Annotated in this window: 61 protein-coding genes (1 of these 61 cut by a window edge); 13 read left to right on the plus strand and 48 right to left on the minus strand. The window is 59.3% G+C overall.

The annotated features are described in order from the left end of the window. A partial coding sequence (locus GA0061102_RS23555; protein ID WP_139115094.1) for a transposase occupies positions 1–269 on the minus strand: 269 nt, incomplete at its 3' end. Positions 270–756: 487 nt separating this feature from the next. On the opposite strand from GA0061102_RS23555, the gene GA0061102_RS23560 reads away from it, so the two are divergent. Continuing rightward, positions 757–1,446: a class I SAM-dependent methyltransferase gene (locus GA0061102_RS23560; protein ID WP_092853783.1), complete on the plus strand. Its 690-nt coding sequence runs from the start codon at positions 757–759 to the stop codon at positions 1,444–1,446. 66 nt (positions 1,447–1,512) lie between these two features. Here GA0061102_RS23560 and GA0061102_RS23565 read toward each other — a convergent pair whose 3' ends face one another. The 25 genes from GA0061102_RS23565 to GA0061102_RS23675 all read right to left on the minus strand — a co-directional run bounded on the left by GA0061102_RS23565 (position 1,513) and on the right by GA0061102_RS23675 (position 21,759). Then, positions 1,513–2,052, minus strand: coding sequence for a DUF4376 domain-containing protein (locus GA0061102_RS23565; RefSeq protein WP_092853785.1), 540 nt, complete (start codon positions 2,050–2,052; stop codon positions 1,513–1,515). Positions 2,053–2,061: 9 nt separating this feature from the next. Continuing rightward, positions 2,062–3,444 carry a glycine-rich domain-containing protein gene (locus tag GA0061102_RS23570; RefSeq protein ID WP_139115097.1) on the minus strand — a complete coding sequence of 461 codons (1,383 nt, stop codon included), beginning with the start codon at positions 3,442–3,444 and terminating at the stop codon, positions 2,062–2,064. A 23-nt stretch (positions 3,445–3,467) separates the two neighbouring features. Then, positions 3,468–4,130, minus strand: coding sequence for a YmfQ family protein (locus tag GA0061102_RS23575; RefSeq protein ID WP_092853788.1), 663 nt, complete (start codon positions 4,128–4,130; stop codon positions 3,468–3,470). Continuing rightward, positions 4,123–5,208 carry a baseplate J/gp47 family protein gene (locus tag GA0061102_RS23580; protein WP_092853790.1) on the minus strand — a complete coding sequence of 362 codons (1,086 nt, stop codon included), beginning with the start codon at positions 5,206–5,208 and terminating at the stop codon, positions 4,123–4,125. The genes GA0061102_RS23575 and GA0061102_RS23580 overlap by 8 nt, the downstream gene beginning before the upstream one ends. After that, positions 5,205–5,696 (minus strand): phage GP46 family protein, encoded by a 492-nt coding sequence (locus GA0061102_RS23585; protein ID WP_139115098.1) that lies wholly within the window; start codon positions 5,694–5,696, stop codon positions 5,205–5,207. Before GA0061102_RS23585 ends, GA0061102_RS23580 begins: the two co-directional genes overlap by 4 nt. Further along, entirely contained in the window at positions 5,693–6,187 is a 495-nt protein-coding gene (locus GA0061102_RS23590; RefSeq protein WP_092853792.1) for a phage baseplate assembly protein domain-containing protein, read from the minus strand. The genes GA0061102_RS23585 and GA0061102_RS23590 overlap by 4 nt, the downstream gene beginning before the upstream one ends. A 17-nt stretch (positions 6,188–6,204) precedes the next feature. Beyond that, entirely contained in the window at positions 6,205–7,353 is a 1,149-nt protein-coding gene (locus GA0061102_RS23595; RefSeq protein WP_092853794.1) for a phage baseplate assembly protein, read from the minus strand. 6 nt (positions 7,354–7,359) lie between these two features. Then, positions 7,360–8,028 (minus strand): hypothetical protein, encoded by a 669-nt coding sequence (locus GA0061102_RS23600; protein ID WP_092853796.1) that lies wholly within the window; start codon positions 8,026–8,028, stop codon positions 7,360–7,362. Further along, entirely contained in the window at positions 8,025–8,504 is a 480-nt protein-coding gene (locus tag GA0061102_RS23605; RefSeq protein ID WP_092853798.1) for a DNA circularization N-terminal domain-containing protein, read from the minus strand. Before GA0061102_RS23605 ends, GA0061102_RS23600 begins: the two co-directional genes overlap by 4 nt. Before the next feature lie 20 nt (positions 8,505–8,524). Further along, positions 8,525–10,672 carry a phage tail tip lysozyme gene (locus GA0061102_RS23610; protein ID WP_092853800.1) on the minus strand — a complete coding sequence of 716 codons (2,148 nt, stop codon included), beginning with the start codon at positions 10,670–10,672 and terminating at the stop codon, positions 8,525–8,527. Beyond that, positions 10,665–10,790, minus strand: a complete 126-nt coding sequence (locus GA0061102_RS33905; protein ID WP_280949840.1) for a hypothetical protein — start codon at positions 10,788–10,790, stop codon at positions 10,665–10,667. The genes GA0061102_RS23610 and GA0061102_RS33905 overlap by 8 nt, the downstream gene beginning before the upstream one ends. Before the next feature lie 17 nt (positions 10,791–10,807). Then, positions 10,808–11,107, minus strand: coding sequence for a phage tail assembly protein (locus GA0061102_RS23615; RefSeq protein WP_092853802.1), 300 nt, complete (start codon positions 11,105–11,107; stop codon positions 10,808–10,810). Positions 11,108–11,110: 3 nt separating this feature from the next. After that, on the minus strand, positions 11,111–11,473 hold the full coding sequence (locus tag GA0061102_RS23620) for a phage tail tube protein (RefSeq protein WP_092853804.1): 363 nt from the start codon (positions 11,471–11,473) through the stop codon (positions 11,111–11,113). Positions 11,474–11,485: 12 nt separating this feature from the next. Next, positions 11,486–12,991, minus strand: coding sequence for a phage tail sheath C-terminal domain-containing protein (locus tag GA0061102_RS23625; protein ID WP_092853806.1), 1,506 nt, complete (start codon positions 12,989–12,991; stop codon positions 11,486–11,488). Then, entirely contained in the window at positions 12,991–13,191 is a 201-nt protein-coding gene (locus GA0061102_RS23630; RefSeq protein ID WP_092853808.1) for a hypothetical protein, read from the minus strand. The genes GA0061102_RS23625 and GA0061102_RS23630 overlap by 1 nt, the downstream gene beginning before the upstream one ends. 19 nt (positions 13,192–13,210) lie before the next feature. Next, positions 13,211–13,768: a hypothetical protein gene (locus tag GA0061102_RS23635; RefSeq protein ID WP_092853810.1), complete on the minus strand. Its 558-nt coding sequence runs from the start codon at positions 13,766–13,768 to the stop codon at positions 13,211–13,213. Continuing rightward, positions 13,765–14,085, minus strand: coding sequence for a head-tail joining protein (locus tag GA0061102_RS23640; protein ID WP_139115099.1), 321 nt, complete (start codon positions 14,083–14,085; stop codon positions 13,765–13,767). Before GA0061102_RS23640 ends, GA0061102_RS23635 begins: the two co-directional genes overlap by 4 nt. 14 nt (positions 14,086–14,099) lie before the next feature. Continuing rightward, complete coding sequence (locus tag GA0061102_RS23645) at positions 14,100–15,119, minus strand: major capsid protein (RefSeq protein ID WP_092853814.1); 1,020 nt, start codon at positions 15,117–15,119, stop codon at positions 14,100–14,102. Between the two features lie 16 nt (positions 15,120–15,135). Further along, complete coding sequence (locus tag GA0061102_RS23650) at positions 15,136–15,507, minus strand: head decoration protein (RefSeq protein WP_092853816.1); 372 nt, start codon at positions 15,505–15,507, stop codon at positions 15,136–15,138. Positions 15,508–15,519: 12 nt separating this feature from the next. After that, positions 15,520–16,707: a head maturation protease, ClpP-related gene (locus tag GA0061102_RS23655; RefSeq protein ID WP_092853818.1), complete on the minus strand. Its 1,188-nt coding sequence runs from the start codon at positions 16,705–16,707 to the stop codon at positions 15,520–15,522. After that, the gene (locus tag GA0061102_RS23660; protein WP_159432200.1) at positions 16,704–18,236 is read right to left on the minus strand and encodes a phage portal protein; all 1,533 of its coding nucleotides are present in this window, start codon (positions 18,234–18,236) and stop codon (positions 16,704–16,706) included. Before GA0061102_RS23660 ends, GA0061102_RS23655 begins: the two co-directional genes overlap by 4 nt. Before the next feature lie 11 nt (positions 18,237–18,247). Next, complete coding sequence (locus tag GA0061102_RS23665) at positions 18,248–18,448, minus strand: phage head-tail joining protein (protein WP_092853822.1); 201 nt, start codon at positions 18,446–18,448, stop codon at positions 18,248–18,250. An 8-nt stretch (positions 18,449–18,456) separates the two neighbouring features. After that, a complete protein-coding gene (locus GA0061102_RS23670) occupies positions 18,457–20,253 on the minus strand; it encodes a phage terminase large subunit family protein (protein ID WP_342588042.1) in 1,797 nt (598 codons plus the stop codon). A 16-nt stretch (positions 20,254–20,269) separates the two neighbouring features. Continuing rightward, positions 20,270–20,893, minus strand: coding sequence for a terminase small subunit (locus tag GA0061102_RS32995; protein WP_159432201.1), 624 nt, complete (start codon positions 20,891–20,893; stop codon positions 20,270–20,272). A 194-nt stretch (positions 20,894–21,087) separates the two neighbouring features. Beyond that, positions 21,088–21,759 (minus strand): hypothetical protein, encoded by a 672-nt coding sequence (locus GA0061102_RS23675; protein ID WP_092853826.1) that lies wholly within the window; start codon positions 21,757–21,759, stop codon positions 21,088–21,090. A 619-nt stretch (positions 21,760–22,378) separates the two neighbouring features. Here GA0061102_RS23675 and GA0061102_RS23680 point away from each other — a divergent pair. Further along, entirely contained in the window at positions 22,379–22,669 is a 291-nt protein-coding gene (locus tag GA0061102_RS23680) for a hypothetical protein (protein WP_092853828.1), read from the plus strand. 179 nt (positions 22,670–22,848) lie between these two features. On the opposite strand, the gene GA0061102_RS23685 is transcribed toward GA0061102_RS23680, so the two are convergent. The 7 genes from GA0061102_RS23685 to GA0061102_RS23725 form a co-directional block, all read right to left on the minus strand. After that, positions 22,849–23,796: a hypothetical protein gene (locus GA0061102_RS23685; protein ID WP_092853830.1), complete on the minus strand. Its 948-nt coding sequence runs from the start codon at positions 23,794–23,796 to the stop codon at positions 22,849–22,851. After that, entirely contained in the window at positions 23,793–24,014 is a 222-nt protein-coding gene (locus GA0061102_RS23690) for a hypothetical protein (RefSeq protein ID WP_092853832.1), read from the minus strand. Before GA0061102_RS23690 ends, GA0061102_RS23685 begins: the two co-directional genes overlap by 4 nt. After that, complete coding sequence (locus tag GA0061102_RS23695; protein ID WP_092853834.1) at positions 24,015–24,275, minus strand: hypothetical protein; 261 nt, start codon at positions 24,273–24,275, stop codon at positions 24,015–24,017. 230 nt (positions 24,276–24,505) lie between these two features. After that, positions 24,506–26,896 carry a DUF3987 domain-containing protein gene (locus GA0061102_RS23700; protein WP_245298114.1) on the minus strand — a complete coding sequence of 797 codons (2,391 nt, stop codon included), beginning with the start codon at positions 26,894–26,896 and terminating at the stop codon, positions 24,506–24,508. Positions 26,897–27,142: 246 nt separating this feature from the next. Further along, positions 27,143–27,535, minus strand: coding sequence for a hypothetical protein (locus GA0061102_RS23710; RefSeq protein WP_092853840.1), 393 nt, complete (start codon positions 27,533–27,535; stop codon positions 27,143–27,145). Between the two features lie 60 nt (positions 27,536–27,595). Then, positions 27,596–27,889, minus strand: coding sequence for a helix-turn-helix transcriptional regulator (locus GA0061102_RS33910; RefSeq protein ID WP_342588043.1), 294 nt, complete (start codon positions 27,887–27,889; stop codon positions 27,596–27,598). Between the two features lie 179 nt (positions 27,890–28,068). After that, positions 28,069–29,250, minus strand: a complete 1,182-nt coding sequence (locus tag GA0061102_RS23725; protein WP_092853846.1) for a tyrosine-type recombinase/integrase — start codon at positions 29,248–29,250, stop codon at positions 28,069–28,071. 255 nt (positions 29,251–29,505) lie between these two features. On the opposite strand from GA0061102_RS23725, the gene GA0061102_RS23730 reads away from it, so the two are divergent. Next, positions 29,506–30,102, plus strand: a complete 597-nt coding sequence (locus tag GA0061102_RS23730; protein ID WP_092853848.1) for a DNA-3-methyladenine glycosylase — start codon at positions 29,506–29,508, stop codon at positions 30,100–30,102. Positions 30,103–30,178: 76 nt separating this feature from the next. Here the strand turns inward: GA0061102_RS23730 and GA0061102_RS23735 are convergent, their stop codons facing one another. The 4 genes from GA0061102_RS23735 to GA0061102_RS23750 all read right to left on the minus strand — a co-directional run bounded on the left by GA0061102_RS23735 (position 30,179) and on the right by GA0061102_RS23750 (position 33,936). Then, the gene (locus GA0061102_RS23735; RefSeq protein WP_092853850.1) at positions 30,179–31,723 is read right to left on the minus strand and encodes a DHA2 family efflux MFS transporter permease subunit; all 1,545 of its coding nucleotides are present in this window, start codon (positions 31,721–31,723) and stop codon (positions 30,179–30,181) included. Continuing rightward, positions 31,716–32,942, minus strand: a complete 1,227-nt coding sequence (locus GA0061102_RS23740) for an HlyD family secretion protein (RefSeq protein ID WP_092853854.1) — start codon at positions 32,940–32,942, stop codon at positions 31,716–31,718. Before GA0061102_RS23740 ends, GA0061102_RS23735 begins: the two co-directional genes overlap by 8 nt. Next, positions 32,935–33,399: a MarR family winged helix-turn-helix transcriptional regulator gene (locus tag GA0061102_RS23745; protein WP_092853856.1), complete on the minus strand. Its 465-nt coding sequence runs from the start codon at positions 33,397–33,399 to the stop codon at positions 32,935–32,937. The genes GA0061102_RS23740 and GA0061102_RS23745 overlap by 8 nt, the downstream gene beginning before the upstream one ends. Before the next feature lie 255 nt (positions 33,400–33,654). Beyond that, positions 33,655–33,936, minus strand: coding sequence for a hypothetical protein (locus tag GA0061102_RS23750; protein WP_092853858.1), 282 nt, complete (start codon positions 33,934–33,936; stop codon positions 33,655–33,657). Between the two features lie 181 nt (positions 33,937–34,117). Here GA0061102_RS23750 and GA0061102_RS23755 point away from each other — a divergent pair, with 181 nt between their 5' ends. Genes GA0061102_RS23755 through GA0061102_RS23775 form a run of 5 tightly spaced genes read left to right on the plus strand, consistent with a single transcriptional unit; the run spans position 34,118 to position 39,606 of the window. Next, positions 34,118–36,010, plus strand: coding sequence for a peptidylprolyl isomerase (locus GA0061102_RS23755; RefSeq protein WP_092853860.1), 1,893 nt, complete (start codon positions 34,118–34,120; stop codon positions 36,008–36,010). A gap of 25 nt (positions 36,011–36,035) precedes the next feature. Next, positions 36,036–37,052, plus strand: a complete 1,017-nt coding sequence (trpD, locus tag GA0061102_RS23760; protein ID WP_092853862.1) for an anthranilate phosphoribosyltransferase — start codon at positions 36,036–36,038, stop codon at positions 37,050–37,052. A gap of 12 nt (positions 37,053–37,064) precedes the next feature. Beyond that, entirely contained in the window at positions 37,065–37,880 is an 816-nt protein-coding gene (gene trpC / locus GA0061102_RS23765; RefSeq protein WP_092853864.1) for an indole-3-glycerol phosphate synthase TrpC, read from the plus strand. Between the two features lies 1 nt (position 37,881). Continuing rightward, positions 37,882–38,376 (plus strand): cyclic pyranopterin monophosphate synthase MoaC, encoded by a 495-nt coding sequence (moaC, locus tag GA0061102_RS23770; protein ID WP_092853866.1) that lies wholly within the window; start codon positions 37,882–37,884, stop codon positions 38,374–38,376. 3 nt (positions 38,377–38,379) lie between these two features. Next, positions 38,380–39,606 carry a molybdopterin molybdotransferase MoeA gene (locus tag GA0061102_RS23775; protein WP_092853868.1) on the plus strand — a complete coding sequence of 409 codons (1,227 nt, stop codon included), beginning with the start codon at positions 38,380–38,382 and terminating at the stop codon, positions 39,604–39,606. Between the two features lie 119 nt (positions 39,607–39,725). Here GA0061102_RS23775 and gnd read toward each other — a convergent pair whose 3' ends face one another. Next, positions 39,726–40,751, minus strand: a complete 1,026-nt coding sequence (gene gnd / locus GA0061102_RS23780) for a phosphogluconate dehydrogenase (NAD(+)-dependent, decarboxylating) (RefSeq protein ID WP_092853870.1) — start codon at positions 40,749–40,751, stop codon at positions 39,726–39,728. Between the two features lie 510 nt (positions 40,752–41,261). On the opposite strand from gnd, the gene GA0061102_RS23785 reads away from it, so the two are divergent. After that, entirely contained in the window at positions 41,262–41,633 is a 372-nt protein-coding gene (locus GA0061102_RS23785; protein ID WP_092853928.1) for a VOC family protein, read from the plus strand. A 31-nt stretch (positions 41,634–41,664) separates the two neighbouring features. Here GA0061102_RS23785 and GA0061102_RS23790 read toward each other — a convergent pair whose 3' ends face one another. Beyond that, complete coding sequence (locus GA0061102_RS23790) at positions 41,665–42,798, minus strand: citrate synthase (protein WP_092853872.1); 1,134 nt, start codon at positions 42,796–42,798, stop codon at positions 41,665–41,667. A gap of 84 nt (positions 42,799–42,882) precedes the next feature. On the opposite strand from GA0061102_RS23790, the gene GA0061102_RS23795 reads away from it, so the two are divergent. After that, a complete protein-coding gene (locus GA0061102_RS23795; RefSeq protein ID WP_092853874.1) occupies positions 42,883–43,971 on the plus strand; it encodes a citrate synthase/methylcitrate synthase in 1,089 nt (362 codons plus the stop codon). Positions 43,972–43,994: 23 nt separating this feature from the next. Here the strand turns inward: GA0061102_RS23795 and GA0061102_RS23800 are convergent, their stop codons facing one another. Further along, positions 43,995–44,870 (minus strand): LysR family transcriptional regulator, encoded by an 876-nt coding sequence (locus tag GA0061102_RS23800; RefSeq protein ID WP_208858700.1) that lies wholly within the window; start codon positions 44,868–44,870, stop codon positions 43,995–43,997. Positions 44,871–44,969: 99 nt separating this feature from the next. Between GA0061102_RS23800 and GA0061102_RS23805 the strand changes: the two genes are divergently transcribed. After that, the gene (locus GA0061102_RS23805; RefSeq protein ID WP_092853878.1) at positions 44,970–45,569 is read left to right on the plus strand and encodes a LysE family translocator; all 600 of its coding nucleotides are present in this window, start codon (positions 44,970–44,972) and stop codon (positions 45,567–45,569) included. A 27-nt stretch (positions 45,570–45,596) separates the two neighbouring features. Here the strand turns inward: GA0061102_RS23805 and GA0061102_RS23810 are convergent, their stop codons facing one another. The 4 genes from GA0061102_RS23810 to GA0061102_RS23825 form a co-directional block, all read right to left on the minus strand. Continuing rightward, entirely contained in the window at positions 45,597–47,456 is a 1,860-nt protein-coding gene (locus GA0061102_RS23810) for a CHASE2 domain-containing protein (RefSeq protein WP_092853880.1), read from the minus strand. Positions 47,457–47,469: 13 nt separating this feature from the next. Then, positions 47,470–48,003 (minus strand): FecR domain-containing protein, encoded by a 534-nt coding sequence (locus GA0061102_RS23815; protein WP_092853882.1) that lies wholly within the window; start codon positions 48,001–48,003, stop codon positions 47,470–47,472. 86 nt (positions 48,004–48,089) lie between these two features. Further along, positions 48,090–49,139 (minus strand): HoxN/HupN/NixA family nickel/cobalt transporter, encoded by a 1,050-nt coding sequence (locus GA0061102_RS23820; protein ID WP_092853884.1) that lies wholly within the window; start codon positions 49,137–49,139, stop codon positions 48,090–48,092. A gap of 141 nt (positions 49,140–49,280) precedes the next feature. Beyond that, positions 49,281–49,673 carry a rhodanese-like domain-containing protein gene (locus tag GA0061102_RS23825; RefSeq protein WP_092853886.1) on the minus strand — a complete coding sequence of 131 codons (393 nt, stop codon included), beginning with the start codon at positions 49,671–49,673 and terminating at the stop codon, positions 49,281–49,283. 64 nt (positions 49,674–49,737) lie between these two features. Between GA0061102_RS23825 and ftrA the strand changes: the two genes are divergently transcribed. Further along, positions 49,738–50,775, plus strand: coding sequence for a transcriptional regulator FtrA (gene ftrA, locus GA0061102_RS23830; protein ID WP_092853930.1), 1,038 nt, complete (start codon positions 49,738–49,740; stop codon positions 50,773–50,775). Here the strand turns inward: ftrA and GA0061102_RS23835 are convergent. The 4 genes from GA0061102_RS23835 to GA0061102_RS23850 form a co-directional block, all read right to left on the minus strand. Beyond that, on the minus strand, positions 50,738–52,366 hold the full coding sequence (locus GA0061102_RS23835) for a CTP synthase (RefSeq protein WP_092853888.1): 1,629 nt from the start codon (positions 52,364–52,366) through the stop codon (positions 50,738–50,740). The genes ftrA and GA0061102_RS23835 overlap by 38 nt on opposite strands. Before the next feature lie 142 nt (positions 52,367–52,508). Then, positions 52,509–53,042, minus strand: a complete 534-nt coding sequence (gene secG / locus GA0061102_RS23840; protein ID WP_092853890.1) for a preprotein translocase subunit SecG — start codon at positions 53,040–53,042, stop codon at positions 52,509–52,511. A 114-nt stretch (positions 53,043–53,156) separates the two neighbouring features. Then, on the minus strand, positions 53,157–53,927 hold the full coding sequence (gene tpiA, locus GA0061102_RS23845; RefSeq protein WP_092853892.1) for a triose-phosphate isomerase: 771 nt from the start codon (positions 53,925–53,927) through the stop codon (positions 53,157–53,159). Positions 53,928–54,064: 137 nt separating this feature from the next. Continuing rightward, on the minus strand, positions 54,065–54,961 hold the full coding sequence (locus tag GA0061102_RS23850) for an alpha/beta fold hydrolase (RefSeq protein WP_092853894.1): 897 nt from the start codon (positions 54,959–54,961) through the stop codon (positions 54,065–54,067). Positions 54,962–55,166: 205 nt separating this feature from the next. Here GA0061102_RS23850 and parE point away from each other — a divergent pair, with 205 nt between their 5' ends. After that, a protein-coding gene (gene parE / locus GA0061102_RS23855) for a DNA topoisomerase IV subunit B (RefSeq protein WP_092853896.1) crosses the window boundary here: on the plus strand, positions 55,167–55,894 show its 5' portion. It continues 1,330 nt past the right edge of the window; 728 of the gene's 2,058 nt are visible here — the first part of the coding sequence; its start codon is at positions 55,167–55,169; its stop codon lies beyond the right edge, outside the window.

The following is a 55,894-nucleotide window of genomic DNA, read 5'->3' on the forward strand; positions in this document are numbered from 1 at the left end:
ACATTACGCCGGCATTCACGCTCCAGTCGCCGGGAGGAGCGCACCTCGTTGAAATAGCCGTAGATGTAGAGCTTCAGCAGATCACGCGGATCGTAGGGGGGACGACCTGTCGAGGCCTCAACCGCTCGCCTGAATCCGAGCTGCGCAACATCAAGCCCATCGACAAAGGCATCGATCACCCGCACCGCAGCATCTGCCGCAACGTAATCCTCGATCCGGGCTGGCAACAGCGACGTCTGACCCCGATCAGTCCCTGAAATGTATCCCATGAAAATGGCCGCATCGTTTCCAATGCGGCCACCTTAATTGATTTGCCGGACTTCTCACACAGGCTGCGAAGGACGCCTGTGAATGATGATTGATGCTAGGTGCAGGCCGTCTTTTGATGGAGGGGCGCATGGCGGCTGCGCGGTTATTTTCCTTGATCGCCGGACCCGCTGATGCCGAGTATAAATTATCTCGGTGGTGGTAGTTTTTTGCAATCACCAACCTTCTAGGGCCACGGCAATGAACTCAATGCTCCACGCGCGGCGGCGCACCCCACCGCAGTCGGGGCGAGTTTCAGTTTCTAGGAACTGAGAACCACAGCAATCGCTTTATCGGGACGATCGCGCGAATTTCACCTTCAAAACGACGCTGACAGTACCCTCCGCACCCTGCGAATCTGTCGCTAAAGAAGCAAAGACTAATGTTTTTACGCTTGTCATATCCAAAGCTATCGTGCAACTTCGCGCCGGAGTTGCGTGGGGGAAGACATTGGCAGAATTTCATTTCGTTGAAGACTATGAGCGGCATGTTGCCCATTTAATAAAAAAATACCCGATGGATGAAGCGATGAGCATCGCCGTGGGCGGAAACTACGATACCATCGGCAACATCGCGAGCCAGGTTGTTGTTTATGCGGGCGCCAAGGATGGAGATGCCATCTTCGACTTCGGTTGCGGTAGTGGCCGGGTTGCTAGCCATCTATCAAAGCGAGTTGATATCAAACGGTTCCTCGGGACGGATGTCGTGCAAAGCCTTCTCGACTATGCGGCAACGAAAACACCTGAGCATTTTGCGTTTGTGAAGCATCAGCAACTTTCGGTCCCGGCTGAAGACGGTTCGTTTGATCTTGCATACGCGTTCAGCGTATTTACCCATCTCTTGCAGGCTGAAATCTATTTATACTTGCAAGATATAGCTCGCGTGCTGAAACCGGGCGGGACTTTCGTCTTTTCATTCCTCGAGCTTGCCGAAGAGGGACACTGGCACGTCTTCCAAAGCACGGTCGCTACCTTAGCGGCAAAGCAGCCCTCTCACCTTAACATGTTTACCGAGCGCAACCAGCTCGCTATCTGGGCCGCCCACGCAGGATTCGATGTTGTCGAATTCATTGATGGCGGAGACCCTAGATGGAATGGAGAGGCGCTTGGTCAGGCCGTAGCAATCTTCCGCAAGAGATAGTTCTTACTGATGCGTAATAACCACTAGCCGTTATCGTCCTGCTGGGAAGTGTGTTGCACCCTTGCCTTATGTATTGATTCCCCCGCCCATTGAAGGCACCAATAAAGACGGCGAGGAGGCAGCTGGCCATGAGGCGGAGTCAATCTGCGAGAACGTCTGAATCGCCCCGGATGAGATCTCGGCCGCCACTGCACCCTCGGTCGCGAAGCATGCGCTGATAAAGGTCATGACGGCCGTAGCCATGGCGACAGCCGTCTCTTGCGTCAGGGTAACGAAAGCGCCATCAGAGCATTTCCACTGTGTCGAGAACGACTGTCCCTTGATGGTTGCCGCGAGCGCAACATTCCCGATTTTCGACTGGCTGTCTCGATCAGTGGAAATGAGGTGGCCATCGTAGGCGTAGCCACCCGTTTCCTTTGTGAAGCGAACTCCGGCAGCATACGAGAGGAGATCATCCTTGCTCGGTGTTGGTGCGAGCGGGGCCACAAAGACGCCGCCTGAATAGGTCCACCCGGTTCCGACATCATCACCGCACTCGATGCTGCCGTCGATAGTTCCTACGATGACGTTGGTGACAACACCATCTTCAATAATTGCGCTTTTCATGATCTACCCTCAGTATTCAATATAAACAGCACCAGAAGATGCCGTACCACCAACGGCAATCACCGGACCAGCACCACCACCGCCGCCGCCGAAGTTTCCGGCCGCAGGGATGCCTCCTGTAGATGCACCGCCGATACCAGCTTGACCACCATATGGACCGCCCGCACGGCCTCCTACGCCGCCAGAGCTGGTGGCTGTTTGCCCCGTGATGAGCCCCCCCGGCTGGCCGGGGAAGGTAATATCAGCACCTGTTACCGAGCCTGGCGCACCGCCAGACCGCGTGGTAACCGACGTCGCAGCACCAAAGCCGCCGGTGCTGCCGGTGATTGTCATTCCGAAGCCGGTTGTTGTACCGCCAGTAGCCCCCTGCCCCTGCGAGCTACCCCCATTGCCGCCTGACCCGAAGACACAGGGGAACGCTTGCCCCGGAGTTACCCGGATGGTGCGCATCCCGCATGGCGCACCAGCGCCACCGGCCGCAGGGTCATTAGTATTAGAAGACCCGCCCCCGCCACCTGCACCGATGAGCCAAACGCGAATCAAGGACACGCCCAGCGGGACGGTGAACGTCCCCGAGGTCGAGAGTGTTACGAGATTGGTATAGCCCATCGCGCTCGGCGGCGACGTCATCTGGAAGTTGGCTCCGTCATAAACCAGAGTGACCATGCGGCCGGCCGACAGATCTCCGGCAGAAAGCACATTCCCGTTCGCCGTGACGATCGGCTTGGCGCCCAGTCCGTTGAGATTGAGCGTCGCAGCGCCCGTGTTAGTCGTGGAAATGAGAATGTCGAGAGCAAATCCAACGACCACGGCTGCGGGGGCCGGCGTTAGCGTCGCGGTCAGCGCATTTGCGGTGCCGCCAGCCGTCGCTGTATTCCATCGACCGGTTTGAATTGACGACGGGCTGATGCCCTGAATCTGGAATGAGGCTCCGTCAAAACGTAGCTCAAGCAGACTGCCAGCACCCCAATCGTTGGCGACGGGGATAGTCTGATCTCCCCAGACAACTGGCTTGTTCCCGAGACTGTTCAGATTCAGGGTCGTCGCGCCTGATGCGGCCAGTGTTGTTTTGATTACAACGCTCAGGCCTGCAAACAATGCCGTTGGAGCAGGCGTAATCGATGCGGTCAAAGCACCGGCGGTACCGCCGGCGACCGCAAAATTAAGCAAGCCGCTCTGGATGGCCTTCGCCACCTGCGCCAGATCGGTATTGCTTGGGGTGAAGCCAGCTGCCTGGATGAGCGCAATCAGTTCGCGCTGCGGATATTCAACGGCGGCGGCCGGAATGATAGAACCCTGAATGCCCGACGACGGATTACCGTTGACGTAAGGGGCATTCGGATTGGATGCCTGATCAAGTGGTTGATTATACAGCATGAAAAAGGTGCCCAATAAAAAAGGCCCCCGGAGGAGCCTTAAGAAAGAAGGGAGTAGTCGAAGGAAACTTCGGTCTGCGCCGGTTTCCATCGTCGGATGACACACTCAAGGTCGGTAGCGAGCGCTATCGTCACCATGTGGTCGACGCCGACCTCACCACCGCCTGCCCCAGTTCTGAACCAGGTTTCGCGATTAGAAGTCAGCTTTATGGTCCACTCGAACCGAAGATCAGTCGATCCGAGCATCCATCGGTAATCGCTCGAGGAGGTGCTCACTCGTGTATCGCCGCATTGGCTGATACCCGTCATGTAAGGGGAATATTCCTGAATGGTGACGGTATATCCCAGGCCGGCCGCCACACCGATGAAGTATGGAATCGACTGGCCGCCCTCGGATGTCATCTTCTGGACAAGCGCATTTCGCCGGTCGCCGATCGTTACGGCTTCAGCGACACAGGGATCAGGAAGTCCCCACGCGGCTTCCCACGTATCTAGCATTTCGAACGTGAGGCGCGGATCGCTCTCGATCTCCAGTAGATCCGCTGCCCGGCCGTCGACATATGCCCAGTTGCTGGCAAGCCCGTTTAGCACCTTCATTAGGATGGCGTCTGGCTCGCGCGGCCATGCTGGGCCCGTAGGCAGGTTGTCCGCCATCGCCTGCTGATAGTCGGACTGGGTGCGCCTGACGTGCGTATCAGGCATAGGTAATGGTCCCCAGCACCGCCATACACCCGCTGTTTGGCATAACCTGATCGGTCATGGTTAGGGTGAAACTTTCGACGCCCGAGGCGCCAAGGATCGCATCCGATATCCAAGCCGCATAGATTGTCTGAGCAGGCTGGGCGACGCCGTTAGACGAATAGGCCGGCGTCGCCCTATCCTTTAGCATAGCGGTGACCGCATTCGCGATGGCTGCTCTCGTCGAGGCGCTGTCGCTCACCAGATTCGTGATGGTGAAACTGATCGGATACAGCGTCGGCGCCAGAACAAAGATATCCTTCGTCGACACGGGCCTCACGGTATCAAGATAAGCTTTGACGGTCGCAATATCGGCAGTGGTCGGCAGTCCGTTATTCAACGAACGCAGATCGTCCATCATGAAGCGGATGGTCACAGTGCCTGGCCCCATCTCGAGTGGTGAGCACCACGCGCGGGTTACGCCCGGCACTGCAAGCGTCCACGCCACATAGTCGTCGGCGTCGCCGCCTTGTGGCGGTTTCTGAATCCGATCAATAACGCGATTTCTCAGTGAACTTTCACTCTCAGCGTCCGTACCGCCAGTTAGCGAAACGACTGTCGCGTTGCCGTCGACACCGGAAAGGGCCGTGGTGATAGAGAGTGATGTGCCAGCATCAAGATTACCGTCTGCGCCGGCTGTCTGCGCCGCAATATTGCCCGCTGTAGCCCCGGCACCGAGTGTAATGTCTGCGGTGGTTTGGAACGCGATCGCGCCGTTACTGAGCTCGGTACCGGCCAAAATGACCATTCCCGCTGTGCCTGTAAAAGTCGCCGTGCCACTGGCATATGATGCCTGCTTTTGACCATCCTTCAGCCATATCAACGCGTGGCGAATTAGCCACTCGCCTTCGGCGGAATCCGGCAAGAGCTGCTTCGACAGCCAATCTAGGTACTGCAGGGTCAGATGCGCCATGCCGCTGTTGCCGTCAGTCATAATCCGGAGCGGACTATTCGGAACGATCGAACCGAGCTGTGTGACGGAAATCATCTGGTCGCGACCGCGCTTGCGCAGCGTCGCTAGATCAGGGGTAGACCAGGTCAAGATATGTCATCCCATAAATCTTGGAATTGCAAAGAGATTAGGGACTTGTTCCCCCGGTACAGCACAATAGAAGCGGATATGCTTTTCTCGTTGTAGCGCTGTACGTCCACTTCCAATTTTGTTGCTATTTTTCGATCGAGAAAAGGCTGAAGACACTCGATGAGATACGTCTTAGCCCTCGCAACTGTGGCGCCGTATTTGTAGTTCTCGTCGGTAATCTTGGCGCGGTTCAGAAGCCAGAGTAGGCTACCAACCTGCCAGCCGCCCCAGATCTCCTCGGCGTCGGTGTCTCCCCACCAACCGCGCAGATCGGTGTCACCGTCCACCGGCAACTCATCGTCGGGATTGGCGCGCCGATCCGTACCGATCGCCATAAGAACGGCCGACACGAGGTCGTGGGTGCTGTCGAGCGTGTTCTGATCCGTGGTCAGCCAGTCAAGTCTGATGGCCTCCGTTCCCTGGCCTGGCGCAATGCGAATATTGCTCAAGCCGGTGCTCCCGTCGTGCCGCCGCCAGTGGTAACGCCCGTATGGACATGGTCGAAGCCAATATCCTTGCCGTTGTGCGTGACCGTGCCGCCTTGGATTGCCACACCGGACGGCGAAATCGTCATGGTGACGCCGCCGGCAGTGATGGTGAGAGGATTTCCGGCGGTGTTGATATTGATCCCGCTGGCGGCAAGGTGAACTTCGGAGCCGTTGTAGTGGTAGAGCGTCACATCACCGGCTGGCCTGCCTTTGGGGCGGCTGCGGCGATCTCCGAACGCGAGAACGATTGGATGCGACCTGTTTCCACCAACAAAACCAATGATGGCTTCAGCGGCTCCATCGCTGCCACTAGCAGCCGGCACTGCTGTAAGCCCATAGCTTTCGAAGTGCTCGACGTCGGAAAGGCTTTCGTCCTGCAAGCCGACAAGGTTGAGTGTGCGCAGCTTGCCGCCATCCTTGACGGACTTTATGCTTCCGCGTGCAATTGTCATGAAGGTCTCGCTGTGCGCTACACCGGACCCGCCAGCCCGCCAGGGCCGGTAACGACAGGAGCGCTTGGAGTTAAGGGTGTGGAGGTCGCCTTTTGGGCGGCGGTCTGCTCTGGCTTGGACGTTTCGAAGCTGCCCGGCGACGTGATCCAGCTCTGCGCGATCAGGGTGGTGCGCGTTCCGGCTTGATCCTGCGTGAAAGTGACCTCAGCAATCTGCAGATTAGAGGTTTTCAGCAACAGCATCGGGGAATCGATTGAGGTGTAGTCAGCGACCTCAGGCAGTTTGCCCGATGACAGAAGCCAGCCTTGATAGACAATGCGGACTATGACCTGCTGACCCAGGGAAAGCAGATTGTAGTAGCCAGCAGCCTGTTTCAGATCGTCGCTGTCGGCCGGAATATCGGCCTGTATCTGTTTGTCGGTGCTGTAGTTCGAACCGTTCGCATCGGCTTTGCCGGAATATGCGCCGCGGTTCTGCGCCGGCGTGCTGTTGTCGTTTCCGCGCTGCTGACCCACGACCTCCTGTGCCGTGTCACGAGGATTTTGTGCGAGGCAGCTGGCTGAAAGGATATTCCGGCCTTCAACGAATTCGGCAGTCGGCTTCTTATCGACACTTCCGCGCGCGATGATGTTGCCGTCCTTGTCGTCATGAAGCCGAATGCCACGGTATTTCGACAACCTGGACAGCAGATTGAATATCGTCTCGCCTGGCTCGATGTTTACGTATTTGAATGCCTTGTCCCATCCGGACGGCGGATTTAGAGCCTTCAAGGCAATGCCGAGCGGCCCGAGCACCTTGTTGGCGATCGCCTGGAAACTGTAGCCTTTGAACTCGCCATCCTTCAGCGGGATAGACTGCTCAACCGCCTTCAGGACCTGCGAAGCAAACGTCACGCGCACCGAATGATTGTTGGCGTCGTAGGCGACTTGACGCTCATGAACATGGCCAGATGCGAACAACTGGCCAGCAAGTTTCACCGTAGCGGCGTCACCGGTCTTGATCTGCAAAGACTGCCCGACAGCGCCATTGGCGCCGACCTTTTCCGTCACGGTCAGGGTGACCATACGGACGAACGGGTTGATGCTCGCAGTCGCCGTCACTGAGTCCCAATCACGGAAGACCTTTCCGTTGATCGTGACCTCGCACGTCTCTTCGATTTTGGGCAAAACGGATTACTCCGTGAGCGCCCTGATGCTATCCGGCATGAAGGCCGGGTGAACGGGGCTATTTTCGTTGATGATTTCGTCGGCGCGGCTGGCGTCGCCGTACAGGACATTCGCCAGTGTCAGCGACGTGCGGCGCTTGCCGAATGTGTAAGTGGCCAGTTTCGGAAGCTGACTAGCGCGCTGCGACAAGTCGTAAGCAACCGCACCATGCAGCGCGATGAAGGCCTGATATGCAGCGGATTCGAGATTGTCGGCCGCGTAGTCTTCGATCGCTTCGAAGTCATCGACCATGCGGGCGAGAATGGCTTCAGCCTCGCTACGGCTGGTCAAAATGGCATTCGAAACCGCCCTGCTCTCCTCGGCGATACACATTCTGAGCAACATCTGCCGCATCGTGGTGCCAGCCGGGTAGCTCGGTGTCAGCGCCGAAATGGTCGACCGGATCGCATAAAACTGATCGGATGTAATGCCGGCCGTGGTAGCTGCGGTGAAACACGCCAGCGCCGTCGTGCCGATCGATCCAGCCTGCAACAGCGATTTGGCGTCGAAATTCAATGTGGTGCATGCTCGGTCGAGCGCCGCGCCTTCTTCCGTGGTACCAGACGTTAGCGCCGACAGGTTAGCAGCCGTGCTCTGAAGGATCGCCACGGCCTCGTTCAATTCGGAGCGGGTCAAACTGTTATCGCAGTGTCTGCGGCAGTTGCAGCAGCGCTGCCCGCGCTGTCAGCCGCGCTAGAAGTTGCGGATTGCGTGTCTGCTGCGGCCGGCGTGTATGGGCTGGTTCCTGCCTCGACCAAGAGGATTTCGAAGCGCGCCATACCGCCCTCTTCGCGCTGTTCTGAGCAGCTGTAGCCCTCACAGACCACATTCATAATGCCCATGGTCGGGTGGATCAGCGTACCGCCGCCCTCTGTATCAAGGGCGGCAGTCAGCAGCTCGCGGTATATGGTGTAGTCTTCGCCAATGACGTAGGCGGAGATCGAGAACTTGCGCGCGCGCCGCCCCATGTCTTCAGTGTAGGGATCGTCGCGCTTGGCGTATTCGTGCGTCACCGTGCGCCGGCCGCCCGCTTTCGCGCCACCCTCCACATGGAATGGAGCACCACGGAACGACGCCGGAAGCAGTAGCTGCCTCCAGAGTGGAGATGACATCTTGTTTCCTTACGTGGTGCTCAGAGTGACACGGACTTGCCGCGGTCGATCTTCAGATCCTGGAAGAGATCGCTGTCGCTGCGCTTGACGGTGACAGGATGATCCTTGCTGTGAACGTGAATATCCACCTTGCCAGTCGGCGTAGGCGCGCTAGTCGCAGATCCACCTTGAAGGCCGGCGTTTGCCGCCGCCCTCGATGCTGACTTGCGCTCTGGCTGCTGGTTTTCCAGCGACTTACGCAGTGCGTTCGCGATTGCAGCACGGCTGTTGAACTGGCGCGGCCCCTGATCTAGCGGCTTTTCGTACTCCTTGATCGCCAGGCGCAGGACTTCCTGGGCGTTCTTGGCCTTTACGGCCCTATCCCAGATGCCCATTTTCTTCATTTCCCAGATCATGGCTTTGGTCTGGTCGCCCATGCCGGCGCTTCTGACGTCTATCCCGGTTCCGCTGAGAATGTCCCGCACGCGCGGCATATGCCACTGCGCGCCGCCGAATGCAGTCGGTCGGCCGTTAACGAAATCGCCACGCTGTGCACCACCGTAAGCAGATTCCGCGCCCATGGTGGCTCCGGCCCAGGTGACGGCGTTCTCATGAGACATGCCTGCGGCCTTCAGGCTTTCGACGATATCCTTGGCGCGCCTCGCCTTAGTCCCTGTCGGGATCGGGCCGGTGCCTGCTCCGCTGACATCAAAGCTGCCACCAGTACCGGCGCCACCAAAGGTAGCCCGCCCGCCGTAAGACGCCTTCTGAATGCCATCGGCGCCGCCAATACCGGTTCCAGCACCGCCGCCGAGATAGCTCTGGGTGAAGGCAATCATGCCGAGCTCGACACCCTTCGCGAGTATGGCAACAGCGGCATTGTCGCGTGCCGTGGAAGCTCCGATCATGGCCGCCTGCATGCCTGGATGGTAGGCCGCTGGATGAATATTGCCATCGGCGCTGGTGCTGTTCTGACCGGATTTTTTCCATTCAGGCAATGGCGCCCAGAATGGAGTATCCTGGCTCTTCTGATCCGAGTTTGGCGATGAACCTGACGAGCCAGAATTCCACCATTCCAGAATTTTATCGAGAGCTTTGCCCTTTTCGACATAGCCAAATGAGGTACCGTAACGCTGTCCGTCTTTTGCAGACTCGCGATCCTTGGCGATGTCTCCTGGCTTTGGAGGGTTTATCGCATCCCAGTTGGTCAGGCTTTCGGCCCATTCCACACCGTCTTTGAGATGCTTAAAGACAGTTTGAATATCGGTGCTGACACCCTTCCAATCGACCTGTTTTAGATCCTCGCCGACGTCATGAAAGAAGACTTTCACGTCATCGACATGCGCGTCCGAAAATTCCTTAAAAGCATCTGCTGCAGCAGTAATCTCTGGTGCGAGTTTGCCGCCGACTGAATTTTTTAAATTCTCAAAACTGGTAGTCAGGTGCGAAATCGCGTCCTGAAACGCCTCGGCCTTCTTCGTATCCTCCTCAGAAGGCACGTAGGTATTTTTGCCAGCGGCTGCCATGCGCTTGTCAAGCGAGGCTTTGCCGTTCGCGCCGAACTCCGCAAACTCTTCACTACCGAAAAACAACCCAGACAAGGTGCGTCGTGACTGCGCATCCTTTTGCATTGCAAGATAGTTCAGCTCTTTCTGAACCACCTCATCATTGGATTTGGTATTCGCCAGGTCATCAGCAATGCCCTTGCCGCCTCGTAGGCCAGCAATGGCGCCAAAATTTCCTTGATGAAGACGCATTGCGTCTGCGTTGCGAGCGGCGAAGGAAAGGCCACCAGCAATGGCGTCCGGATCTATCGCAAGGCCGTCCGATACCTGCTGCATCTTTTGCAGCGTGGTGACCGCAATGCCGGTCTCGTGAGAAAACTTCCTCATCCGCACGGCATTGTCGGCAAACGAGCGAACGGCCGATCCAACGGCGCCCAACGCTCCCGCGGCCGTCAGGGCTCCGGCGCCGATTGCGCCAAGGCCTAGACCAGACGTCAAGCCACCCATGCCGTTCGTGACTGCCTTACCGACGCCCTCGGCTTCCTTGCGCAAGCTCTCCATCTGCTTGCCGACCTGCTTCATACCGTCAGGGACTTTGATGTCCTTCAGCCTGTTTACAAGGTTCTTCAGCGGCTTGGAAAAGCCATCAAGGACAGTTGCCGGAAGTACCAGAGCCTCAGTCATCGCGGGTACGCTCCAAATATTTCAAGGTGTAGCTGTGCAATTCCGCCAACTCATGGTGAGGCCGAGCCAGAAAATCGAACGGGTTGACGTGAAAGGTCATCGCCAGATCGATAGCCATGTTGACGGAATCGTCAGCTACACCGGCATGAAAAAAGGCGTCAGATGCCACCCGAGGCTGATTAGATCCTTCGGCTTAAGCTTTGCCACCGATGAAGGCGGCACGTCGGCAAGGCGGCTGATCATAGCCGCCATGCGCTTGTCGTCGACGAGGACGCGCGGTGGATCGCTGATCGGGTCGAACTGGACCGGATTGCCGACCGAAATGACGTCGGCGCCGTTGGGCTCCCGAAGGACGAATTCCTTCACCTTCTCGCCGTGCGCTTCGATCTCATAGTCGAAGTGGAACTTGAACTTTCCGTCTTCCCATGCCGCCACTAGTTAGGTTCCTTCCATGCACGTCGTGCCTTCGAAGCGGATCTTCACCTTGCCGTCCGCTGTTTCCATCGGAAGATCGCCGGCCTGCCACGCGTTTTTCAGCGTGTAGGTATGACCGTTGGCGATTTCGGCCGTGACCGTCGCGCCCGTAATCCCCTTGATGTTGGCAATGCGCCAGTCGTCCGTCAGCGTGAAATCGCCCTCGATGTAAGGAACGACCGGCATTTCCGAGTAACCGTGCACATAGTCCTGGCCGGCAATGCCCGTCCTCGTTACCGAGGACGGCATGATCACCAGATTCCCGCGCAACGGGTATTGCGTTCCGTCAACCTTGACGTACGCGGTGCCTGCGGCTCTAAGCCCCATTTTTGTTATCCTTTAGGAAGCGCTGGAATACTGCAGCCTGAACTGCGCGAGAACGGCGAAGATCCGCAGGCCGTTGATGATGTCCGGCGGATACAGAATATCGACGCGGTCGGGGTTGGTGCTGTTGCGAACAACCACGAGATTAGAGGCGAAGGCATCGAGGTTCTCGACGAGACCGTCATATTCCATGTCCGAATATTCCGATACGAGCTCGGCCTTGATGATCTTCGGGGTGACGATCGCCTGCCCCGTTGCAAAGACCGTACCGTCGTTCGCCAGCTTGTGGCGCGGGTACTTGCTCGTGATCGCGCCCTTCATGCGGCGGAAGATCTCGGCCAGAGTGTACAGTGTGGTCGCCAGCGCATACGCGTTGTCCGACTGACCATAGCTGTTCTTCTGGTACCGCATGGCTTCGCGCATGATCGCCGGGTAGCCGTTCGGATTGACTCTCTGAATGGCAATGCCGACCGAAACCAGATTGTTCATCTGGGCAACGGTGAAGCGCTGCTCGGTCGGAGCCGGCAGGACGCCTGTCATTTCCAGCGTCTGAAGCGGCCGGGCCGGATCATTCGCCAGGCCGCGGATGGCAGCAGAGGTATAAGCTGCCGTCCAGTCCCAGACCGGAGTCGGCGACGCAGGCTCAACCGCGAGCACGGTTTCAACCGCGGAATTGCCGGTCGGCCCCCATGTCATGAGGTTGCTGTAGGTGTCGCGCCGGGCACTCCAAACCGCACCATATAGTTCGCGCATCCAGCCCCAACGGCCGGTGTCGCCGAAGCCATATTCGATGTCGAACGCGGCGAGCGTGTTGGAATCGGTATAAGGCAGACCGACGAAGTCATACTGCGTTTCGCCCAGCGCGATGATGGCGTTGTCGAAGACCGGGACGCCGGCGCCATTGGTAGCCGCAGTATGGACAAGCGTAATGCCTGCCGGCAGACGCTGCGAACCGTTCGAGCCGAGATAGGTGTCGGTGACGACGATATCGTTTCCGGTTGCGCCCTTCCACTGGCACGTATACGTGACGACACCTGCCACCGCAGCGGCCGTCGACGGCAGCGTCGTCATAGCGTTGACGGCCGCCGCAATGTTGGTGGCGATCACAGACGCCGTATCGGCGCTCTTCACACCGACGCTGACAAGCTGGCCGGCCACATAGAGCGAGATAATACCTGATTCCGTTGCGGTACCGGAGACAGTCGTCGTCTGTGTGGCCGCAACACCGCCTGTTGGATCATCAACCGCCATGCCGTAAAGCAGCGCTGCGGGATAGACCTGGAACAGGCGGTAAACCATGCGCTCAAGCATGGAGCCTTCGCCGAAAAGTCTTTTTGCGACGGCGACCGAGCCGATGGCATAGACCTTGTTCGACACAGCAGCGCCTGCGGCAAGCTTCTGACCGATGAAAATGGCAGGGTGGCTGGCTGTGCCGCCAGTACCTGCCTGCGAGGAATCGACTTCCGCATAGAAGAGCGGAACGTTCCAGGTCTGGGGGAATGAATTGAAAGAAACAGACATTAAGAATTATCCGTTTTCGCGCTGGTGCTCGACGCCTTCGCGGGTGCCGGCTCGCTCTTGGCGATGGCTCCATCCCTGATCAGGCGGAACGTGAATTGATCTGCGAGCCAGTCGGCACCGCCATCTGGCAGAATGCCGGAGACGGGATGGCTCAGCTTCGCGCCCGCCTCTGTGGGGACGACAAAAACCGTTGTGCTCATGTGGTGGGGATCTTTTTGGTTAGGACGTTGGAACAGTCCACGTCCTGTTGAACGTGTCCGCCGTGCCGTCGTTGTTCGGCTTTGCCGTGACGCTGAGAGTCTGGAGATCGTCCCTGATGATGGGATCGTAGATCCAGCGATAAAAGAACTGAAATTCAAGCTGCAGCTCGAGGAAGTAAGACTCGCCTTCCTTCTCAAAGATGCGACGCCGGCGAATGCCGTTGATGGATTCGAAGCGCGCATCGGGCGCAGTGCCAAATCCCACAAAGGTCGGATCGGTCAGCAGCGTGTTCTCGATCGCATCTATATCGGCGTCGATGATGCCGTCAGTAACGGATGGGTCGTCAAAACCACGCGATACCGCAATAATGATCGTCGCAGTGACCCCGAATTTCGGCGGGCCAGCATTGGCGTCGCCGTCCGGATCAAGTCGCTCATCGGCAATAAAGATTGATAGTGCCGGGAGGTCGTCAACCGATAGCGTCGGCGTGCCTTGCTTGCGGATCGTCACATAGCCCGGCAGGTTCTCAAGGCGGCTGTAGATCGCCTCTCGGATGGCCGTGGTGTGGCTGGTCATCTGATCTCTTTTAGCCTCAGCTCGGCACCGCCCTGGCCGTCAGGCGTAGACGCATCCACCTTGTAGGCTTTGCCGCTCAACACGATCTTGTCACCCTCGCGGGGTGGGATGGTAAAGTTGCTCAGCTGAATGCCCAAAGTGACATTCGTGGATGCCATCTCCGAGCCATCTGCCAGCATCACGGTTGCCACGGTGCGATCGTAAATGCCGGTGGCGGGGTATGGCGGAGCGGTCGGCTGAGATTTTAGAGGCGTGACCATTACAGTCACGCCGAAAGCCGCCATGCATGGCGACAAAACCAGGTTGTCAAAATCCATGGCGGCCCTACTGCTTAGCTGGCGGTGCCCGTGTACAGGACTTCCGGACGCGAGCAGATGAACAGCGGGTAGCTGTAGATCTCGAACTTCGTCCAGGCATTTCGGTCACGATCAGGGATCGTCAGAGCATACTGCTCCTGGCCGAACGTGTTGATCCACGGATCGAATTCAGCCGGGCCGTAGGCGGTCTGGAACAGATCACGGACGCCGACCGGGAAGAAGACCGCAGCGTTGTCGCCGATCGCAACAGTCGACTTGTCGTCGGTACCGCGGTAGTTGTGGAAGTAGATGCCGCCGAAATAGAAGGCATCGAATACCGTTGCCTGCGTCGCGCGCAGACCTTCGGCCGCCTGCCAGTTCTGGTAGGTCAGCTCAACGGACGGATGCTTGACGAGGGCGTCAAAGAAGGAATCGCCAACCAGTGCATGCACGCTCGTGCTGCTGGTGAAGCCACCCTTAGCGGCACGTGCCATGCCACGGGCGATCTTCTTGCAGAGATCGTTCACATTGATCGAGGAGCTCGAGAATGCGAACGCAACGTCAGTATTCGGCGTAATGCCCCACTCAGCGAACCAGTCGATAAGCACGCTGCCGTCCGAATCCAGCCACTTGCCCTGCAGTGCACCGAGGCGGGCATATTCGGCGGTGAGGTCGAAGTCGTCCTTCAGACGCGATAGGCGGCGAGCCGCTTCGGCCTGGACCTGCATCAGCTCGGTTTCAGTACCGAACTGGCGGATGCCGTTGATCTGCTCAGCGTAGAGCGTGAAGGACTTTGCCCAACGTCTGGTGCTGAAATTGCGGATATCGCGCTTATCGTCTTGAAGCTGCGTCGGAGGCGCGCCGATCTGCGACGTCGGGATCAGCTGCATGAAGCCGTCGCGCTTTTCAATGGCGATGCTTCGCGTGTTGGTCGGAACGGGCTCAAAGATATTGAGCTCGTTCAGGAACTGCGGCTTGTAGGGGATTTTTTCAAGCGCAGTGGTCAGCGATACGGTGTGAAACGCATCGCTGTTAAAAATGTCCATGCTTGCCATTAGGTCAAATAATCCTTTAGCGGACGGAAATGCCGAGCGCTGCCAGCTGTGCGTTCTGGGTGGCGATCTCTGTCGGAGTGTCGATCGAAGCGTCGCGCGTGAGGTGCTTGCCGTTCACTTCGCAGGTGCGGGTAAAGGCCGTCACGAGATGGTCGGCGCTGGTTGCGTCGACACGGAAACCGACGATGGCGGCTGCGATCTGAGAGCCGTCAGATGCCGCGGGAACCGAGGGCACGTATTTGCCACTGGCAGTGATCTTGCCAACCACAGTGCCAGGCTGAATAATGCCGGCACCCGAGGCAATCGTGATGACGTCGCGCGAGATGTAGCCAGGCGCTTCGGTGACCAGGAACTCAAGGCTCCATGGCTGCTGAGAAAAAGTGGTCATGTCTGAAATTCCTTAGCGCTTGCCCAGCTTTGCGACGGCTGCATCCCAGCCCTTGGCGACGTCTTCTTGCTTGGTTCGAACCACTGCACCGCGAGCATTGCTGGTGCTGCCCTCCTTTTCTGATCGGGCCTTCAGAAGGCGGCGGCGGACATCTGCTACCGGAACAGCCTTCGTGAGGAAGCCAGCGGTCAGGTCGTCACGACCAGCAAGAGCACAGAGATCGGCGACGCGGCGAGCGTAGGAGAGACCCTTGACGGCGGCGCGCGCTTTGCGGGCGGTCGGCTCGTCGTCGTCTTCCTTGTCGTCCTCGTCGGCGTCAGCCCGCTTGTCGTCGTCGTCGACGTCGGCGTTCATGTCGTCGTCATCTTCTGCGCTGAGATCGTTGTCGTCTTCGGCGCGCGCTTTGCGAGCCTTGCGTGCCTTCCTGGCATCGGACGGCTTGTCGTCGTTCTCGTCGCCGTCTTCGGCGTAGCCATCATCTTCAGCCTTGGCGACGATGGCGGCGAGCGCATCAAGCTTTGCCGACAGGGCAGCAATGGCCGACTCGGTCTTGTTCTTTTTTGGCGTTACAGCCATAGCAATTCCTTTATGCATGGCAGTTTCAACTGCCGCACGTAAATGTTGTGGAACGAGTTTGAGGTTGATCGACGCCTGCGATGGGTCGATGACCTCGTCGCATAGGCCGAATTCAACGGCTTCCTGGGCGCTCAAAAGACGGTTCTCTTTCATCAGAGCGAGAACATCTTCTTCCGATTGTCCGGTTTTCTTTGCGTATGCCTCAACGTAGCGATCGGTCAGCCTTTGCAGATCTTCCGAAGCAATCCTGAGTTCATCCGCCGTCCCGCCCGCACCGGCGCTGTACGGCTCATGGATCAACATGAAGCCGTTGCTGGCGATCTCGACGCGATCTGCGGCCATCGCAATCAGGGTGGCGGCGCTTGCCGCAAGACCTTCAATGCGCGCCGTGATCTGCGCCTGGGACATCGACAGGATCGTGAAGATTGCCTCAGCAGTGAACACGTCACCGCCAGGCGAATTGATCCTGACGAGCACCTCGGCTGGATTGCCGAGGGCTTTGAATTCAGCGTCGAACCATTGGGCCGTAATGCCTTCACCAGTCTCATCGGCGCCAATGCCGCTGAACAGGCAGATCTCAGCTGGTGACGGCGCTAGAGCCTTCACCCTCTTGAATCGGGTCATCTGGTCGCCTGCCCTTCTAATTGTTCTTGTTTTGATTCGGCATGGTCCGGGTCGCTGTCATCGGACGACGGCGTCTTGGACAGAGATTGTCCAAGCGGGCTGTCGGTCAGCAGAATTCCAAGATCGCGAACGCGTTTCTGGTCAGCTGCAATGCGGCGATCGGTTTCCTCTGGATCAAATCCAAGTTCCTCGATGACGTCGCTGCGGGACTTGTAACCATTGTCGACGAGCAGCTTTTCTGCCTGTGCATCCTTCAGCGGGTCGATCCAATCGAAGCGCGGCGGGATCCACTTGACCTTGAAGTATTTCCGACGATTTTGAAGAAAGTCCGGAATATCGCACTCACCGCTGATCACGGCATCCGTCAGCCATCGCGCCCAAATCGGGCGGCACATCTGGAAAACCATGCAGCTGTGTTGCAGCTGCGTCAGGCGGTTGCGAAACTCGACAAGCGATTGACGCGACGAGGAATAGTTCGCCTTGGCGTTGTCACCTGTCGCCGACATATACGGCACGCCCATTCCCGACGAGGCCGCTAGTAGATTGCGATACTGGAATGGCTCGTACGAGTTTCCAGCCTCGGCCGGCTCGCTGAACTTGATATCCTCGCCCGGTAACAGGCTTTGAATCGTGCCAGGCTCCAAGACCGGGAATGGTCCGGGCTCGCCGTTCGGACTGATGTCGTCGTCTTCGTCGAACATATCGGCCGGCGCTGCGCTCGTCACAAAGCCCGCATACATCGCGGCGAGCCTTTTGCGCTCAAGCTCCGCGTCATTGTACTGGTCGACGAGGAACAGCTGCACGATCGACGGCGTGATCCACGGAACACCGCGCATCTGCCCCGGTCGAAGCGGCCGGTAGATATGCAAGACTTCATCCGCCGGCACCCTGACGTAGGTCAGCGGGTGAACGCGGTAGTATGGATCGCCTGGATAGACCGAATAGAACCAATAGGCGATGCGCCGGTCGTTGCCATCAAGCTCAATGCCGTTGATGATCTGGTTGCCGTCATCAGCCATATGGTTCTTGTTGTAGGCGAGCATTTCGCTTTCCAGCAGCTGCAACTGCAGCGGCACGCCCGGCATGTTGTTGCTGCCAGATCGGAAGCGAATGAAGCACTCGCCGGCCTCGAACAGCGCTCGGGCGACAAGCGCCTGCAAGCCGTAGAAATCCGTCTGGCCGGTAAAGTCTGCCTGGTCGGTCCATTCCCGCCAAAGCTTCTGCAGGCCGTCCTTCGTGGCTGCATCACTCAGCAGCAGTGACGGCTTAATGCCGGCGCCGACGAGGTTGGCAACAAAGGATTCTGCGGCCGACGCCACATAGGGATTGTTCCGCAACAGATCGCGGGAGCGCGCCCGCAGCTGCTCTCCGTCTGCGGACACGAGCTGTGTCATGCTGGCGCGGGTCGGCTGCCACGTCGACAGCCGGCGGCGCATTTGCGCGCCTTCGAAACCCATGCCGGTATAGTATGCCTTGGCCGACTTGGTCTTTCGACCAAAGCCAAACGACTTCAAAAGAGAAAACGCCAACGATCCGCCCCTCAAAGTCGCTTGCATGTTACGGGGCGGAACTGGCGCTTGAGCTTGGTGCCGTTCAGGTCGGCCTCGATCAGCGCCTTGAGTTCAAGCATCTGCTGCAGATCTCGATACTGCACCGATTTGCCCTGGTAGCTGACGCTCGTCGCGCCAGCCGCAATCGCGGCGCAAAGCGCCGTGTATTGGGCCTGTGTGTATATGGACATCGAAAATCCTAGAGATAGCTCGAGCGGCTAATGCGCCGAACCGGGCCGCGCCTCCGCGGCGCTTGTGCTACAAGCGGCACGGCAGCAGGTGCCGGCGCCGGTCGTGGTGGCGGTTCGCGGGCGGGAACAGGAGTCGGAACGGTAGCAGCAACAGGAACGTTGTCGTTCGCTGGCTCGTCCGCGGGTGGTGGTGCCTGTGCCTCCGGCTCGTCGGCCGGAGGCTGTTCAGCCTTGGGGCGACGCACGACATCAAGCCGTGTGCGCAAAGACTTCAGGGCTGCGTAGGCGTAGACGAATGTGTCGAGCGCCTCGTTGCGCTTGCCTTTGGCGCAAACCCACACGCGGTAGGGCCGCCCGTCACGATAGCGCGTGACGGCCTGCTCTGCTGTTAGCTGAAAGAAATAGTCAGCATCGACCGCCTCGGCCTGCGGAAAGTGGATGTAGCCCGGCGCAGGCGCTGGAATGCGCAAGCGGCCATAGATGGCATCTTTCGCCGTATCCACACCAAGAACGAAGAGGTTCTCGTTGGTCTTGGTTTTCGACGCACGCGTAGGCCAGACTGGCTTTGCTCCTGGCGCGCCCTTGATAGGCCACACCCGCCGCGCCTTTCGGCTCTTGCAGAATGCGAGAACCATTGCCGCATGATGGCCGCCCGTATCGATGGCAACCGAATGCGTGCGAATGGATCGTCCGGCGTCCGTCATCAACGGCGTCAACAGGTACTCGTCGAGGCGCTGCCATGTGTCTTGTTGCGACGGATCGCCATGCAACACGAGATAGTCGGCAACCCACGCCTCTTCGCCGGCGCCCCAGACAACCGTCTGAACCTCAAGGCGGTCGCCCTGGACGTCAACGCCGGCCGTAGCCACACGCACGCTATCAGGCAGCGAATTCCGGTCGTATGTCTCGATGCGCGAGAGCAGCGGCCCTGCCGAAACAGTCTCGCCGCGCTCTTCCCACGTCTCGCCAAGGACGGTATTCGTCCAGACCTTTAGAAGCTCAGGGTGATCCTTCGCCTCAAGGAATTCGGTGACGATCTCTTCTAGCTTCACCCACGGCGACAGAAGGCCGGGGATATGAAAGCCTGCCGTTCCCTTGAACTCGGCAGTCGCTCGCCATTCACCCTGTCGGATGGCGGCCCAGCGCTGCGCGTCATTCCAAAGCGATCCGCAGTCCTCGCAGACATAATGCGCCGTTTCCGGCTTATGCCCCTCATGCGAGTTCCAATGAACTTGCGACCACTTGAGATACTGCCCTACTCCGCAATCAGGGCAAGGAATGAAATAGCGGCGCCGATCGCTGTTCTGAAACTCGCGATCGATGACGCTTTCCCCCTTGATCGTAGGGGTCGAGCCGACAAGCGTCTTGCGGTTCCAGAACGTCAGCTGACGCTTCTGTGCCAACTTCAGCGGGTCGCCTTCGTCGCCGGCGGAGACCGGATAACGGTCCACCTCGTCGGCGAGCACAATGCGGATTGGTCGAGATGCAAGACTTGCTGGAGAGTTGGCGCCAACGATGGTCACCTGACCACCAGGGAACGACTTGTGCAGCATGGTGTTGCCGCTGTCGCGCGCCTTGCTGTCTGACACCTTGGCGGTCAGCGCCGGCGTGTCGCGCACCATGGGCGCCAGGCGGTCCTTCGACCATGCTTGCGCCATCTCCAGCGTCGGCTGCATGATCAAGACCGTAGAAGGGTCCTGATCGATATAGTAGCCGATGGTGTTGTTCAGGATCTCGGTATAGCCAACCTGGCTGCCCTTAGAGATAACGACCTTCGTTACCGCCGGGTCCGCCATGGCATCCATGATACCGCGCTGGTATTCAGCGCGAGCTGTTAGCCACCTTCCGGGTTCGGCAGACGCTTCCGGACTTAGGCGTCTTTCCTTGTCGGCCCATTCGCTTATCGTCAGATCCGGCGGAGGTGTCAGAACCTTCCAGCAGCTCTTCTGAATCGCCCGGTGGGCTGAATGTCCAGTCTCGGAGGCGTGTGCCTGCGAGCTCTTCGAGAGCGTTGTGGATTTCATTCTTCACCACGTCGCGAACAACGACCGTTGACGTCTCCCCCACGATCAGTGGTGCGACCTTCGATGGAATGGTCAGGATCTTTGCCCTGACACGAGCGAACGCAGACGTGACGGCCGAAACCATTTCTGAGAGCGGCGCGAGCTCGCCGCGCGTCACTGCGTTCTGAAGCTCAAGCCTGTCGGCCGCTTCCTTGTCCTTGCGGGCGCGCTCTTGCTCGCCGTCAATCTTTCCAGGAGGCACGGCCTGTGCGGCTTCACGGCCGGCGGCGACTTCGCGGATGTGGCGGATGTATTCCAGCCGCACAGTGTCGAGATCGTACGAGCTGCGCGTCGACTTCGTGATGACGCCGCGCGCTACCAGATCGGCTGCGGTGCGCGTGTTCACGTCGATGTGCTCTGCGACTTCTGCAATGGTGGCCATCGTTTCAACGCTCCGACATGTCGGAGCCTAAACATGATGGCCCCCCTCCAATAAAATATCTGTACCTAGCGAAAGCACGCGGTGGCGCGATCAGCGAGAAACTATTGAAATATAAGTACCTTCGGAAATTTTATGCATAGGTGATGGGAAAGCAACGCACATATTGCAATGCTTAGGCGCTTCATGCTATGCGTTTAACGCATAGCCACCTTCATCACATTGGCCATCGATGATGTCGTGGCGCGGCGCATATTCGCTTCCATGCTCACACGGAAGTCGCGGCGGAATGGCACGTCTGGCTTGATGGTCACGCTCGGCTTGAGCACGAACATGCGCTTGATGCCGCGCCCTGCTCCGCCCCACGATCCGCCGGCCTTACTGACCTGGCCTTTCTTCTTGCCACGCTTGTAAACGTAGGTCGGATATTTTTTTCCGTACGGTTTAAAGATCGCGCCGTTACGTTCGAATGCGCCAGCAATGGCGGCAGGTCGTTGTGACTTGGCGATACCGGTTGGGCCGAGGCGTTGACCTGCAATTGGCACAGCGACGCGGTGATGTTCGGTGCGCTTGACGCCACCGTCAGCATGAAGCTTGAGATTGCCGCGGCCATTGGCGCGGGCGTCAGTGATCTTGACCGTGAGGTTTGATCGACTGGAATTCTCAACGCTAAGGGCGAATGCAATGAAACCCTTGTTGCGCTGCGTCATGTGCTGCGGCCACGTCTGGGCAATCAGCGTGCGGCGCGTATCGTGCGCGGCGGCGTTCAGCGACTTACTGATGGCGAAAGCCATCTGCTTCGGAGATGCCTCGAGGCGCTTGGCAGCTCTCTCAAAAGCAGACGTGTCGAACTTGACCAGTGCAGTCATGAGCCGAACTAGACGTAGTCGTAGGTGATGGCGACTGGCCCGAAGCAATACCAGCGCCCGACTACTGTGCCATCGTTCTCAATGGCATCGCACGCGCCGAAGCGCCATTCAGTCGGGCGGAAGCCAAAAGCGATTCCCCACATCGGCGCCTCTTGAAAGTGTGATTGATATTGATTTATTCTACCGGTGGTTGGCGCCAGCAGGACCTATCTGAACTCGTATGGCGCAAGGGCATATCGCCCTAGAGCGGTGGGATCTACCCACCTAAGATAGGAGAGGCAAAGCATGGGTGCTTTTGCGTCAAAGTTGGTGAAGGTTCGGGCTTATGTCCGCATGCGGTTCGGTCGTCGAGAACACGTCTGTTCGCATGTAAGGTCGTGGCCACGACAACTTTCATTCGATTTCTAACCCCAGCGTCATAACCTGGGCAGCAGGCGCCAACCACCTCCTCAGCAAACCGAAAGCGGCCGCTCAACACCATTTCCGGTGGAGCGGCCGCAGGATCGCCCGTCGCCGAGGAGAAGCGCCAGGTGATGCTTATTTACTTAGAATTGCACCATGAATATTTGCGGTTGTTCAATTTTGACACGCTAATTGGTCTCCATCAAAGGAGATCGAAATGCGAGATTTGACCAACTTCTTTTTGTGGCGGAAAACATGGACGTTGATCGCTTTAGTTTTTCTCATGGCTTCATCGGCTTTCTCATGGCCGGCGGTATCTGATATTCGGATCTTCTGGTCTGTTTGTGCCGCCATCGTTTCGACCATCATTCTCTTCGGCATTGCATTGTACGACTGGAAGGTGAGTGCCGAGGAAGAGGCAGATTACGCCGAATTTCAAGAGCAGGTGCAACAAATGGAGAGACGCATCAATCGCCTCGAAACCGCGTTGCAGCGAGCGGCCGAATAGCTACGCCCGGGCATATTTCAGTGATTTCACGACATAAAGCTCATGACTGCCAAAATATCGCCCAGGCGACTCAAGGCTAACCCAGCGATCAACGCGAGTATGAACGTCCGCGGATCGAGAGCCGCCTCAATGAAAAGAGGCACCAACTAAGCGGCCCGAATTCCTCTCATATAGATACGCTAGAACGCGCCACGTTTGGGCACATCGTCTGCAACTTTATTGTTGTCGTTCGCCGCCGTGAGAACCATCGCCGCTTCGACGAGCGCCGCTTTGCCGGCCCGATCCGCATAATCTTCGCTGTAGCCAAGCCGCATTCCGATAGATTTGAGCGAACCGCGTGCGGCAACCTCCTCGATCACCGCGGCGGTTTCTCCTTGCCGTACCTCCGGTGCTTCCCATGCTTGAGCGCCACCTGAGGTATTCCCCTTGGGGTTTGAGACGCCACCGATGAATCCGGCTCCTTTGGCTACACCGTCCTTGCACTTGGTTGCGCGAAACGGCAGTTGTTCGAAGGGAACGCTGCCGTCGACGCCAAGACTTTGTAATAGTCGACGGGCTTCACTTACGCCCGGCAGCGGATCCAACATCGGCAGCAAGACGGGACGGTTCGAGATATTTCTTGGCAATGGCGTGGCTTCCAATGGTGACCTCGTTGTCGGTTTTGTTTTCAGATAGCGATCAGGATTTCTCGTCGGAGTTTTGTCGGCACTCGGTGGAGACACCCGGTCGACGGGTCGGAGCTTGTGGCCTTTTTTGGTCACTCCCCATTCCAAAAGTTCGCCATTGCGAAATTTGAGCGAGCCGAGACTGATGCGCTCACAACCCTTCTCACCTCGTTGAAAAACCGGGTTCGCTCCCGCCGAGGCCTTCATGAGTTCGCCGATTGTCGGACGGATTTCCTGGCGGCTCTCAGCGATCTCCACCGACCAGTCGCTCTTCGGCTTCGGCATTGCTTCGGCCACCGCCTGCGCAAGATTCGGATGATTGTCAAAAAGCCACCGAAGTGCCGGAAGTGTACCGCGATAGCGCGGCTGGGCTTGTTTGACGGGCTTGTTGTCGTTGGCTGCAGCGACAGGAGTCGGTTCGGCAGAAAGTGCTTCGGAGAACGACTTGTATTTTAGCGTCATTTTGAGGCCTTTTTGATCTGCTTATTTCCGGGACGGTTATCGTTGGCAGGCGCGAGCGACCCGAAGTCGACCATGGTGGGCCGCCGCGCCGCGGCATCATTGAGTTTCTCGAAGGCTGCTCGTCGGTCGCGCGGCAGAACGAAATCCCTCGTCATCTCTGGAGCGGCGCCGACGCCGGGAAAAGGCCCGCCAATGTTTTCGAGTCGTGATCGGATCATTCAAACCTCCTTCCGCGGCGGGAGATTTGCTTTCCATTCCTTCCCGACGAGCAGATAGCTCGTGTCATCGAGGTTGCCGGCTTTCGTCTGTATGGCCTGCACCTTGGGATCGATGCGCTGAAAGAATGCAATGCAGCCATTCATGTCACAGGCGGTGGTCTCGGCCATGTTCAGCACACCCTGCCGCGTCACGAAGTCATAGGATAAGCTGAAAACAGAGCATTGGAGTTCTGAGTGGTAGATGGGCTTCGGATTCGTCATCTGCTCCTCCATGGTTGGATCTGTTGTGAACTTGGGAACTTGTGAACTTTTGCAAACTCTTTAGGGCAGACAGGAAACCACCCTAAAAACCGGGGTGAAATGAAGTCGTCACAAGTTCACAAGTAAGAAAAAAGAAGAGATTTTTATCTCTTATATTATTGTTTCTACATAGCTTTTTTTGATGCACGAACTTTTGGCGTCATTCCAACCAGCCAAAAGTTTCACAAGTTCTAGGCGGCCGTCGTCACAAGTTGTGAGCCAACTTGTGGAGCTGCCACAAGTTTGAATGACCCTCGTGCGCCCGGTTTGGCTTGCGGCTTGAGGCTCTCGACTTTACCAGTATCGATGAGCCACTGCAGCGCCTTTGACACGTCGTCGCCGTCGTGGGCGCTTACCCCTTCGCGCTGCAGGATGTGACTCCATGCAAGGGTGTTCCCCGGCGCCCCCTCAAGAGCCCGGATCACTGCTTTCCTGAGAGCCTCAACTGCAGATCCCGACATATGACGCTCGACACCCTCGGTCACGATTTCGATCGAGCGATAAACGATGGCCCAGCCCCACGCGACATCTTCCTCCGTGACCAGCGGGTTTCTCGGATCGCGGCTTACGGCTCGAATTGATGCGAGCCGAACAACGTTCTCGGCCGCTCGACCATTGACGTGATGCTCACGTTCGCTCCAAGCGGGATCGTGCTGCCACAGAAATATCTCCGTCCAGAGCTTGTAAGCGGCCCCATCTTCTCCGCCTTCGAACGGGATCATCAGCTTCTTGGCTCCAAAGCCCTTGGGGGCCGGAAAGTCGGTCTGTGCCTGCTTCAACGTGGCAACCAAACCTGCCGGCATCACCGCCTTCCGATTCAGCGACGGCGGCTTGATCTGTGCCGGCCCCTGCCCTTCGATGAAAATGAAGCGACTGAGAAATCCGTCATTCAAGGAAGCGTCCGACAGGCCGGCGTAGAGCGTGCCAGGTGTGGTCATGCCCAGGACTGTCAACGCCGGGCCATCGATCGGACTGTCGTCTTTCTTGGTCTCGTCGGATGCGTACTGACGACCATGAAAGACGCTGTCCGCCTGATCGTAGATTGCAAGCAAGAACTTGCGGATCGACGCAGACGCGGCATTGGTGCGCTTTGCATTGATGTCCTGCAGTGTTACGCCGAATTCGTCCATCACGACAACCGTCGATTTGTTCTTTCGCAGCATCCTTTCAATGGCCGCATACGATGTAGGGTCGCCGTTCGTCACTGCGCCCGGCTTCCCCGATCCGGCGGCCAGAGCGACGATAGACTTTGGTGCATGCCCCTTTCCGCTCGCCACCCCCATGACCGTGGTAAGGAAGAGGTTGAGGCCGCTCCGCGTCGGGCCAAGGGCCTTATCGCCGAACATCCCGCCGATAAGCGCGAGCGCCGAAGTCAGCGAGAGTTCTGGCACCGGAATAATCGCTGTCGATGTGATCCAAGTCGCGATTTCGGCTAAGAGACCGCCGGCTGAAGCGGGTGCGAAAGGATCCGGATGCATCTCGGGAGGCGTCGGTAGGAGCCGGGACGCGTCAGCTGGCGTTTGCTTGTTGTCGTTGGCCGCGACCGGCGCACCCATCGTAGCATGCCTTGCGACAAACGCCGCGGCGATGTCTGCACCGGCGCGGCGAGCCTCGATATGTGGCAATCCGAACTTCGCCCACATCCTGGCGAAATCGGCATTAGCGTCCTTCGACGAATATCGGCTGAACCAATCTCCGGTGGCTGAGAGGAACACGGCGCAGGCCTCTTCCGCTGTTAGGCCGTCGAAAGCGAGCTGCTCAACGACCTTTGAAGCCCACGCGGATCTGTCACCGACGTCATCAGCGGCAAGCATCTCGGAAGCTGCTGCGGAGATGGAAAGCCCGTCGACAGATGGAATCTCACCCACGGTCACCGAAGAGTGACTGGCAGGCGCGTTCATCGACGGACCAAGTGCGATGTGCAGCTCTTCAACTCTCGTCAAACTCCCATCCCAAGCCATGTCGACCGTGACGGAGACGGGATCTGGCGAGCGGCCGCGTTCCAGTTTCTTTTTGTTCGGCCAGTTCAGCGAGCCGGGGATACGCCAGACGTGGCATACGTCCGCGGTGCCGTGATCGCTGCCGCTCGCACGCTTTAGGGCTGCGGCCAAGGGCTTCGCGTCGATTGGGGCAATCGCGCGGTCGAATAGAATAAACGGCTGATAATTACCCGGCGACGTTTCCAAGACAAAGTTCGGTCCGACCGGCATTTCTCCGGCATTACCGGTATCTGCGTCGAGGTCGACGACAAGACCGAGGAGCGCAACGATATCGCTTTCTCTTCCGCGCGAGCCGCGCGTAAGTCCCTTGCGCATCACCTGGAGGCCGGTGAAAACGTTCGCGTGGGGCGTAGACGCGTGCGCCATGATTGCCTCGACCATCCCATCAATATCGCCCACCGCGTGGTGGGTAACGGTACCGGGCGCATCGCTGTCCCCAGTCGGGTTCGCGAAATATGTGGATGTAACGAGAAGGCCGTCGATGCCTGTGGCAAGGTTGTGCAACATTTCAACGTGCTGGCGGATTGCGGCTTCATCGAAGGCCGCGGCAGGCGTCATCTTAACTTTTGGAATTGGAACCATGGGCGGTAGTTGCCTCGCTGTAGGTCTGAGATGCCAACTGGGTGATGCGTTCCGCCAGCAGCGGATCAAAGGTGGCTGTCCGTCGACTGCCCGATTGTGCGGCGTATACGATGCGCCGGCCGTCGGGAGCTTGGAGGAGTCGAAGCCCGTAAAGCCGGATTTGATCGGAGAGCTCGAGATCGAATGTCGCGAGCAACCGCAAAGACCCGCTCCCCGGATCGGCTGCGGGTTTCAGTGCGCTGACCTTCATTGACGAAAGGTGGCCGCTTTGACGCGATGCAAGGCGTCAGCGTCGTTCTCGATTTTCTCGATGATCGCTTGCCAGACAAACTCTGCCGTCCCCTTATCGGCAAAGAAAGCGTCGCCGACATATCGAACTAGACCTGAGTGAGGTGGCTTGCCTTCGCCGGCGTACTGCACGAAACCGAAACGGCGGAGATCACCCTTCTCGCCTTCAGTTCCTGCCACTTTTTCCGGAAACAAAAGTGTGGAGCTTTCGATGACCCTGGCATCCGCAGCGTAACCATTGAGGAAGTCGATTGCGAGTGCATAGCCTCGGATCCGCGGAAGTGAGGCATCGGCAGAAGCGCGCTCGGCGATAAGTCGATGGGCTCGTGGCTCGTGATAAAAGGTGCGCAAAGATCCTCCTCGCCGGCACTGGGCCGGTCGGTAACGGGGGTTGTAAGATGTTAGCTCCGTCTACGCGGCAGCTCTTGCAGCGATCTTGGTTTGTATCCAGGCGATGACCTCACGTCTGGGGAAGGCGATCCGCCTCTTTCCCAACTCTATGGCGGTTGGAAAGCTCCCATCTAGCCGGAGCCGGTGGATCATTGTCTTGGACATCGAGGTGAGTGCGCAGGTATCTTTTAGTGAAATCAGCGCATAGTTGTCGTTCGCTGGGGACATGTTGCTCCTCCGTCGCGCGCGGATACGGAATCCGAGCGTCGATTTAATCATTTTGAAAATTAGAAGGTTCGGTGACCGGCGCGCCATGGCCGGGTTGACGTTGATCGACGCTTATTGCGCCACGTTCCACGAGAACGCTGTCGGCAGCGTACGGCTGCAACTGAACCCCCGGAAGGAGCCGAGCTGAATCCTTTCAGCTCTCACGCGGGCACCACCCGCGAATTTGAAGCGACCACCACAATCGCCCCTTATATTTAGTGTAAACGCTACATATGGTCCACAGGGGGCGATAGATATTTCTGCCAATCAGTCATGAGGGCTCGGCGCTTTTCGAGTGCGTCAGATCGGCGATAAGCTTGCTCGGTCGCATCGCCTTCGACATGAGCCAACGCACCCTCAATCACCTCGCGCGCATGATCGGTGCAATCGCCTGCCCAATCGCGGAAGGTCGATCGCATACCATGAAGTGTAATTGTTTTGTCATCAGATGCGGCGCGGAGAGCCTTAGTCATCATCGTCTCGCTAATTGGCGCGCCTTCCTTCTCGCCCTCGAAAACCAGATCACCGGTTGCGCGGCCCAGCATTTCATTCAGAATATCAAGTGCGCGGTCGGTTAGTGGGACCCGATGTTCGCGGAATTTCTTCATTCGCTCTTTCGGGATCGTCCAGACCTTTGCCTTGAGGTCAAACTCGGGCCAGACGGCGCCCCTCACCTCGCCGGTTCGATTTCCATTCAGAATCAGGAATTCGACCATTCTGGATGAAATACCTGCAGACTTTCGCAACTTCGCGACAACCGCTGGCGCCGATCTATATGGGAGAGCCTTATGATGTCCGCGCGTTAGCTTTTGTCGCGCTGGCATGACCTTCTCAAGGAGACCCTTCCAGCGCGCCGGGTTTCCGGCCGTTCGCCATTCGTGGGCGATACCATAGTCAATCACAGCCTGGATGCGCGAACGCAGTCGGTCTGCAGTCTCGGGACGCTCCGTCCAATGCAGCATAAGGCAATCCTTGACATCCCCGATAACGATGTCTGCGATAGGTAGGTCGTGAAGCGGCTTGGCGTAGTCGCGAAGCGTCATGCGCCACTGGTCCGCGTGCTTGGTATTGCGCCAGCCACTTTCACGAGCCTTGATTAGATCCTCCATGCAATCTTTGAAAGTCTTCGGCTTGGCTTCCTTCTTCGCGGACCGCGGATCCTCCCCGCGTGCCAGTTGACTACGGACCGCCTCCGCCTTCTCGCGTGCTAGGGCAAGGCTGATGGGCGCAGTTCCTTGACCATATCCGCCCAATCCGATCTCATTGCGCTTGGAGCCGCGCCGCCAAACGAAAACCCAGTTCTTGCTGCCGCCCTGTTGAACTCTTATGTAAAGCCCATCGCCGTCGCTGTAGATGCCGGGCTTCGTAATTGCCTTGATTTTTGTTTCGCTAAGCTTGTTGCGAGCCATAAAAACCCTCCGCCAAACCTGGGGTTCCGCAACGATTATCATAACCGACGAAAACTGTCCATTTGGACCATTTGGAATTATCGTTTGTTTACAATGGAATGCGCTGTAGTTCTGTACCAAATGGACCGTAAGAACGGCGGAACCGCGGACACCTCTTCCGCCATCAGCCGAAAAGTTGCACGAAATGTATTCCATGGTGCTTTCGCTTGGCCGTGGATTTGGCATCGATTGCCTGGAAGGACATCGCTCTCGCCTATGACATTTGACGATCAATCTTTGCCGCTTGGTCCTGCTCCTCTGGCCGGCCCCTTCCTCTCAGCCTTCTTCAACCGTGATGCCGTCGCCGTCGCATCCGATCTCATCGGCGCGCGTTTTTCGGTCGCCGGCATTGGTGGGTGCATCGTTGAGACGGAGGCCTATCGGCCTGATGACGAAGCTTCCCATGCCTATCGTGGTCCGACGCCGCGCAATGCTGCCATGTTCGGGCCGCCGGGCCACGTCTATATCTATCGTTCCTACGGCATTCACTGGTGCCTGAATTTCGTCTGCCTGACCGGCAGTGCCGTGCTGATCCGGGCGCTCGAGCCTGAGAGCGGTATCGATGAGATGATAAGCCGGCGCGGCGTGGCCGATATCGTCTCGCTGTGCAACGGGCCGGGAAAGCTCTCGCAGGCGCTGGGCATCGATATCGATCTGAATGGCATATCCCTGGATGAGCCGCAATTCTCATTCTTGCTTGCTGAGCCGGTGGCGATCGTTTCCGGCAAACGCATCGGGATCACCAAGAATATCGATCCGCTCTGGCGGTTCGGCGCCTCCGGTTCGCGCTTCGTCAGCCGCCGCTTTCCATGATCGGTGAATGAAATGACCGCCGGGGTGGTGCCCGGCGGCCTTGCTGCCACGCAGTGAAACTGGAAAGACTGCGCGGCTATTCCATGGCGACGCTGTGATCGACTGCCGGTGGCGCCTTTGGTTTGCGCAGAAGCACCAGCAGCGGTATGGCGCAGATCGACATCAGCATCAGCAGTTTGAAATCATCGATGTAGGCGATGATCGTGGCTTGCGTCGTGATCATGCCGTCAAGCGTGGCGCGGCCGACCGCCGTGAGCGGGCTGATGCCGTGGGCCGCCGCTGCTTCGAAATGGCGGTTGAAGGGCGTCACGTAGGCGGCGATATTCGCGTGGTTGACCTGCGTATTCTCCGTGATCAGCATCGAGACGACCGAAATGCCGACGCTCGAGCCGATATTGCGCGAGAGATTGTAGAGGCCGGTACCCTCGCCGCGCATCTGTGCCGGCAGCGTCGCAAAGGCGATCGTTGTCAGCGGCACGAACAGGAAGCCGAGGCCGGCGCCTTGCACGAAGCCGACCGAGACCAGCGTCCATTGCGAGACATCGGGCGTCCAGCCGGTCATGTCGTACATGGCCCACGCGGTCAAAGCGAGGCCGAGGAACAGCAGGAGGCGCGTATCCACCTTGCCGATCAGCCGTCCCACAAGGAACATGCAAAACATCGTGCCGAGACCGCGCGGCCCCATGACGATGCCGGCTGTGACGACGGGATAGCCCATCAGCGTCTGCAGATAGGGTGTCATCAGGGCGAGCGAGGCCAGATAGGTCACGCCGACGATGAAGATGAACAGCATGCTGACGGCAAAGTTCTGGTCCAGGAAAAGCCGCGGATTGACGAAACTTCGCTCGGCCGTGAACGTATGCACGATGAACAGATAGAAGGCGCAGGCGCAGACGAGCGCCTCGATGATGATCTCGCTCGAATAGAACCAGTCGAGCTGCTCGCCGCGATCGAGGAAAAGTTGAAGCGCCGCAATGGCGATCGAAAGCATGCCGAAGCCGAACCAGTCGAGCTTGGCAAGCGCGTCCAGCTTGGTCTCCGTCACATAGACGACGATGCCGAAGAAGGCGAGCGCCCCGATCGGGACGTTGATGTAGAACACCCAACGCCAGCTGATATTGTCGGTCAGCCAGCCGCCGATGACTGGCCCCAGAACGGGGCCGACCATGACGGACACGCCGAACAGCGCCATGGCGCGGCCGCGCTCCTCGACATTGTAGATGTCGAGCAGGATACCTTGCGACAGCGGCACGAGCGAAGCGCCGAAAAGGCCTTGCAGCAGGCGGAAGCCGACGATCTGCGGCAGCGACTGCGAGAGGCCGCATAGAACGGAAGCGGCGACGAAGCCAGCAATTGCCGTCAGCAGCACGCGCTTGCGGCCGAACTTGGCCGAAAGGAAACCGGACGGCGGCGTCATGATGGCTGCAGCCACGATGTAGGACGTCAAAACCCAGTTGATCTGGTCAGCACTGGCGGAGACGTCACCCTGAATATGCGGCAGGGCGACATTGGCGATGGTGGTGTCCAGCGCCTGCATGATGACCGACAGGATGACGCAGGCGGTGATCGCACCGCGATGGGCGATGGGTGCCGATGGCGAAGCGGTGGTGGCGTTACTCATGGTCCTGACCGCGGGAGTGGCCCAGCAGGCTGGCAATGAAGTCAGGCAGGCCACGGGCATGGCCGGTGTCGACATCGGCAACGACGCTCATTCCGACGCGCAGCGGCGGCTTGCCCTGCGTATCGTCGATGCTGATGATCATCGGTATGCGCTGCACGACCTTGACCCAGTTGCCGGTGGTATTCTGGGCGGGCAGCAGCGAGAAGCTTGAGCCGGATGCCGGTGCGATGCTGGCCACCGTTCCCTTCCAGGTGACACCCGGATAGGCGTCGACCGAGATCGTCACCATCTGGCCTGTCCGCACATAGGTCAGCTCGGTTTCCTTTGGGCTGGCGCTGATCCACATATGCGTGGTGGAAACCAGCGAGAAGCCCTGCTGCGCAGCCGTCAGATAGGCGCCGACCTGCAGCGAGGGAACATTGGCGGTGACGCCGTCGAAGGGCGCGCGCACGACCGTATCGTCAAGCTCGCGCTGCGCATTGTCGACGGCAGCCTTGGCCTGCAGGTAGAGCGGGTTCTGCTCGACCGCAAGGTTGGCGGAGTTCTCTCCCCCCAATTGCGCAAGCGTCGTCGCCGCCTGGGCCTGCGCGACGGAGACCTTCTGTTGCGCAGCCTCAAGATTGTGCTTGGCCTGATCGAAGGCGGCCCTGGAGGCGACCGAGCTGTTGATCAGGTTCTGCTGACGCTCGAATTCGGTCTGATAGTAAGGAAGGTCGGCCTGCGCCTGGGCGATCTCGGCCAGGGATTGCTTGTAGCTCGCCTGCAGGTTCAGGATCTGGTTTCTCGCATTGCCGAGCTGCGCCTGTGCCCCTTCCAACGCGATCCGGAAGGAATCGGGCTTCAGGCGGAAAAGCACCTGCCCTTTCTTCACCACTTCGTTTTCATGGACATCGACCGAAATCACGGTGCCGGAAACATCGGTGGAGACGCCGACCATGTCGGCCTGGATATAGGCATTGTCGGTGGACATGATCTGTCCGCCGGTGACGTAGTAGTAACCGCCGACGGCAAGTGCGACGGGAAGCAGAGCAAAGAGGATCGGCCGCGTCAGTTTACGGCGTCTACGCGGCGTTTCGGGTGGCGAGACCGAAGTGGCGACAGCTGTTGCCGCAGCCTGCGGCGTTGGATTGGAGGACGGTGCCTCGGCCACGGGAGCCGGATTGTGTTCTGAAGAATTTGCGTTTGCGGGAACGCGCAGGGAGGAAGATGCATCAGCCATGTTGTATCTCTTTATCGACTGCCTTCGAACGGCAGGCGTTAAGCAGGTTCGATTTCATAAGGGTAAGCAATTCGTAGAGGCGGTCGCGATCCTCCGGGGAAACGCCATCGAGCGCCTCCTTCCGGGTCTGGTCGCCTATGTCGCGCATGGCATCGATCAGCGGTCGGGCTTCCTCGCGCATATAAAGCAGCCAGCTGCGGCGATCGCTCGGATGCTGCCGGCGTTCCACGAGGCCACGCTCGCTCAGCTTGTCGAGAATGCGAACAAGCGTGATCGGTTCGATCTCCAGCATTTCGGCCAGTCCGGCCTGATGGATGCCTTCATTGTTGGCGAGATAGGCGAGCGTTTGCCACTGCGAACGCGTCAGCCCCAAATCCTTCGCGCGCTGCTCGAACCGCTTGCGAAGAAGGCGGGCAACGTCATGGAGAACAAAGCCGAGGGTGGGTGTCGAATTCATTTGTGAGAAGCCTGCTATTGATAAGCACCCTTATAATTGTTCCTACGTATAGTAAGCATCCACTCGATACAAGAGGTTGGCGATCAACAAATAACGATGGTCGAAGATGTCGCAGAAGGTGTCGCAAAGGTCGGCTCGCCGGGAGGAGCATCCATCCCGGCCGCTCACAACTGAAAACCCGCGCAATTGAAAAGGCGCGGACGATTGATTCGTCCGCGCCTTTTCGTCCATTTCGTTGAGGGTTCCGCCTGAAAGCTAACGTCGACTCAGCAGACCGATCAGGTAGCCAATGCCGGCTGCGGCGGCGACCATGAAAAGCGGCTCCTCGCGAACTCTTTCGCGCAGCCGCTCCGTGATCTCCTCGGCTTCCTCTGCGACGACGGACTTTGCTCCCTGCCCCACGGCTGCCATGCTCTGCGACAGCTTTGCCAGATCTTCGCGCAACGCGGCGACCTGAGCGGCGAGATCCTCCATTGCCGTCTCTGTCTGCGCTCGCGCCGAAGAGGACTGAGCGGAAGCTGATTTCGTCTCGGCCATCGTATGCTCCTTGTGTCTTGTCGCTCAATAAAACGTCATTGCACGTCAAAGGTTCCGGCACTTTTGCGCCTCGTCCGGTGATTTCCCCTCTGGCTCTTCAATTCCGGTTCGGATTGTTCTAAGGAACTCCGATTGTTTCGCCTGCGGGTGAAGACTTGATGATGACGAGGTTTGCTTTCCTATGTTCGACGTGCTGAGAAAAATCGCCCAGACCTGGGTTGCCAAGGGCTTGTTGCTTCTTCTTGCGGCAGCTTTCGGCATATGGGGCGTCGAGCGTTCACTCATCAGCGGCGGTAACAGCAATACCGTGGTGACGGTCGGCGATCAGCATATCGATACCAATGAGTTCCGCCTCGCCTATCGGCGCCAGATTCAGGCGATCAGCCAGCAATTGCGCATGCAGATCACGCCGGACCAGGCGCGCGCCTTCGGTATCGGTCAGCAGACCGTCGCCCAGCTCGTTGCCGGCGCTTCGCTCGATCAGTTGGCCGCCGACATGAACCTGGGTCTTTCCCAGGATCGCCTGGCCAAGCTCATCGGCGACGATCCGGCTTTCAAGGCGGCGAATGGCGCCTTCGATCGTCAGAAATTCGAGATGCTGCTCCGTAACAGCAGCATCACCCCGGACGACTACATCAAGGAACGCAGCAAGGTCGCGATCCGTAGCCAGATCGTCGAAGCGGTGTCGAACGGCTTTATCGCACCGAAGGTTCTGGTCGATGCGGTCAAGCAGTATCACGACGAGAGCCGCAGCGTCGATTACCTGCTGCTCACCAATGCCAACATCGATCCGGTCAAGGCGCCGGCCGAAGACGTGCTATCGAAGTGGTTTGATGGCGTGAAGTCCAAGTATCGCGCTCCGGAGTACAGGAAGTTCGCCTATGTGAAGCTACAGGCCGAGGATCTTGCCGATCCGGCGAGCGTTTCGGACGACGAGCTGCGCGCCCAATACGACAAGCGCAAGGACAGCTTCAAGACACCGGCAACGCGGACGATCGAACAGTTGACCTTCGCCAACAAGGATCTTGCCAATGCGGCCGCTGACGCGCTGAAGACGGGGACGACCTTCGACCAGCTCGTTACCGATCAGGGCAAGAAGCCTTCCGACGTGCTGCTCGGCACCTTCACCAAGGATCAAGTCCCGGACAAGACGATTGCCGAAGCAGCCTTCACCGTCGCCAAGGATGGCGGCACGACGCCTGTCGTCGACGGCTCGTTCGGCCCGGTCATTCTGCGCGTTACGAACGTGAAGAATGAGACGGCGAAGAACTTTGACGACGTCAAGGAAGATATCCGCAAGCAGATCGCTCTCGCTAACGCCGCCAACGAAATCACCAGCGTTCACGACAAGTTCGAGGATCTGCGCGGCTCCGGCGTCTCGCTGCAGGAAGCAGCGAACCAGCTCAAGCTGAAGCTGGTCACGGTTGACTCGATCGATGCAACCGGCCTCGATCAGAACGGCAACGACGTCAAGGATCTGCCGGTTCGCCAGCAACTGCTTCCGGAGGTCTTCAAGGCCGAACAGGGCGGCAACCCGGCGGCGCTGACGGTCGGCAATGATGGTTATGTCTGGTACGATATACTGGGCGTGACGCCCAATCACGATCGCACGCTCGCCGACGTCCGTGAAAAAGCGGTTGTCGACTGGACCGCTGCGCAGCAGAAGATCGCGCTTGCCGCCAAGGCAGCAGAGTTGAAGCAGGAGGCGCAGAAGGGCAAGTCGCTTGCCGATATCGCCACCCCGCTCGGCATCGCCGTCGAAAACAAGGCCAACATCGTGCGCTCGACGGACGACCCGGTTCTCGGCCGCGGCGGCATAGCCGCTGCCTTCTCCGGCCCTGTCGACGCTGCCGCGAGTGCCGTCGGTGCGGATGACACGACGCAGATCCTGCTCAAGGTCACCGGCGTCAACGACAATCCGACCACGGATGCCTTGAGCAACGACGATCAGCAGGTGGCCCAGATCGCCAATGCTGCTGGCGACGACATCCTCGACCAGATGGTCGGCCAGCTGCAATCCAAATACACCGTCACGGTCAACCAGAGCCTCGCCGAACAGGCGATGTCTCGTTAGGCCCGGTCGGGAGGATGGATAGTCAATGAGCGAATTGAAACCTTTCCTCGCCAAGGTCGCCAATCGCGAGGTGCTGACGCGGGATGAATCCCGGCAGGCATTCGAGATCCTGATGTCCGGCGAAGCGACACCGTCGCAGATCGGCGCCTTCCTGATGGCGCTGCGCGTGCGCGGCGAAACGGTTGACGAGATTGTTGGTGCCGTCTCAACAATGCGCGCCAAGATGCTGCCGGTGGAAGCACCGGCGGATGCGATCGACATCGTCGGCACGGGCGGCGATGGCGTCGGCACCTATAACATCTCGACGTTGGCGGCGTTCATCGTTGCCGGCGCCGGCGTGCCGGTCGCCAAGCACGGCAACCGTGCCCAGAGCTCCAAGGCGGGTACTGCCGACACGCAGTCCGTTTTGGGCATCAAGCTCGATATCGGACCAGAAGTGATTTCCCGCTGCATCCGTGAGGCCGGCATCGGCTTCATGTTCGCGCAGCTGCACCATTCGTCGATGCGCCATGTCGGCCCGTCGCGGGTGGAACTTGGGACGCGTACGATCTTCAATCTGCTGGGACCCTTGTCGAACCCTGCCGGTGTCCGCCGTCAGCTGCTCGGCGTGTTCGCGCCGCAATGGGTCGTTCCGCTCGCCGAAGTACTTAGGGACCTGAATGCCGAAAGCGTCTGGGTTGTGCACGGCAACGGCCTTGACGAGATCACCACGACCGGCACGACCTCCGTTGCCGCGCTGGAGAACGGCAAGATCCGCACCTTTGAGCTGACGCCATCAGATTTCGGCCTGCCTCATGCGGATCTCACCGACCTCAAGGGCGGCGACGGCGTTGCCAATGCGGCAGCGCTTCGCGACGTGCTGAGCGGCGCGAAAAACGCCTATCGCGACATTGCCCTTGCCAATGCCGCCGCATCGCTTGTCATTGCCGGAAAGGCGGAAACGCTTCATGATGGCATGAAGCTCGCGACCCAGTCGCTCGACAGCGGCGCGACGGCCGTCGCATTGGAAAAGCTGGTCGCCGTCTCCAACGACGAAGAATAGGTTCAAGACGTCATGACCGATATCCTTCGGAAGATCGAAGCTTACAAGCGCGAGGAAATTGTCGCGGCCAAGGCCAAGGTTTCGCTCGCCGATCTCAAGGCCATGCAGGCGGATCAATCTGCGCCGCGCGGCTTTCACAGGGCGCTTCTAGCCAAGCAGAGTGCGGGCGTTTTCGGTCTGATTGCCGAAATCAAGAAGGCGAGCCCGTCAAAGGGGCTGATTCGCCCCGATTTCGACCCGCCTGCCCTCGCCAAGGCTTATGAGGCCGGCGGTGCGGCCTGCCTTTCGGTGCTGACGGATACGCCGAGCTTCCAGGGCGCTCCCGAATTCCTGACGGCTGCCCGCGCAGCCTGCTCCTTGCCCGCGCTGCGCAAGGATTTCATGTTCGACACCTATCAGGTGCAGGAAGCCCGCGCCTGGGGTGCCGACTGCATTCTGCTGATCATGGCCTCTCTTTCCGATGACGATGCGCAACGTCTGCAGGACGAAGCCTTCGGCCTCGGCATGGACGTGTTGGTCGAGGTTCACGATGCGGAAGAGATGGAACGGGCATTGAAACTGTCCTCCCCGCTGATCGGCATCAACAACCGCAATCTCCGCACCTTCGAAGTCAGCCTCACGGTCAGCGAGACCTTGTCTCCCATGGTGCCGAGGGGGCGTCTGCTGGTCGGCGAGAGCGGCGTCTTCACTCATGAGGATTGCAAGCGTCTCGAGACTGCCGGCATCACTACCTTCCTTGTCGGCGAAAGCCTGATGCGCAAGGATGACGTGACGGCGGCGACGCGACTGTTGCTGAACGGCGAAGCCGGCATTCTGGCGGCCGAGTAACATGACCACGACGAAGGCCGGCCTCACGCATATCGACGCTTCGGGCGAGGCGCATATGGTTGATGTCGGCGACAAGGCCGAGACGGCGCGCAGTGCCACGGCCACGGGCTACGTTAAGATGAAGCCGGAGACATTGGCGCTGATCCGTGAAGGCAATGCCAAGAAGGGCGATGTCATCGGCACGGCGCGGCTCGCCGGCATCATGGCGGCGAAGCAGACGAGCAATCTCATTCCGCTATGCCATCCGCTGATGCTGACCAAGGTTGCCGTCGATATCGAAGAGGATGCCGCCCTGCCTGGCCTGCGTGTCACCGCAACGGCAAAGCTGACCGGCCGCACCGGTGTCGAGATGGAGGCGCTGACGGCAGTTTCCGTTGCTTGCCTGACGATCTACGACATGGCCAAGGCTGCCGATCGGGGTATGGAGATCGGCGGCATCACTCTATTGGAGAAATCCGGCGGAAAATCGGGAGATTTCCGCCATCCGGGGGCCTGATCCATGAGCCTATTACCAGTCGCTGAAGCACAAGCGCGCCTGCTCGATAGTGCTGCGCCCATTCATCGCTTTGAAAGCGTTTCGCTCGATATGACCGAGGGCCGGGTCCTGGCCAGGGATTTGACTGCCCGTCTCACTCAACCGCCCTTCGACGCCTCAGCGATGGACGGCTATGCGCTGCGCTTCGAGGACGCCGCGACGCCGGGTTCAGAATTGCAGGTCATTGGCGCCTCCGCCGCAGGCCATGCTTTTGAGGGAACCGTGGGCAAGGGCGAGACGGTCCGAATCTTCACCGGCGCACCGGTTCCCGCGGGCGCCGATTCGGTGCTCCTGCAGGAAGATGCCGGACGACTGGAAGGCGATCGCATCCGCACCACCTATCCTCTACGCAAGGGGCAGCACATACGCCCGCGCGGCCAGGATTTCCTCGAGGATGAAACCGTGCTTCCCGCCGGCACGGTCATGGATTTCTCGCGGCTCACCGTTGCAGCAGCCATGAACCACCCGGCCTTGGATGTGTACCGCCAGCCGCTGGTGGCGATTCTGGCGACGGGTGACGAGCTTGTGGCGCCGGGCACCGAACCAGGGCCATCGCAGATCATCGCGTCGAACACCTTCGGCATCGCGGCGCTGGCGCGCAGTGCCGGAGCTCACGTCCTCGATCTCGGCATCGTCGCCGACGACAGCGATGCGATCACCGCTGCCATTGGCCGTGCGCAGGTGGCGAAGGCCGATGTCATCGTCACGCTCGGCGGCGCCTCGGTTGGCGATCACGATCTGGTGCAGGCGACCATGATCGATGCCGGCATGCAGCTGGATTTCTGGCGCATCGCCATGCGTCCCGGCAAGCCGCTGATGGTTGGCAGCCTCGGCGATACGCACGTCCTTGGACTTCCCGGCAATCCCGTTTCCAGCCTTGTTTGCGGCCTGCTGTTTCTCGAGCCGTTGATAAGAAAGCTCGCCTCCCTGCCACCTATCAAGCGTGAGGGCGTTGTAAGCACCGCCGTGACCTTTGCTGCAAACGATCAGCGACAGGATTATGTGCGCGCGACGCTGACGCGGGCCGATGACGGCGGCTGGCTCGCCGAGCCCTTCTCCAAGCAGGATTCCTCGATGATGAAGGTCTTTTCGCGCGCCGACTGCCTGGTTGTCCGTCCGCCGCACGCGCCGGAGCTTGAAGCGGGCTCGCCCACTCAGGTCATATTCCTGCGGCCAGATCTGCTGGGCTGACACTATTCCCGCAAACGTCCACAGCGGTTTTCCGTCGGGAATTGCGCGATCATAACGGGCAAGCAAAAGCCGGGAGGTTTGACCCACCCGGCTCATAATTCTGCAAATCGACGGGCCGATTACGTGGCCGGCTTCTCGTGATGACCGCCGAACCCGGCGCGCATGGCCGAAAGAACCTTGTTGGCGTAATCGTCGTTGCCGCGTGAGGCGAAGCGGCCGTAAAGCGCCGCGCTGAGCACCGGCGTCGGAACGCCTTCGTCGATCGCAGCCGAGATCGTCCAGCGGCCTTCGCCCGAGTCGGAAACGCGGCCGGCATATTGCGAAAGCGCCGCATCGCCGTGCAGGGCGTCGGCGGTGAGATCGAGCAGCCAGGAGGTGATCACGCTGCCGCGGCGCCATACTTCGCTGATTTCAGCGATGTCGAGATCATACTGATAATACTGCGGATGCGAGAGCGGAGCGGTTTCGGCATCCTTCTCGGCGCTCAGCTTGCCGATATTGGCGTGGCGGAGAACATTCAGGCCTTCGGCATAGGCGGCCATCAGGCCGTATTCGATGCCGTTGTGGACCATCTTGACGAAATGGCCGGCGCCGGATGGGCCGCAATGCAGGTAGCCCTGCTCTGCCGTGCTGTTCCTGGCAGCTTCTTCCGAGCGCATCGCCGACGGAGCGACGTCACCGACGCCAGGAGCAAGCGTCGCGAAGATCGGCGAGAGATGCTGGACGGTTTCCTTCTCGCCGCCGATCATCAGGCAATAGCCGCGCTCGAGACCGAAAACGCCGCCGCTGGTGCCGACGTCGACATAGTGGATGCCCTTCGGCTTCAGCTCTTCGGCGCGGCGGATGTCATCGTGGTAATAGGAGTTGCCGCCGTCGATGACGATGTCGCCCTCTTCGAGAAGCGGAACGATCGCTGCCAGTTCCTGATCGACGATTGCAGCCGGCAGCATCATCCAGACGACGCGCGGCTTCGCGAGCTTCGATACGAAATCTGCGAGAGACTTGCTGCCGGTGGCGCCGAGCTGCTCAAGCCCTGCGACGCTCTCCGGACGCGCATCGAAAACAACCGCGCTGTGACCGGCCCTCATGAGGCGCTGCACCATGTTGTTGCCCATACGGCCAAGGCCAATCATTCCGATTTGCATATGTCAGTCTCCTAGGACGGTTTTAATCGTTTGAATATTCAATAGAGACATTTCGCAGCATTTTCCAATGAACAAATGACGGGCGAGCTATGCACAAGCCAAGCAGCGTGGAAAAATCCGTACGTTCACGCATCTGTGATAACGCTGGCGAAAACTGCCCGCCTTTGCCATGATCGCGCTTTGCCGCTCTCGGGGAAAGCTGTATTTTGCGCCTCCATTCACATGGATAGATTTAGCATCGATCCTGAGTTCTTTTCACAATTCTCTATAGGTCGGCGCTGAAATGAAGCGTCAAAGGAGGCATATGGCTGCGTCTCTGAAACTGCCGCTGGTTCCAGCTTCATTTTTCGGCATGGTGCTCGGGCTTTCCGGCCTCTCCAATGCCTGGCGGGTCGGTGCGCGCATCCGGTGACTGCCGGCACTGCTCCGGCGAAGTGCTGACCTTTGTAACGCTTGCCGGCGCCCTTGGTCAGGGCTGATGGAACGAGAACTCGCGAATTGGAGGGCCATGTGCTCGATCATGTAACAATCGGCGTTCGCAACCTGGAGCGTTCGAAGATCTTTTACGACGCGATATTACGCCCTCTCGGTATCGAACGCCTTTATGCCGAGGGCGAAACCTTTGCGGGGTATGGCATTGGAGGGAAGGCATTCTTCTGGATCGGAGAGCGTGATGTCCCGCAAACAGGCGCGCATGTCGCCTTCAGCGCCGAAAATAGGGAATTCGTCGATGAATTCCATCGAGTCGCTATCCTGGCTGGCGGCACCGATAACGGCGCTCCCGGCCTTCGTCCGCATTATCATCCGAACTACTACGGCGCCTTCATTCTCGATCCGGATGGCCACAATATCGAAGCCGTTTGTCACCTCACAGTGAATTGAGCGGGAATCGCCGCATTCCGGCGTAATGACATCACTGTACCGGCGGGCCGATATAGCGAGCGCGCGGCCGAATGAGCCTGCCGCTGGTCGCTTGCTCCATGGCATGCGCAAGCCAGCCCACCGTGCGCGCCAGCGCGAAGATGATCAGCGGCGCATCCTCCGGCAGATGATAGGCATGGGTCATGGCCGTCAAGGCGAAATCAACATTGACGCGTTCCCCAACCAGCTGCTCGCCGACATCGCGAACCCTGGCGAAGAGCGGGGGCAGCGTGAAGCAGCCAAGCAACGCCTCGCCGCGGATATCGACATCGGGATAGAGCTGGTGACCGAAAGCGGGCAATGGCCGTCCTTCCGCGAGATAACTGCGGACCGCCTCATCCACCCCGATCGTAGCTGCCCGCGCGATCAGCGAGCGCACGCTCTGCCATGCGCCGCCATGCAGCGGACCCGTCAGCGCGGAAAGGCCGGACAAGGTGGCTGCTGACAATGTTGCTCCAGCTGATGCCGTGATCCGCGCAGTAAAGGTCGAGGCATTCAGCTCGTGGTCTGCAAGCAATACAAGGCTGCGGCGTATGAGGTCGCCCGCATCGGGGCGCTTCCAGGCAGCGGCAAGGCGTTGATGCAGCGACAGGTCCCATGCGCCAGGGGCCAAGGCTTCAGCCACCGTGGCGAACACGCTTTCGGCTTCGTTCTGCAAGGCCGGAAGCGAGCGCCCGAGTGATGGCAGATCGTTCGTTATGCGCTCCGCAAGGGCCGAGAACGCGGCATTCAAGGAGGGAAGTCCTTGCTGAGCCTCGCTTTGTTCGAACCGTAGCGGCCGCTTCATGTCCCAAAGCAGCAGCGCGACATCCTCGAGCGCAGCGTTTTCGGCAAGCATTGCCGCATCCTTGCCGCGATAGAAAAGCCTGCCGTTCGAAACCGTCGATAGCGCCGACGGCAATACGGGATCGCCCCATTGAATGGCCTCGGCGGCCACCGCCTCGGTCTTGCGCCGGCCGGAATGGCGGGTGGCCAGCCGTTTCACGTCCTCGGCAAAATAGAGGCTGCGTCGCGTATCCGCCGGATCGGCCTTAGCGCGAATGCGTCCACGGCTGACATTGGCATAGAGCGTCTGTGATTTAGTTCCCAGCAGGTCCAGCGCCTGCTCTGCCGTTAGCCAGCTCATCGCCCCTCATATTGATTAATTGCATCAAGATTGACGTCAATAGAAATAGGCACGATCTATTCGGATAGTCAAAGGAGAACAATGATGAAAAGTGGTCTTGAAGATGTCATCGCCGCAGAAACAAAGCTGTCCGACGTCGATGGCGCAGCCGGTCGTCTGATCATCCGCGGCGTGTCGTTGGATGATCTGGTCGCGACCAGCCGCTTCGAGGATGTTGCCGCACTGCTACTCGATGGCCTGTTCGACGAACATGTCGATGCCGCCTCCATCCGTGAGCAGCTCGGTGTGGCCCGCGCAGCGCTCTTCGCGCATGTGGAAGCTGCTGATGCCTCCCTGCTCGCTCTGCCGCCGGTGGATGCCGTGCGTGCCTTGCTGGCGCGCGTTGCAGACGGTGAGGATTTTGCTACCGCGATCCGCCTGATGGCGGCACCTGCCGTCTTCCTGCCGGCCGTGTTGCGACTGCAGAAGGATGAAGCGCCGATCAGGCCGGATGCGTCGCTCTCTCAATCGGCTGACATCCTGCGCATGTTGACGGGCCGTGTGCCGACGGCCGAGCAGACGGCAGGTCTCGACGCCTATCTGGTGACAATTTCCGATCACGGCCTCAACGCATCGACATTCGCCTCACGCGTCATCGCCTCGACCCACGCCGGCCTGACCTCCTCGGTGCTCGCGGCAATCAGCGCCCTCAAAGGTCCGCTCCATGGCGGCGCCCCCGGCCCGGTCCTCGATATGCTTGACGCTGTTGGCAGTCCCGAAAACGCCCGCGCATGGCTGTCACAGGCGCTCGATCACGGCGAACGGTTGATGGGCTTCGGTCATCGCATCTATCGCGTCCGCGATCCGCGCGCCGATGCCCTGAAAACGGCATTGAAGCCGATCTTTGCGAGCGGACAGGCGGATGCCGGACGCATCGCGCTGGCGGAAGCCATCGAGGCGGCAGCGCTCGCCTTGCTGAAGGAGCGCAAGCCGGATCGGCCCTTGGACGTCAATGTCGAATACTACACCGCCCTGTTGCTCGACGCCCTCGGCTTCCCGCGCAACTCCTTTACTGGCGTCTTCGCGATTGGCCGCACGGTCGGCTGGATCGCCCATGCACGCGAGCAGACGCTCGACGGGCGCCTGATCCGCCCGCAGTCGCGTTATGTCGGCCCGCTGCCGAAGGCGGCATAGGCAGGTCTATCAACTGATGGAACTCAAGCGGCCGCGGATTGGCGCGGCCGTATCATGCCCTCGCGGATGTGACGGGCAAGTTCCAGTGCCTGCGGCGTCGCATTTCCCTTCGGCAAATGCAGATTGATCGCAAAGACCGGCAGTTCGGGCAGGCCCTGCTCGACGGTGAGGATATCGAGATCGGATGGAACGGTGGAGGCGAGCCAGGCGGTGACAGCCAGATCCGTGCGTACCGTCGCCGTAGTTGCCTCGATATTGCCGTTCTCGAAGACCGTCCGCCAGCGCAAACCGTCCTTGCTGAGTGCCGCAAAGACCGATGTGCGGAAGGCACAGGTATCGGCCACCATCGAGATCGGCAGGGGCACCTTGCGATGGGCGTTGCCCGCCTTCGCACCTACCCAGACAAGCCGTTCGACACTCAAGCATTCGCCCTGCGATGTGCCGTACGGTTGCTCCACCACGCAGAGGTCGATGGTTCCCTTTCCCAGCCCTTCAAGCAGCTCCGGCGATGAGGCGCAGATCAGCGAAATCTCCACCTGCGGATGGCGTTCGGCATAGGATTTGAGTATCGGCGCCAGCGTCGCGCCGACAAGATCGTAGGGAACGCCAAGCCGGACGCCGCCGCGAACGGTTCTTTCCGTCATGTCGTTCCAGATCTCATCATTCAACACCAGCAAGCGGCGGGCATTGCCGAGCAGTCGTTCGCCTGCCTCGGTCAGCCGCAATCCGCGTCTGTCACGCTCGAACAGGGCGCAGCCGAGCATGTCTTCCAGCCGCTTGATCTGCTGGCTGATGGCGCCTTGGGTCATATGCAGCATATTGGCGGCAATTGTCATGCTGCCCTGGTCGGCAACGGCGACGAAGGTTCGGATCAAAGCGATGTCGAAATTTCGGATCATATCGGCATTATAAATGCTAATGCCCCGATCCTTCAATATTCGATTTCATGATGCCAAAGCGCCGTCTATGCCTTTTCTCGATATGGAGAAAAGCTCGATATGACGATCGAATCCCTGCTGCCGCTAATCCTGTTCGCCCTGGTTTCGACGATTACACCGGGTGGTGCGACCACGCTTGCGACCGCATCTGGCGCTCATTTCGGCTTCCGCCGGTCCATACCGGTGATGGCCGGCTTTGCCTTTGGCTTGGGTTCCATGGCCGGTGCGGCGGCGGCAGGGCTTGGCGGCGTTTTGATGGCCTTGCCGATGCTGCAGATCGCCATGAAGACGGTGGGCTCCCTCTATCTGATCTGGCTCGCCGTTCGGATCGGCAGAAGCGGCCGGCCGCGTGAGGCCAGGCAAATGGCAAAGCCGACGGGCTTTTTTGCCGGCGTCTGGATGCTCTGGCACAATCCCAAGGGCTGGGCGATGACTATGGGCGCTGCACCCTCTTTTGCCGCGCTGGCGGATAGCCCGGCCAGACTTGCAATCCTGCTTGGCGTGACCTTCTGCCTTATCGCCGCTTTCTCTTTGGCGGTTTGGTGCGTTCTTGGACAGATGCTCGGACATTTCTTGAAAACGGCATGGCAATGGCGAGCGATCAATATCTCCCTCGCCTGCCTCCTCGTGATTTCAATCGCTCCGATGTGGTACGAATGAAATCTGCTGCGTTGAGATCACTCCGGATCACGGCCGGCTGCGCCAGAGCCATACGGCCAAGGAACCGGCGCGGCCACGCAGGCTTGTTTCGATCGGGCCATCGAGGTGCCCCTCTTTGAAGGGAGCGCTGTCGCGACCCGCCGAAAGCAAGAGGTCGGCGCTGAAGGCAACCTCCACGTGATTACCCGCGGCAACCTCCATCAGACGACTGGCAACGTTGACCGTGTCACCGGTCGCAGTGATCTGTTGACGATCGCCACCGCCGAGCCTGGAGGCGACGATGGTGCCGAAATGAGCGCCGATCTTGAAACCGATGCGCGAGGTTATTCCCTGCGGCAATGCCGAGAGCCAGTCTCTCATCCGGTGAGCCAGGCGAACGCAACAATGCGCTGCATTGGCGGGATCGGTAGGCTTGGGGTGCGGCAGGCCGAAAAGGATCATGGCGCCATCGCCCATGAAGCTGGTAATGGCGCCGCCGGATGCGGTCACCTCTTCGTCGACGAGATTGTAGAAGCCGTTCAGCAGTTCGCGCACGGCGGTTGGGCCGATCGATTCGCTAAGGCCTGTGAAGCCGTTGATATCGATGAAGACGACGGCTGCCTCCTGATGCACCGGTTCTGCGAGAAGGCCGGGATCGCGGGCAAGATGTTCGGCAAGACCGGGCGCCTGGATACGCTGCAGAAGCTGGCTTTGTTCGGCGAAACGGGAGGCCCGTCTGCGGTCGAGCCAGAGCTGGATTGCGCCAAACAGCAGCGCCGGCGGCACGGTTGCCGCAATCGGGAGGGCGGCGCTTAGCCAAATTCCGTGCTTGAAGGCGCTGACGTTGACAGCAAGCCAAAGGAGGACGACGCCGAGCACCATGATCAGGCCTATGGTGCTGCGCCGCCATGAAACAAGGCCGACAACGGCAATCGGTAGCCCGATGGCAAAATAGAGGTCGATGAAACGGACGTTGCGGTCGCGTATCAGGCTATCCCCTGCGATCAGATTCGTGATCGAGGTGGAGATGACCTCGACACCTGGTAAAACAGGATCGAAGGGCGTCTGAAAGACATCGCCGCCGCCGGTAACGGTGGCGCCAACAACGACGACATGATCCCTGATCGCGGCTTCCGGTAGCTGGCCATTCAGCGCTGCGCTGGCGCTGATGGTGCGGATCGTTCCGCGCGGGCCGTAGAACGTGAGCGGCATGAGATAGCCGGTATCAGTATAGACGGAGCGGTCGCCGATCTTGATATGATCGGAAATGACGGTCGTCTGCTCGCCGCTTGCGGCGGAAACGACGCGCAGCGAAAAGGATGGTTCGATCCGCTCACCACTGCGAAACAGCATCGGAGCGAAACGCGGCGTGCCCGCCTTGTCGGTCTGCACATTGACAATGCCATAGCTTGCGGCATCAGCGAACCGCTGCTGCGGTTCGAGGAATTGCAGCGCGTTGGGCACTCGGGCGAGAGGCTCGTTGCTGTTGTCAACAACGCGCTGACGGCTTTCGGGAAAAATGCCGGCGGCGGCCAGCACAACCTTGGTCCGCTTGAGCGATTGTTCCAATGCCGCATCGCCGGCTTCGTCACCGGGATCGATCAGAAGCATGTCGAGTGCGATGGCTTTGGGTCCCAGAGCGGCGATGGCATCGACAATCCTGGCAAGCGTAGCGCGCGGCAAGGGATAGTGCCCCGCCACACGCGACGTCTCATCGTCAATGGCGACGATCGTGACGAAATCGGGCGGTTGGCGGCTGCCGCCGAGCGCATTGCGGAGGTTCGTAAGCGTCGCCTCCGCGCCGTCGATAAAGGGAATGTCACCGCGCAGATGCGCAATACCGAGACCCAGGCCCCAGGCGGCAGTCAAAAGAAGCGCAATCAACGTTTGCAGCGATGGTCTGCGCATAGGCGTCAGGATCTCACTGGCCGAGGCGTGCCATCAAGGCGTTTATGCGCGACTGTCCCCATGCGTTGACATGCAAAGTGGAGCGGCTGCTATCCACATCGACACCTTGCCGTCGCCCGAGCGTAACACCCTGCCCGGTCGATACCTTGTTTACCGCAACACGGCCGCGCAACACGAGCACCGACGTCGAGCCGCCCGTCACGTCGACTGCCCATCGCGTGCCGCGGACGGCAGCAATCGCCTGTGGCGTTACCACTTCGAATCCGCCCCGAACTCGGCTGCTGTCCACATCGACTAGGGCTGCCTTGCTATCGAGCACGATAGCATCGACCCGGCCATCCCGATTTCGGTCAGCAAAGTGGAAATGCGCGCCGCGCTCGACGGTGATGCTAAGCCCGGGTTGGCAATTCAATGTCTGGCGTTTGGTACTGACGGTCGGCTGCAGCGGGCAACTCGCGACGGTTTGCGCGGAGGCTGTGCTGGCGCTGATGACACACAGGATGCCTGCCGTCAGCACCAGACTCCGAATATTGCTTGTGTGGATCATGACTTTGGCCCCTCATCGCACGTAACTGGAGCCGCGAACGACGATTTCCAGCGACAGCATGCTCGATCCCTGGCCGCGATGATGCGTCATGAGCGGTTGATCTGCAAGTTGTCGTAGCCTTTGGCTTTGTAAAGCACGGCCGAAATCAGCCAGCTCAGCAGGAAGATGCCGACGACGGCGAAACCGAAATTGGCGAGATTGTCGTTAAGTTCGCCGATGAAGCGCCAGAATCCGCCTTCGAGGCCGAGCTTGTCGGAGATCAACCCCAGCGCCTCGATGCCGCCGATGAAGATTGCAACCAAGACTGAAGCGGCGGTGATCGTCAGATTGTACCAGAGCTTGCGCACAGGCTTTACGAAGGCCCAGCCATAGGCGCCGGTAATCAGAGTGCTGTCGAGCGTATCCATCAGCGACATGCCGGCGGTGAACAGCGCCGGGAAAACGAGGATGGTCCAGAAGGACATGCCCTGCGCAGCTTGAGCGGCGGAAATACCGAGGATCCCGATTTCCGTTGCTGTGTCGAAACCGAGGCCGAACAGGAAGCCGATCGGATACATGTGCCAAGAGCGGGTGACGACCTTGAACATGGGCCGGAAGATACGGGCCAGAAAGCCGCCGCCGGCAAGCAGCGCATCGAGATCCTCGTCCGCGATCCTTTCGCCTCTCTGTGCCCGGCTGAAGGCGGACCACACGCTTCTGAGGACGAAGAGGTTGGCAATCCCGATCAGCAGCAGGAAGATCGCCGAAACCGTCGTGCCGATAACGCCGCCGATATCGTGGAAGGAATCGAGCTGACCTTGCATGGCCGCCGCGGTCGCCGCAATCAAGATCGAGGCGATCACGACGACCGAGGAATGGCCGAGCGAGAAGAAGAAGCCGACGGCATAAGGTTGCTTCCTTTCCTGAATGAGCTTGCGCACGACATTGTCGATCGCGGCGATATGATCGGCATCGAAAGCGTGACGAAGCCCGAACATATAGGCAAGCAGCGCAATGCCCATAAGCGATGGCCTGTCGCCGAAGGCGAGCCAGGCCCAGATCCACGCGCCAATATTGGAGGCGATCAGCAACGCGAAGGTGATGGCGATCTTGGCCCTCGATCTGACCGCGCGATCGTCAAATGGATTGAGGATCATACTTCTGTTCCCATCATGCTTATTCTTAGCGTGCCATGGAAACGGAGGCGGCGCGACAGCCAAACGACGTAGATGCCGAAGCTTTTCGCATGTCGTCATGACGGGCAAACCCGGCGCGTATCGGGTTTGCCTTGTCGTTTGCTAGCCAATTTCGAAGGGGTGGCCTTCATCCGCCCAACCGGTCATGCCGCCGATCATGACCTTGACGCGCTTGCCGAGCGTGCCCAGGCGCCAAGCTGCCTTGTCGGTGCCGTTGCAATGCGGCCCGGCGCAATAGACGACGAACAGCGTGTCTTCAGGCCATTCCGCCATCTTCCGGGCAGTCATCTTGCCATGCGGCAGATTGGTTGCGCCGGGAATATGCCGCTCCTGGAACATGGCTGGGCCGCGAACATCGAGCAGGACGAAATCCACATTACCTGATGTCATGGCCTGGCGCACGTCGGAGCAATCGGTCTCGAGGCTAAGCCTCCGGGCATAGTGCTCAGCGACGAGGTTCGGGGCTGCTGCGGCGATTTCACTGACTAGGGACATGGAACGCTCCTTGTTGGTTCGGTGCATTCATGCCTGAGTGATCTCGCTGTTGAAATTGGCCGAAATGCCATATAACGTTAATATCATGCCAAACTCTGATAGCTCCAATCTTCGCGGCCCGCATGTCGTCGCCCTCGTCTATGATGGGCTCTGCACCTTCGAATTCGGCGTTGCCTACGAAATCTTCGGCCTGCCGCGCCCGGAAATGGGCGACGATTGGTATCGCTTTTCCGCCTGCGCGATTGAGGACGGTCCTCTGCGTGCCGCCGGCGGGCTCACGGTTCAGGTCGATCACGGGCTGGAAGTCATAGCCGATGCCGATCTGATCGTCGTGCCCGGATGGCGCGGCATCGGGACGCCTGTCCCTAACCCGCTGATTGTCGAACTGCAGGCGGCTAGCCGCCGCGGTGTGCGCATCATGTCGCTCTGCTCGGGCGTCGCGGTCCTTGCCGCGGCAGGATTGCTCGCCGGCCGCAAGGCGACGACGCATTGGCGGTACGTCGATTCCATTGCTGCGCGCTATCCGGACATCACCGTCGATGCCGATGTTCTTTATGTCGATGAAAACAGCGTGCTGACCGCCGCCGGCAGTGCTGCTGCGATCGATCTCTGCCTGCATGTCGTACGCCGGGATTTCGGGCCGGACATCGCCAACAGCGTCGCGCGTCGTCTCGTGGTGCCACCGCATCGCGAAGGTGGTCAGGCGCAATATATCGAGACACCGGTTCTGAGACAGCGCGAAGGAGCCCGTTTAGGTCCCTTGCTCGAATGGATGCGCGAACGTTTGCAGGAGGAGCAGCCGATTGCAGCACTTGCAGCGCGAGCCGGCATGAGCGTGCGAACCTTTCAGCGCCGTTTCGAGGCGACCACCGGCATGGCGCCGGGCGAATGGCTGCTGAGCGAGCGGCTGCGGCGCGCAAAGGACCTGCTCGAAAAGCAGACCGCCATTTCGCTTGACGATGTGGCCGTGGCGAGCGGATTTGGATCGCTCGCCACCATGCGCCATCATTTTCGGGAAAGGCTTGCGGTGAGCCCGAGTGACTACCGCAAGCGATTTTCGGCTCTTAGACCAGCCGGCTCTGTTCCGTCGCAGCTTCGATGAAGCTGGAGAACAGCGGATGCGGTTCCAGCGGCCGGGACTTCAGTTCCGGATGATACTGGACGCCGATGAACCAGGGATGGTCGGGATATTCGACCGTTTCTGGCAGAATACCATCCGGTGACATGCCGGAGAAAACGAGCCCGCAGCCTTCCAGCCTGTCCTTGTAGTCGATGTTGACTTCGTAACGGTGGCGATGACGCTCCGAGATGTCGGTCGAGCTATAGATCTCCGAAATCTTCGTGCCCTTCTTCAGGGCCGCCTTGTAGGCGCCGAGCCGCATGGTGCCGCCGAGATCGCCGGATGCCGTGCGCTTCTGCAACTCGTTGCCCTTGAGCCATTCGGTCATCAGGCCAACGACTGGCTCCTTGGTCGGTCCGAATTCGGTCGACGATGCATGTTCGACACCGGCAAGATTGCGCGCCGCCTCGATGACAGCCATCTGCATGCCGAAGCAGATGCCGAAATACGGCACCTTGCGTTCACGTGCGAAACGGGCCGCGAGGATCTTGCCTTCCGAACCGCGCTCGCCGAAGCCGCCGGGCACGAGAATGCCGTGAACCTTCTCGAGATAAGGCGCCGGATCTTCCTTTTCGAAGACTTCGGATTCAATCCACTCGAGATTGACCTTGACCCGGTTGGCGATACCGCCGTGATGCAGGGCTTCGATCAGCGACTTATAGGCATCCTTCAGGCCGGTATACTTGCCAACGATGGCAATGGTCACCTCGCCTTCCGGCGTGCGGATGCGGTTGCAGACCTCTTCCCACTGGTCGAGACGCGGCTTCGGAGCCGGCTCGATGCCGAAAGCAGCCAGCACTTCGTCGTCGAGGCCTTCCTTGTGGTAGGCCATCGGCACGTCGTAGATGTTGGCGACGTCGAGCGCCTGGATAACCGCCGAAGGACGGACATTGCAGAACAGCGAAAGCTTGCGGCGCTCCGCTTCCGGGATCTCGCGATCCGCGCGCACGAGCAGAATATCCGGGTGAATACCGAGAGCCTGCAGTTCCTTGACGGAGTGCTGCGTCGGCTTGGTCTTCAGCTCGCCTGCAGCCGGGATGTACGGCATCAGCGTCAGGTGAACATAGATCGCCGTGCCGCGCGGCAGATCGTTGCCGAGCTGGCGGATCGCTTCCATGAAGGGCATGGCTTCGATGTCGCCGACGGTGCCGCCGATCTCGCAGATGACGAAATCATAATCGTCATTGCCTTCGGTGACGAAATCCTTGATCTCGTTGGTGACGTGCGGAATGACCTGGACGGTTGCGCCGAGATAGTCGCCGCGGCGTTCCTTGTCGATGATGTTCTTGTAGATGCGACCGGTGGTGATGTTGTCGGTCTTCGTGGCCGAGCGACCGGTGAAGCGCTCATAGTGGCCAAGATCGAGGTCGGTTTCCGCACCATCGTCGGTGACGAAGACTTCGCCGTGCTGGGTCGGGCTCATGGTGCCCGGATCCACGTTCAAATAGGGGTCGAGTTTGCGCAGTCGGACTCGATAACCACGAGCCTGCAACAACGCTCCGAGAGCCGCAGCCGCAATTCCTTTTCCGAGGGAAGAAACCACGCCGCCTGTGATGAATACATATCGCGCCATGGGAGTCACCGGATACCTTTTCACAAATGATTCCGCTAGCCCTAAAATTCGTTTCCGGAACTTTGGACGCATAAGACGGAATATAGACAAAACAAAACCGGCAGATCCGAGGACCTGCCGGGGATGATCTTTACGACCAGGCTTACTTGCCGGTCGGAACGTCGCCGCCGCTTTGGGCGGGCGCGGGCGTAGTCGCCGCAGGAGCGGTCTGCTGACCGGTTGCGGCCGGAGCCTGCTGGGCAGGTGCCGTGGCGGCAGGCTGGGTTGCCGTTGCTGCGGGAGGCGTCGCCTGCGACTGCGGAGCGACGGCACCGCTGTTCGGAACGCCGCTATTGTCGGCCGGCTTCGGCGGGGTCGTTGCCGGAGCGGAACCCTTCTGGCCACCGAGCGAATCAAGGATGCCGTTACCCTGGCCGGAGGTGCTCGGGATACGGTTGAGAATATCGGTCGGGCGAGCTTCGAAGCGCGACAGCACGTTCATGCCGAGCGCGAGTACGAAGAACAGCGCGGCCAGAATGGCCGTGGTGCGCGTCAGCGCATTGGCCGTACCGCGCGCAGACATGAAGCCCGAGCCGCCGCCGATGCCGAGGCCGCCACCTTCGGAGCGCTGAATCAGCACCACACCGATAAGGGCGACGACAACCATGAGATAGATGACAAGCAGTACGGTTTGCATAGGTCCAGTCCTGCCCGTTGGCGGGCATCAAAAATAAAAGCTCGCGGCTCTTTACATGAGGCTCTCGCCTATTCCAAGTCCTTTTAAGACCGGAACTCCGGGCAAGTTGTTGCTTCAGGCGAACTGCCGTTCGAATGCGGCATAAATGGCAAGGAAGTCCGCGGCTTTCAAGCTCTGGCCTCCGACAAGCACGCCGTTGACGTGAGGAACCTCCAGAAGGTCGCGCGCATTTGCGCCGCTGACCGATCCGCCATAGAGGATTCGCATGTTTGCGCCTTCCTTGCCGAAACGCTGGATGAGCTCGGCACGGATGAAGGCATGCGCCTCCTCGACGTTTTCCTGGGTCGGGACCACGCCGGTGCCGATCGCCCAGACCGGTTCGTAAGCAACCACCGTGGTCTGCGCCGTCGAGCCGTCCGGAATGGAGCCGATCAGCTCCCGCTTCAGCACGTCGAGCGTTTGGCCGCTGTTGCGCTCATAGGCAGTCTCGCCGATGCAGATGATGGCGATAAGCCCCGCATCATGCGCAGCCTGTGCCTTGGCACGCACCAGCATGTCGCTTTCCGCGTGATTCCTGCGGCGCTCGGAATGGCCGACGATGACGTGGGTGCCGAAGCAGTCGGCGATCATCTCCGCTGATATATCGCCGGTATGGGCGCCGCTGACCTGCTGATGGCAATCTTGCGCGCCGATGGCCAGCGGGCTGTCGTCGCAAAGCGCAGTCGCGACGTAGAGCAATGTGGCAGGGGGGCAGAGCAGCGTATCGATTTTTTCCGACAGCGGCGCTTTGACGCCATCCGCGATCGCCTTGATCTGGTCCAGGCTCGCACGCGTGCCGTTCATCTTCCAGTTTCCGGCCAGGAGTGGCCGTACGGTCTTCGTCATTCCGAGTGTCTCCCCCTTATTCCATCAGTCGGACTAACAAAAAGGAGGAGGAAAGGAAAGTTATCGAATGGGGCCAGAACCGGTTAAAATCGTTTGAAAAAATGCTTATCCGGAAAATAATCCGATGCCGGAGCATTTTAGGATGCTTGCGGATCGACGATCCAGTTGAGCACCTTGCGCCAATCGGTCATGCGGACCGGCGTTCCATGATTTCCGGTTTCGAAAAGCGTGAAGCGCGTCGGATAGTGCGCCTTGTAGAGTTTCTCGAACAAGGCCTGTTGGCCCGCCGCTGCATAGACTGGGTCTTTGCTGCCATGCGTGAACCAGAGCGGCAGCTTTGCCCCGTAGAAGGCACTCTTCGTGAAATCCGGATCGGTAACGCCGCTCAGGATCGCCATGCCCTTCAGGCGCTTGACGCTTTCGGCATCGCGGGTGATGCCCCAGCAGACGAAGCTGCCCATGGAGGCGCAGGTGAGAATCACGGGCTTGCCGCCCGACTGCTCGTAGGAATAGCGGATCAGCGCGGCGACATCGGCGACTCCATTGCTATCGAAACCTCTTACGCTCGGCGCGTAATAGGTGCCGCCGTTTTTGTAAGCCAGGTTCTTCAGCCGGTTGAAATTGCCGCCGAACGTATAGTCGTTGGAGCCGAGGCGGCGGTCGCCGCCACGACCGTGAATGAAGATGACGGTGAAGGCCTGCTTCGATGCCGGACCTATGCGGGTGACATCCACTTTGCGGTCGCCGAGCTGCAGGGTTTCATCTTCCTGCGACTTCCAGCGCACGCCCGTATCGACATAGGCAGGCTTGACGCGCTTTTCCGGAATCTGGTCGCGGCCGTTGATATCCCGCATTTCCTGGTAATCGATCGTCTGGAACGCACCGTTGTCGTGACTCTCGATGACGGTCTGATTGGAAAACAGCTCGTCCTTGAAGGGCTTCAGCATCTCGGCAGACGCGCCTTGGGCGGTCGCCAGAAGCAAAATGCCCGAGATTGCGGACAGGATGGGCAAATGAGCTGTGGACATTCGCATGCGGACACTTCCTCCGATCGGCCATCGGGCTTGCCATTCTTCACCCGGCAACGCAAATCTCTTTATAAATTCGCGCCGTCGTGGGGCGCCATCGCTCTTGTGTGTTGTTTCTGGCAGAATCACGGTGATTCGCGAATACCGGCGACAAATGCGATAATAATGGGGTCTGGCCCCACCAGAACAAATCTGAGCAGCTTGAAATTCTATGGATAACAGCAACGATCTCTTCTCCGGACTACCTCGCCCGCCGAAACCGGAGGCAGCGGAAAAGCCTGATGTGAAGGTTGAAAAGCCTGCACCGGCACAGCGCGCCGCACCGGCGACATCTTCTGCGGAGGAATATGGCGCAAGCTCGATCCGCGTTCTGGAAGGGCTCGAGCCGGTGCGCATGCGTCCCGGCATGTATATCGGCGGCACCGACGAAAAGGCGCTGCATCACCTTTTCGCCGAAGTCATCGACAACGCCATGGACGAAGCTGTGGCCGGCCATGCCAATTTCATCGAGGTCTATCTTGACCGGCAGGGCTATCTGACCGTCACGGATAACGGCCGTGGCATTCCTGTGGAAAACCATCCGCAGGTGCCTGGCAAGTCCACGCTCGAAGTCATCATGACCAAGCTGCATGCCGGCGGTAAATTCGACGGTAAGGCCTACGAGACGTCGGGCGGTCTGCACGGCGTCGGCGTGTCCGTCGTCAACGCTCTGTCGGATGATCTGGAAGTCGAGGTCGCCCGCAACCGCAAGCTCTATCGCCAGCGTTTCTCGCGTGGTCTGCCGGTCGGTGGCATCGAAGAACTGGGCGACGTCCATAACCGCCGTGGCACGCGTGTCCGCTTCCATCCAGATCCGCAGATCTTCGGCGACCATGCTCGCTTCGAGCCGGCCCGCGTCTTCCGCATGGCCCGTTCCAAGGCCTATCTGTTCGGCGGCGT

Origin of the sequence: Martinezella miluonensis (genome assembly GCF_900094545.1) — a bacterium.
Taxonomy (GTDB): domain Bacteria; phylum Pseudomonadota; class Alphaproteobacteria; order Rhizobiales; family Rhizobiaceae; genus Rhizobium; species Rhizobium miluonense.

Bases quoted from the DNA above. Each gene is read 5' to 3' on its own strand.
- GA0061102_RS23565 (WP_092853785.1), bottom strand. From the start codon at position 2,052: ATGAAAAGCGCAATTATTGAAGATGGTGTTGTCACCAACGTCATCGTA.
- GA0061102_RS23575 (WP_092853788.1), bottom strand. From the start codon at position 4,130: ATGCCTGATACGCACGTCAGGCGCACCCAGTCCGACTATCAGCAGGCG.
- GA0061102_RS23590 (WP_092853792.1), bottom strand. From the start codon at position 6,187: ATGACAATTGCACGCGGAAGCATAAAGTCCGTCAAGGATGGCGGCAAG.
- GA0061102_RS23605 (WP_092853798.1), bottom strand. From the start codon at position 8,504: ATGTCATCTCCACTCTGGAGGCAGCTACTGCTTCCGGCGTCGTTCCGT.
- GA0061102_RS23610 (WP_092853800.1), bottom strand. From the start codon at position 10,672: ATGACTGAGGCTCTGGTACTTCCGGCAACTGTCCTTGATGGCTTTTCC.
- GA0061102_RS33905 (WP_280949840.1), bottom strand. From the start codon at position 10,790: ATGGCTATCGATCTGGCGATGACCTTTCACGTCAACCCGTTCGATTTT.
- GA0061102_RS23620 (WP_092853804.1), bottom strand. From the start codon at position 11,473: ATGGGGCTTAGAGCCGCAGGCACCGCGTACGTCAAGGTTGACGGAACG.
- GA0061102_RS23625 (WP_092853806.1), bottom strand. From the start codon at position 12,991: ATGTCTGTTTCTTTCAATTCATTCCCCCAGACCTGGAACGTTCCGCTC.
- GA0061102_RS23630 (WP_092853808.1), bottom strand. From the start codon at position 13,191: ATGAGCACAACGGTTTTTGTCGTCCCCACAGAGGCGGGCGCGAAGCTG.
- GA0061102_RS23635 (WP_092853810.1), bottom strand. From the start codon at position 13,768: ATGACCAGCCACACCACGGCCATCCGAGAGGCGATCTACAGCCGCCTT.
- GA0061102_RS23640 (WP_139115099.1), bottom strand. From the start codon at position 14,085: ATGGATTTTGACAACCTGGTTTTGTCGCCATGCATGGCGGCTTTCGGC.
- GA0061102_RS23645 (WP_092853814.1), bottom strand. From the start codon at position 15,119: ATGGCAAGCATGGACATTTTTAACAGCGATGCGTTTCACACCGTATCG.
- GA0061102_RS23650 (WP_092853816.1), bottom strand. From the start codon at position 15,507: ATGACCACTTTTTCTCAGCAGCCATGGAGCCTTGAGTTCCTGGTCACC.
- GA0061102_RS23655 (WP_092853818.1), bottom strand. From the start codon at position 16,707: ATGACCCGATTCAAGAGGGTGAAGGCTCTAGCGCCGTCACCAGCTGAG.
- GA0061102_RS23665 (WP_092853822.1), bottom strand. From the start codon at position 18,448: ATGTCCATATACACACAGGCCCAATACACGGCGCTTTGCGCCGCGATT.
- GA0061102_RS23670 (WP_342588042.1), bottom strand. From the start codon at position 20,253: ATGGATGCCATGGCGGACCCGGCGGTAACGAAGGTCGTTATCTCTAAG.
- GA0061102_RS32995 (WP_159432201.1), bottom strand. From the start codon at position 20,893: ATGGCCACCATTGCAGAAGTCGCAGAGCACATCGACGTGAACACGCGC.
- GA0061102_RS23675 (WP_092853826.1), bottom strand. From the start codon at position 21,759: ATGACTGCACTGGTCAAGTTCGACACGTCTGCTTTTGAGAGAGCTGCC.
- GA0061102_RS23680 (WP_092853828.1), top strand. From the start codon at position 22,379: ATGCGAGATTTGACCAACTTCTTTTTGTGGCGGAAAACATGGACGTTG.
- GA0061102_RS23685 (WP_092853830.1), bottom strand. From the start codon at position 23,796: ATGACGCTAAAATACAAGTCGTTCTCCGAAGCACTTTCTGCCGAACCG.
- GA0061102_RS23690 (WP_092853832.1), bottom strand. From the start codon at position 24,014: ATGATCCGATCACGACTCGAAAACATTGGCGGGCCTTTTCCCGGCGTC.
- GA0061102_RS23695 (WP_092853834.1), bottom strand. From the start codon at position 24,275: ATGACGAATCCGAAGCCCATCTACCACTCAGAACTCCAATGCTCTGTT.
- GA0061102_RS23700 (WP_245298114.1), bottom strand. From the start codon at position 26,896: ATGGTTCCAATTCCAAAAGTTAAGATGACGCCTGCCGCGGCCTTCGAT.
- GA0061102_RS33910 (WP_342588043.1), bottom strand. From the start codon at position 27,889: ATGGCGCGCCGGTCACCGAACCTTCTAATTTTCAAAATGATTAAATCG.
- GA0061102_RS23725 (WP_092853846.1), bottom strand. From the start codon at position 29,250: ATGGCTCGCAACAAGCTTAGCGAAACAAAAATCAAGGCAATTACGAAG.
- GA0061102_RS23730 (WP_092853848.1), top strand. From the start codon at position 29,506: ATGACATTTGACGATCAATCTTTGCCGCTTGGTCCTGCTCCTCTGGCC.
- GA0061102_RS23735 (WP_092853850.1), bottom strand. From the start codon at position 31,723: ATGAGTAACGCCACCACCGCTTCGCCATCGGCACCCATCGCCCATCGC.
- GA0061102_RS23740 (WP_092853854.1), bottom strand. From the start codon at position 32,942: ATGGCTGATGCATCTTCCTCCCTGCGCGTTCCCGCAAACGCAAATTCT.
- GA0061102_RS23745 (WP_092853856.1), bottom strand. From the start codon at position 33,399: ATGAATTCGACACCCACCCTCGGCTTTGTTCTCCATGACGTTGCCCGC.
- GA0061102_RS23750 (WP_092853858.1), bottom strand. From the start codon at position 33,936: ATGGCCGAGACGAAATCAGCTTCCGCTCAGTCCTCTTCGGCGCGAGCG.
- GA0061102_RS23755 (WP_092853860.1), top strand. From the start codon at position 34,118: ATGTTCGACGTGCTGAGAAAAATCGCCCAGACCTGGGTTGCCAAGGGC.
- trpD (WP_092853862.1), top strand. From the start codon at position 36,036: ATGAGCGAATTGAAACCTTTCCTCGCCAAGGTCGCCAATCGCGAGGTG.
- trpC (WP_092853864.1), top strand. From the start codon at position 37,065: ATGACCGATATCCTTCGGAAGATCGAAGCTTACAAGCGCGAGGAAATT.
- moaC (WP_092853866.1), top strand. From the start codon at position 37,882: ATGACCACGACGAAGGCCGGCCTCACGCATATCGACGCTTCGGGCGAG.
- GA0061102_RS23775 (WP_092853868.1), top strand. From the start codon at position 38,380: ATGAGCCTATTACCAGTCGCTGAAGCACAAGCGCGCCTGCTCGATAGT.
- gnd (WP_092853870.1), bottom strand. From the start codon at position 40,751: ATGCAAATCGGAATGATTGGCCTTGGCCGTATGGGCAACAACATGGTG.
- GA0061102_RS23790 (WP_092853872.1), bottom strand. From the start codon at position 42,798: ATGAGCTGGCTAACGGCAGAGCAGGCGCTGGACCTGCTGGGAACTAAA.
- GA0061102_RS23795 (WP_092853874.1), top strand. From the start codon at position 42,883: ATGAAAAGTGGTCTTGAAGATGTCATCGCCGCAGAAACAAAGCTGTCC.
- GA0061102_RS23800 (WP_208858700.1), bottom strand. From the start codon at position 44,870: ATGATCCGAAATTTCGACATCGCTTTGATCCGAACCTTCGTCGCCGTT.
- GA0061102_RS23805 (WP_092853878.1), top strand. From the start codon at position 44,970: ATGACGATCGAATCCCTGCTGCCGCTAATCCTGTTCGCCCTGGTTTCG.
- GA0061102_RS23810 (WP_092853880.1), bottom strand. From the start codon at position 47,456: ATGCGCAGACCATCGCTGCAAACGTTGATTGCGCTTCTTTTGACTGCC.
- GA0061102_RS23815 (WP_092853882.1), bottom strand. From the start codon at position 48,003: ATGATCCACACAAGCAATATTCGGAGTCTGGTGCTGACGGCAGGCATC.
- GA0061102_RS23820 (WP_092853884.1), bottom strand. From the start codon at position 49,139: ATGATCCTCAATCCATTTGACGATCGCGCGGTCAGATCGAGGGCCAAG.
- GA0061102_RS23825 (WP_092853886.1), bottom strand. From the start codon at position 49,673: ATGTCCCTAGTCAGTGAAATCGCCGCAGCAGCCCCGAACCTCGTCGCT.
- ftrA (WP_092853930.1), top strand. From the start codon at position 49,738: ATGCCATATAACGTTAATATCATGCCAAACTCTGATAGCTCCAATCTT.
- GA0061102_RS23835 (WP_092853888.1), bottom strand. From the start codon at position 52,366: ATGGCGCGATATGTATTCATCACAGGCGGCGTGGTTTCTTCCCTCGGA.
- secG (WP_092853890.1), bottom strand. From the start codon at position 53,042: ATGCAAACCGTACTGCTTGTCATCTATCTCATGGTTGTCGTCGCCCTT.
- tpiA (WP_092853892.1), bottom strand. From the start codon at position 53,927: ATGACGAAGACCGTACGGCCACTCCTGGCCGGAAACTGGAAGATGAAC.
- GA0061102_RS23850 (WP_092853894.1), bottom strand. From the start codon at position 54,961: ATGCGAATGTCCACAGCTCATTTGCCCATCCTGTCCGCAATCTCGGGC.